Origin of the sequence: Chryseobacterium sp. Leaf405, from assembly GCF_001425355.1 — a bacterium.
In the GTDB taxonomy this organism is placed as follows: domain Bacteria; phylum Bacteroidota; class Bacteroidia; order Flavobacteriales; family Weeksellaceae; genus Chryseobacterium.
Map to the genome: position 1 here is coordinate 1 of NZ_LMQN01000012.1, position 57,671 is coordinate 57,671.

At 35.6% G+C, this 57,671-nt stretch carries 52 protein-coding genes, 2 tRNA genes, 3 rRNA genes and 1 pseudogene (1 of these 58 running past the window's edge); 33 read left to right on the forward strand and 25 right to left on the reverse strand.

Going from position 1 to position 57,671, the window contains the following annotated elements; translation table 11 throughout:
- Positions 1–1,233 precede the first annotated feature (1,233 nt).
- The 7 genes from ASG22_RS06140 to ASG22_RS06170 all read left to right on the forward strand — a co-directional run bounded on the left by ASG22_RS06140 (position 1,234) and on the right by ASG22_RS06170 (position 9,798).
- Positions 1,234–2,750, forward strand: a 16S ribosomal RNA gene (locus ASG22_RS06140).
- A 306-nt stretch (positions 2,751–3,056) separates the two neighbouring features.
- Positions 3,057–3,130, forward strand: a tRNA-Ile gene (locus ASG22_RS06145).
- 101 nt (positions 3,131–3,231) lie between these two features.
- Positions 3,232–3,305 (forward strand) — tRNA-Ala (locus ASG22_RS06150).
- Between the two features lie 198 nt (positions 3,306–3,503).
- Positions 3,504–6,260, forward strand: a 23S ribosomal RNA gene (locus ASG22_RS06155).
- A 155-nt stretch (positions 6,261–6,415) separates the two neighbouring features.
- Positions 6,416–6,523 (forward strand): 5S ribosomal RNA (gene rrf, locus ASG22_RS06160).
- Together the 16S, 23S and 5S rRNA genes with 2 tRNA genes alongside form the textbook arrangement of a ribosomal RNA operon.
- Positions 6,524–7,157: 634 nt before the next feature.
- On the forward strand, positions 7,158–8,279 hold the full coding sequence (locus ASG22_RS06165; protein WP_055982135.1) for a vWA domain-containing protein: 1,122 nt from the start codon (positions 7,158–7,160) through the stop codon (positions 8,277–8,279).
- Positions 8,280–8,358: 79 nt separating this feature from the next.
- Positions 8,359–9,798, forward strand: a complete 1,440-nt coding sequence (locus ASG22_RS06170) for an AAA family ATPase (protein ID WP_055982138.1) — start codon at positions 8,359–8,361, stop codon at positions 9,796–9,798.
- A 78-nt stretch (positions 9,799–9,876) separates the two neighbouring features.
- Here the strand turns inward: ASG22_RS06170 and ASG22_RS06175 are convergent, their stop codons facing one another.
- Entirely contained in the window at positions 9,877–11,505 is a 1,629-nt protein-coding gene (locus ASG22_RS06175) for an acyl-CoA carboxylase subunit beta (RefSeq protein WP_055982141.1), read from the reverse strand.
- Between the two features lie 423 nt (positions 11,506–11,928).
- On the opposite strand from ASG22_RS06175, the gene ASG22_RS06180 reads away from it, so the two are divergent.
- Genes ASG22_RS06180 through ASG22_RS06190 form a run of 3 tightly spaced genes read left to right on the forward strand, consistent with a single transcriptional unit; the run spans position 11,929 to position 14,662 of the window.
- Positions 11,929–12,807: a DMT family transporter gene (locus tag ASG22_RS06180; protein ID WP_055982144.1), complete on the forward strand. Its 879-nt coding sequence runs from the start codon at positions 11,929–11,931 to the stop codon at positions 12,805–12,807.
- Positions 12,808–12,819: 12 nt separating this feature from the next.
- Positions 12,820–13,902 carry a PorV/PorQ family protein gene (locus ASG22_RS06185; protein ID WP_055982147.1) on the forward strand — a complete coding sequence of 361 codons (1,083 nt, stop codon included), beginning with the start codon at positions 12,820–12,822 and terminating at the stop codon, positions 13,900–13,902.
- Positions 13,903–13,912: 10 nt separating this feature from the next.
- Complete coding sequence (locus tag ASG22_RS06190) at positions 13,913–14,662, forward strand: hypothetical protein (protein ID WP_055982151.1); 750 nt, start codon at positions 13,913–13,915, stop codon at positions 14,660–14,662.
- A 67-nt stretch (positions 14,663–14,729) separates the two neighbouring features.
- On the opposite strand, the gene uvrC is transcribed toward ASG22_RS06190, so the two are convergent.
- Together uvrC and ASG22_RS06200 are read right to left on the reverse strand one after the other, a co-directional pair.
- The gene (gene uvrC, locus ASG22_RS06195; protein ID WP_055982153.1) at positions 14,730–16,523 is read right to left on the reverse strand and encodes an excinuclease ABC subunit UvrC; all 1,794 of its coding nucleotides are present in this window, start codon (positions 16,521–16,523) and stop codon (positions 14,730–14,732) included.
- Positions 16,524–16,602: 79 nt separating this feature from the next.
- Positions 16,603–17,364: a hypothetical protein gene (locus tag ASG22_RS06200; RefSeq protein ID WP_055983434.1), complete on the reverse strand. Its 762-nt coding sequence runs from the start codon at positions 17,362–17,364 to the stop codon at positions 16,603–16,605.
- Positions 17,365–17,496: 132 nt separating this feature from the next.
- Here ASG22_RS06200 and hutH point away from each other — a divergent pair, with 132 nt between their 5' ends.
- Positions 17,497–18,984, forward strand: coding sequence for a histidine ammonia-lyase (gene hutH, locus ASG22_RS06205; protein ID WP_055982158.1), 1,488 nt, complete (start codon positions 17,497–17,499; stop codon positions 18,982–18,984).
- Positions 18,985–19,160: 176 nt separating this feature from the next.
- Positions 19,161–20,657, forward strand: coding sequence for a S8 family peptidase (locus ASG22_RS06210; RefSeq protein ID WP_055982161.1), 1,497 nt, complete (start codon positions 19,161–19,163; stop codon positions 20,655–20,657).
- Positions 20,658–20,731: 74 nt separating this feature from the next.
- Here ASG22_RS06210 and ASG22_RS06215 read toward each other — a convergent pair whose 3' ends face one another.
- The gene (locus tag ASG22_RS06215) at positions 20,732–21,898 is read right to left on the reverse strand and encodes a carboxypeptidase-like regulatory domain-containing protein (protein WP_055982164.1); all 1,167 of its coding nucleotides are present in this window, start codon (positions 21,896–21,898) and stop codon (positions 20,732–20,734) included.
- A 276-nt stretch (positions 21,899–22,174) separates the two neighbouring features.
- On the opposite strand from ASG22_RS06215, the gene ASG22_RS06220 reads away from it, so the two are divergent.
- Positions 22,175–22,447, forward strand: coding sequence for a hypothetical protein (locus ASG22_RS06220; RefSeq protein WP_055982167.1), 273 nt, complete (start codon positions 22,175–22,177; stop codon positions 22,445–22,447).
- A gap of 52 nt (positions 22,448–22,499) precedes the next feature.
- On the opposite strand, the gene ygiD is transcribed toward ASG22_RS06220, so the two are convergent.
- Both ygiD and ASG22_RS06230 read right to left on the reverse strand, forming a co-directional pair.
- Positions 22,500–23,327 carry a 4,5-DOPA dioxygenase extradiol gene (gene ygiD / locus ASG22_RS06225; RefSeq protein WP_055982170.1) on the reverse strand — a complete coding sequence of 276 codons (828 nt, stop codon included), beginning with the start codon at positions 23,325–23,327 and terminating at the stop codon, positions 22,500–22,502.
- Between the two features lie 82 nt (positions 23,328–23,409).
- On the reverse strand, positions 23,410–23,922 hold the full coding sequence (locus tag ASG22_RS06230) for a YceI family protein (protein WP_055982172.1): 513 nt from the start codon (positions 23,920–23,922) through the stop codon (positions 23,410–23,412).
- 271 nt (positions 23,923–24,193) lie between these two features.
- Between ASG22_RS06230 and ASG22_RS06235 the strand changes: the two genes are divergently transcribed.
- From ASG22_RS06235 to ASG22_RS06245, 3 genes are all read left to right on the forward strand, one after another.
- Positions 24,194–26,335 carry a S9 family peptidase gene (locus tag ASG22_RS06235; RefSeq protein ID WP_055983436.1) on the forward strand — a complete coding sequence of 714 codons (2,142 nt, stop codon included), beginning with the start codon at positions 24,194–24,196 and terminating at the stop codon, positions 26,333–26,335.
- A gap of 16 nt (positions 26,336–26,351) precedes the next feature.
- Positions 26,352–27,446 carry an acyltransferase family protein gene (locus ASG22_RS06240; RefSeq protein WP_055982175.1) on the forward strand — a complete coding sequence of 365 codons (1,095 nt, stop codon included), beginning with the start codon at positions 26,352–26,354 and terminating at the stop codon, positions 27,444–27,446.
- Positions 27,447–27,519: 73 nt separating this feature from the next.
- Positions 27,520–28,539, forward strand: coding sequence for an LLM class flavin-dependent oxidoreductase (locus ASG22_RS06245; protein WP_055982178.1), 1,020 nt, complete (start codon positions 27,520–27,522; stop codon positions 28,537–28,539).
- A gap of 297 nt (positions 28,540–28,836) precedes the next feature.
- Here the strand turns inward: ASG22_RS06245 and ASG22_RS06250 are convergent, their stop codons facing one another.
- Together ASG22_RS06250 and ASG22_RS21115 are read right to left on the reverse strand one after the other, a co-directional pair.
- Positions 28,837–29,280 carry an STM3941 family protein gene (locus ASG22_RS06250; protein ID WP_055982181.1) on the reverse strand — a complete coding sequence of 148 codons (444 nt, stop codon included), beginning with the start codon at positions 29,278–29,280 and terminating at the stop codon, positions 28,837–28,839.
- Positions 29,281–29,322: 42 nt separating this feature from the next.
- Positions 29,323–29,475: a hypothetical protein gene (locus ASG22_RS21115; RefSeq protein WP_185113787.1), complete on the reverse strand. Its 153-nt coding sequence runs from the start codon at positions 29,473–29,475 to the stop codon at positions 29,323–29,325.
- A 174-nt stretch (positions 29,476–29,649) separates the two neighbouring features.
- Here ASG22_RS21115 and ASG22_RS06255 point away from each other — a divergent pair, with 174 nt between their 5' ends.
- Together ASG22_RS06255 and ASG22_RS06260 are read left to right on the forward strand one after the other, a co-directional pair.
- A complete protein-coding gene (locus ASG22_RS06255; protein ID WP_055982184.1) occupies positions 29,650–29,901 on the forward strand; it encodes a VF530 family DNA-binding protein in 252 nt (83 codons plus the stop codon).
- 114 nt (positions 29,902–30,015) lie between these two features.
- The gene (locus ASG22_RS06260; RefSeq protein ID WP_055982186.1) at positions 30,016–30,516 is read left to right on the forward strand and encodes a peptidylprolyl isomerase; all 501 of its coding nucleotides are present in this window, start codon (positions 30,016–30,018) and stop codon (positions 30,514–30,516) included.
- A gap of 68 nt (positions 30,517–30,584) precedes the next feature.
- Here the strand turns inward: ASG22_RS06260 and ASG22_RS06265 are convergent, their stop codons facing one another.
- Both ASG22_RS06265 and ASG22_RS06270 read right to left on the reverse strand, forming a co-directional pair.
- On the reverse strand, positions 30,585–30,962 hold the full coding sequence (locus ASG22_RS06265) for a YchJ family protein (RefSeq protein WP_055982188.1): 378 nt from the start codon (positions 30,960–30,962) through the stop codon (positions 30,585–30,587).
- A gap of 145 nt (positions 30,963–31,107) precedes the next feature.
- Positions 31,108–33,249, reverse strand: a complete 2,142-nt coding sequence (locus ASG22_RS06270) for a M3 family metallopeptidase (protein WP_055982191.1) — start codon at positions 33,247–33,249, stop codon at positions 31,108–31,110.
- Between the two features lie 58 nt (positions 33,250–33,307).
- Between ASG22_RS06270 and ASG22_RS06275 the strand changes: the two genes are divergently transcribed.
- Positions 33,308–34,117 (forward strand): head GIN domain-containing protein, encoded by an 810-nt coding sequence (locus ASG22_RS06275; RefSeq protein ID WP_055982194.1) that lies wholly within the window; start codon positions 33,308–33,310, stop codon positions 34,115–34,117.
- Between the two features lies 1 nt (position 34,118).
- Here ASG22_RS06275 and ASG22_RS06280 read toward each other — a convergent pair whose 3' ends face one another.
- The 5 genes from ASG22_RS06280 to ASG22_RS06300 all read right to left on the reverse strand — a co-directional run bounded on the left by ASG22_RS06280 (position 34,119) and on the right by ASG22_RS06300 (position 38,611).
- On the reverse strand, positions 34,119–36,002 hold the full coding sequence (locus tag ASG22_RS06280) for a monovalent cation:proton antiporter-2 (CPA2) family protein (RefSeq protein ID WP_055982195.1): 1,884 nt from the start codon (positions 36,000–36,002) through the stop codon (positions 34,119–34,121).
- A 3-nt stretch (positions 36,003–36,005) separates the two neighbouring features.
- Positions 36,006–36,527: an NAD(P)H-dependent oxidoreductase gene (locus ASG22_RS06285; RefSeq protein WP_055982198.1), complete on the reverse strand. Its 522-nt coding sequence runs from the start codon at positions 36,525–36,527 to the stop codon at positions 36,006–36,008.
- Between the two features lie 260 nt (positions 36,528–36,787).
- Positions 36,788–37,591 carry a TPM domain-containing protein gene (locus tag ASG22_RS06290; RefSeq protein ID WP_055982201.1) on the reverse strand — a complete coding sequence of 268 codons (804 nt, stop codon included), beginning with the start codon at positions 37,589–37,591 and terminating at the stop codon, positions 36,788–36,790.
- Positions 37,572–38,000 (reverse strand): TPM domain-containing protein, encoded by a 429-nt coding sequence (locus ASG22_RS06295; RefSeq protein WP_185113788.1) that lies wholly within the window; start codon positions 37,998–38,000, stop codon positions 37,572–37,574. The genes ASG22_RS06290 and ASG22_RS06295 overlap by 20 nt, the downstream gene beginning before the upstream one ends.
- A 2-nt stretch (positions 38,001–38,002) precedes the next feature.
- A complete protein-coding gene (locus ASG22_RS06300; protein ID WP_055982207.1) occupies positions 38,003–38,611 on the reverse strand; it encodes a LemA family protein in 609 nt (202 codons plus the stop codon).
- A gap of 72 nt (positions 38,612–38,683) precedes the next feature.
- Here ASG22_RS06300 and ASG22_RS06305 point away from each other — a divergent pair, with 72 nt between their 5' ends.
- Complete coding sequence (locus ASG22_RS06305; protein ID WP_055982210.1) at positions 38,684–39,178, forward strand: dihydrofolate reductase; 495 nt, start codon at positions 38,684–38,686, stop codon at positions 39,176–39,178.
- Between the two features lie 75 nt (positions 39,179–39,253).
- Positions 39,254–39,820: a hypothetical protein gene (locus tag ASG22_RS06310; protein ID WP_055982212.1), complete on the forward strand. Its 567-nt coding sequence runs from the start codon at positions 39,254–39,256 to the stop codon at positions 39,818–39,820.
- Positions 39,821–39,885: 65 nt separating this feature from the next.
- Here ASG22_RS06310 and ASG22_RS06315 read toward each other — a convergent pair whose 3' ends face one another.
- The 4 genes and pseudogenes from ASG22_RS06315 to ASG22_RS06330 form a co-directional block, all read right to left on the reverse strand.
- The gene (locus ASG22_RS06315; protein WP_055982213.1) at positions 39,886–40,518 is read right to left on the reverse strand and encodes a trimeric intracellular cation channel family protein; all 633 of its coding nucleotides are present in this window, start codon (positions 40,516–40,518) and stop codon (positions 39,886–39,888) included.
- Positions 40,519–40,559: 41 nt separating this feature from the next.
- Positions 40,560–40,915 (reverse strand): annotated as a pseudogene (locus ASG22_RS06320) (four helix bundle protein).
- Between the two features lie 43 nt (positions 40,916–40,958).
- On the reverse strand, positions 40,959–41,417 hold the full coding sequence (gene coaD, locus ASG22_RS06325; RefSeq protein ID WP_055982215.1) for a pantetheine-phosphate adenylyltransferase: 459 nt from the start codon (positions 41,415–41,417) through the stop codon (positions 40,959–40,961).
- A gap of 2 nt (positions 41,418–41,419) precedes the next feature.
- Positions 41,420–42,412: a D-alanine--D-alanine ligase gene (locus ASG22_RS06330; protein WP_055983438.1), complete on the reverse strand. Its 993-nt coding sequence runs from the start codon at positions 42,410–42,412 to the stop codon at positions 41,420–41,422.
- Between the two features lie 155 nt (positions 42,413–42,567).
- On the opposite strand from ASG22_RS06330, the gene ASG22_RS06335 reads away from it, so the two are divergent.
- From ASG22_RS06335 to murI, 5 genes are all read left to right on the forward strand, one after another.
- Entirely contained in the window at positions 42,568–43,665 is a 1,098-nt protein-coding gene (locus tag ASG22_RS06335; RefSeq protein ID WP_055982218.1) for a PASTA domain-containing protein, read from the forward strand.
- A gap of 72 nt (positions 43,666–43,737) precedes the next feature.
- Entirely contained in the window at positions 43,738–44,811 is a 1,074-nt protein-coding gene (locus ASG22_RS06340) for an RluA family pseudouridine synthase (protein WP_055982221.1), read from the forward strand.
- Between the two features lie 51 nt (positions 44,812–44,862).
- The gene (locus ASG22_RS06345; protein WP_055982224.1) at positions 44,863–45,813 is read left to right on the forward strand and encodes a type IX secretion system membrane protein PorP/SprF; all 951 of its coding nucleotides are present in this window, start codon (positions 44,863–44,865) and stop codon (positions 45,811–45,813) included.
- 50 nt (positions 45,814–45,863) lie between these two features.
- Positions 45,864–46,988 (forward strand): radical SAM family heme chaperone HemW, encoded by a 1,125-nt coding sequence (hemW, locus tag ASG22_RS06350; protein ID WP_082504959.1) that lies wholly within the window; start codon positions 45,864–45,866, stop codon positions 46,986–46,988.
- Positions 46,989–47,053: 65 nt separating this feature from the next.
- On the forward strand, positions 47,054–47,884 hold the full coding sequence (murI, locus tag ASG22_RS06355) for a glutamate racemase (RefSeq protein ID WP_055983442.1): 831 nt from the start codon (positions 47,054–47,056) through the stop codon (positions 47,882–47,884).
- A 41-nt stretch (positions 47,885–47,925) separates the two neighbouring features.
- Here the strand turns inward: murI and ASG22_RS06360 are convergent, their stop codons facing one another.
- From ASG22_RS06360 to ASG22_RS06380, 5 genes are all read right to left on the reverse strand, one after another.
- Entirely contained in the window at positions 47,926–48,513 is a 588-nt protein-coding gene (locus ASG22_RS06360; RefSeq protein WP_055982227.1) for an RsmD family RNA methyltransferase, read from the reverse strand.
- A gap of 68 nt (positions 48,514–48,581) precedes the next feature.
- Positions 48,582–49,298, reverse strand: coding sequence for a DUF3822 family protein (locus ASG22_RS06365; RefSeq protein WP_055982230.1), 717 nt, complete (start codon positions 49,296–49,298; stop codon positions 48,582–48,584).
- Positions 49,299–49,316: 18 nt separating this feature from the next.
- Positions 49,317–49,811: a Smr/MutS family protein gene (locus ASG22_RS06370; RefSeq protein ID WP_055982233.1), complete on the reverse strand. Its 495-nt coding sequence runs from the start codon at positions 49,809–49,811 to the stop codon at positions 49,317–49,319.
- Positions 49,812–49,822: 11 nt separating this feature from the next.
- On the reverse strand, positions 49,823–50,320 hold the full coding sequence (locus tag ASG22_RS06375; RefSeq protein ID WP_055982236.1) for a metallophosphoesterase family protein: 498 nt from the start codon (positions 50,318–50,320) through the stop codon (positions 49,823–49,825).
- Positions 50,320–50,769, reverse strand: a complete 450-nt coding sequence (locus tag ASG22_RS06380) for a hypothetical protein (RefSeq protein ID WP_055982239.1) — start codon at positions 50,767–50,769, stop codon at positions 50,320–50,322. The genes ASG22_RS06375 and ASG22_RS06380 overlap by 1 nt, the downstream gene beginning before the upstream one ends.
- A gap of 540 nt (positions 50,770–51,309) precedes the next feature.
- Here ASG22_RS06380 and ASG22_RS06390 point away from each other — a divergent pair.
- Positions 51,310–52,854, forward strand: a complete 1,545-nt coding sequence (locus tag ASG22_RS06390) for a serine hydrolase (RefSeq protein WP_055982245.1) — start codon at positions 51,310–51,312, stop codon at positions 52,852–52,854.
- 62 nt (positions 52,855–52,916) lie between these two features.
- Here the strand turns inward: ASG22_RS06390 and ASG22_RS06395 are convergent, their stop codons facing one another.
- The gene (locus ASG22_RS06395; RefSeq protein WP_055982248.1) at positions 52,917–53,393 is read right to left on the reverse strand and encodes a SixA phosphatase family protein; all 477 of its coding nucleotides are present in this window, start codon (positions 53,391–53,393) and stop codon (positions 52,917–52,919) included.
- A gap of 113 nt (positions 53,394–53,506) precedes the next feature.
- On the opposite strand from ASG22_RS06395, the gene ruvX reads away from it, so the two are divergent.
- From ruvX to ASG22_RS06425, 6 genes are all read left to right on the forward strand, one after another.
- Positions 53,507–53,923, forward strand: a complete 417-nt coding sequence (ruvX, locus tag ASG22_RS06400) for a Holliday junction resolvase RuvX (protein WP_055982251.1) — start codon at positions 53,507–53,509, stop codon at positions 53,921–53,923.
- Complete coding sequence (gene def / locus ASG22_RS06405; RefSeq protein WP_055982254.1) at positions 53,920–54,492, forward strand: peptide deformylase; 573 nt, start codon at positions 53,920–53,922, stop codon at positions 54,490–54,492. The genes ruvX and def overlap by 4 nt, the downstream gene beginning before the upstream one ends.
- 81 nt (positions 54,493–54,573) lie before the next feature.
- Positions 54,574–55,134 carry a DUF5606 domain-containing protein gene (locus tag ASG22_RS06410; RefSeq protein WP_055982257.1) on the forward strand — a complete coding sequence of 187 codons (561 nt, stop codon included), beginning with the start codon at positions 54,574–54,576 and terminating at the stop codon, positions 55,132–55,134.
- Positions 55,135–55,343: 209 nt separating this feature from the next.
- Positions 55,344–56,111, forward strand: a complete 768-nt coding sequence (gene mazG, locus ASG22_RS06415; protein ID WP_055982260.1) for a nucleoside triphosphate pyrophosphohydrolase — start codon at positions 55,344–55,346, stop codon at positions 56,109–56,111.
- A 1-nt stretch (position 56,112) separates the two neighbouring features.
- Entirely contained in the window at positions 56,113–57,186 is a 1,074-nt protein-coding gene (locus ASG22_RS06420) for an FUSC family protein (protein ID WP_055982262.1), read from the forward strand.
- A gap of 2 nt (positions 57,187–57,188) precedes the next feature.
- Positions 57,189–57,671: the 5' portion of an SdiA-regulated domain-containing protein gene (locus ASG22_RS06425; RefSeq protein WP_055982264.1), read on the forward strand. Its footprint extends 390 nt past the window's final position; 483 of the gene's 873 nt are visible here — the first part of the coding sequence; it begins with the start codon at positions 57,189–57,191; its stop codon lies off the right edge, out of view.

Sequence of the window (57,671 nt, forward strand, 5' to 3'; positions counted from 1 at the left end):
TAAAGTAACACCCATCTCCTCTATACATCCCAACAATAAAGCAAAAAAATAATACTAGTAAGAGAAGCACGGATCGTGGATACATCAGCACTGATCTGTAATTTTGTTAAAGGTTAAAGGTTAAAGGTTAAAGGTTAAAGGTTAAAGGTTAAAGGTTAAAGGTTAAAGGTTAAAGGTTAAAGGTTAAAGGCTGGAAGTAGAGCTCTCTCAAATAATCTGCCTGCTTTATAAAAATCTTTGATATTTTCCTACTCCTTCTTATACTCTTTACTTTCTTATTAATTAAAGATCTTTACGTCATGTAATAAAGTCTTTTTTAATTTTTGCTAAATACTGTTGTGTCATTACCAGGAGCAAAGTGACGAAGCGATCCAAAACTCTATCTTTGCTCTAATCTGTTTTAGTCAATGTAATCATCATCAATTTGGATTACCTTATATGCCTGTCTGATTTATTACGCTGCGATAGCATATACATTATCGTTTTTCTATACTTCTCTCCACAGTTCCGTTCCGGATTATTAAAAAAATAAAGCTTCAGCAATACTTTTTATGGTCTTTATCACCAGTAAAGCCCTTATCTTTGCCCCACTGAAAACGAGAGTAACTCAGTCAAGCGCAGAAGAAGCTTTTAAATAAGCAGCAACAATATTCTACTACTATTCCAGTAAGAAATTAATCAGTAACACATATTGCTATTCATTGAAATTTAATTAAAATAAAATGGATAAAAAGTTGCGTTTAAATAAAAGATTAGTATCTTTGCAGTCCGGTAAAACGGGAGCGCAGGAGTAAGACTAAATATGGAAAATAAGAATTTAGGGTTGTTAAAAAACTTTATAAATTTCTTTTAAAAACATTTGGTCGGGTAGAAAATAATTACTACTTTTGCACACGCAAATACGGGAACGGAAACGACAGAAAAAACGTTAAAAAACTTTATAAATTTCTTTTAAAAACATTTGGTCGGGTAGAAAATAATTACTACTTTTGCACACGCAAATACGGGAACGGAAACGACAGAAAAAACGTTCTGTAAAAAAGCGGAAGATAAAGAAGATCATTGACATACAATATAACAACCAAGTAAGGAAAAACTAAAGCGTAAAAAAAACTTTGAGTGAGTCAAGAACAAACATACAATGGAGAGTTTGATCCTGGCTCAGGATGAACGCTAGCGGGAGGCCTAACACATGCAAGCCGAGCAAACTTTGAGTGAGTCAAGAACAAACATACAATGGAGAGTTTGATCCTGGCTCAGGATGAACGCTAGCGGGAGGCCTAACACATGCAAGCCGAGCGGTAGAGGTTCTTCGGAATCTTGAGAGCGGCGTACGGGTGCGGAACACGTGTGCAACCTGCCTTTATCAGGGGGATAGCCTTTCGAAAGGAAGATTAATACCCCATAATATAATGAGTGGCATCACTTATTATTGAAAACTCCGGTGGATAGAGATGGGCACGCGCAAGATTAGATAGTTGGTAGGGTAACGGCCTACCAAGTCAGTGATCTTTAGGGGGCCTGAGAGGGTGATCCCCCACACTGGTACTGAGACACGGACCAGACTCCTACGGGAGGCAGCAGTGAGGAATATTGGACAATGGGTTAGCGCCTGATCCAGCCATCCCGCGTGAAGGATGACGGCCCTATGGGTTGTAAACTTCTTTTGTATAGGGATAAACCTACTCTCGTGAGAGTAGCTGAAGGTACTATACGAATAAGCACCGGCTAACTCCGTGCCAGCAGCCGCGGTAATACGGAGGGTGCAAGCGTTATCCGGATTTATTGGGTTTAAAGGGTCCGTAGGCGGATCTGTAAGTCAGTGGTGAAATCTCATAGCTTAACTATGAAACTGCCATTGATACTGCAGGTCTTGAGTAAAGTAGAAGTGGCTGGAATAAGTAGTGTAGCGGTGAAATGCATAGATATTACTTAGAACACCAATTGCGAAGGCAGGTCACTATGTTTTAACTGACGCTGATGGACGAAAGCGTGGGGAGCGAACAGGATTAGATACCCTGGTAGTCCACGCCGTAAACGATGCTAACTCGTTTTTGGGTTTTCGGATTCAGAGACTAAGCGAAAGTGATAAGTTAGCCACCTGGGGAGTACGTTCGCAAGAATGAAACTCAAAGGAATTGACGGGGGCCCGCACAAGCGGTGGATTATGTGGTTTAATTCGATGATACGCGAGGAACCTTACCAAGGCTTAAATGGGAATTGACAGGTTTAGAAATAGACTTTTCTTCGGACAATTTTCAAGGTGCTGCATGGTTGTCGTCAGCTCGTGCCGTGAGGTGTTAGGTTAAGTCCTGCAACGAGCGCAACCCCTGTCACTAGTTGCCATCATTCAGTTGGGGACTCTAGTGAGACTGCCTACGCAAGTAGAGAGGAAGGTGGGGATGACGTCAAATCATCACGGCCCTTACGCCTTGGGCCACACACGTAATACAATGGCCGGTACAGAGGGCAGCTACCAGGTGACTGGATGCGAATCTCGAAAGCCGGTCTCAGTTCGGATTGGAGTCTGCAACTCGACTCTATGAAGCTGGAATCGCTAGTAATCGCGCATCAGCCATGGCGCGGTGAATACGTTCCCGGGCCTTGTACACACCGCCCGTCAAGCCATGGAAGTCTGGGGTACCTGAAGTCGGTGACCGTAACAGGAGCTGCCTAGGGTAAAACAGGTAACTAGGGCTAAGTCGTAACAAGGTAGCCGTACCGGAAGGTGCGGCTGGAACATCTCATTTTAGAGCGTCTTATGACGTTAAACAAAATCAGTATCGAAAGATACATGTACTTATTCAAAGTATAGCTTTAGTTTTTTATTTGGTTGATTTATAGGGRAAGTAAGAAGGTAAAAGTAAAARGAKCCAGGTGTAACAGTTTGGAAGATATCAATTACTCATTACCGATTACTCATTCCTTATAAAATATATTAAAAATACACCCACTAGAAATTAGTATTAGGGAAGGGATACAAGAGCCGAGAGCCAAGACCCAAGACGATAGAAAGTCTTGTATCTAGCATCTTGGATCTAAAAGTCTGACAAGACAGTCTCGTAGCTCAGCTGGTTAGAGCGCTACACTGATAATGTAGAGGTCGGCAGTTCGAGCCTGCCCGAGACTACTAATTGAAGGGATTAAGATATTTAGGAATTAAGTTATTAAGAAATTAGCGAAAGCAATCTCTAAATTACTAAATCTCTGAATTTTTTAATCTTACCTAGAGGGGAATTAGCTCAGCTGGCTAGAGCGCCTGCCTTGCACGCAGGAGGTCAAGGGTTCGACTCCCTTATTCTCCACAGTTACTTGTAAAGAGTAATAAAAAGTTACAGCGATGTAGCACAATTTTGAAGGTTTATTTTTAAAAAAGCAGATAGAGCCAAAAACAATATTTGCGRGATAGACTYGAGATAGATTAAGATCATTGACATTACCGGTAAAACATCACAAAGATAAAACCGAGCACTTATAAGTGCTTGAATAACCTAAAAAATAGGAAAGAAATCGTTAAGGGCGTATGGCGGATGCCTAGGCTTTCAGAGGCGAAGAAGGACGTGGTAAGCTGCGAAAAGCTGCGGGGATCGGCACACACGAATTGATCCGCAGATGTCCGAATGGGGCAACCCGTCTGGTTGAAGACCAGTCACTCCGCAAGGAGAGCAAACCCGGAGAACTGAAACATCTAAGTACCCGGAGGAAAAGAAATCGAAGAGATTCCGTAAGTAGTGGCGAGCGAACGCGGATTAGCCCAAAAGTCTTTATATGTTTAATAGAATGTTCTGGAAAGAACAGCCATAGAGGGTGATAGCCCCGTATATGAAAGGCATATTTGGATGATAAATGAGTAGGGCGGGACACGTGAAATCCTGTCTGAATATGGGGGGACCATCCTCCAAGGCTAAATACTCCTGAAAGACCGATAGTGAACAAGTACTGTGAAGGAAAGGTGAAAAGCACTTCGAATAGAAGGGTGAAATAGAACCTGAAACCGTACGCCTACAAGCGGTCGGAGCCCACAAGTTGGGTGACGGCGTGCCTTTTGCATAATGAGCCTACGAGTTAATTTTACTAGCGAGGTTAAGGTATTAAGTACCGGAGCCGGAGCGAAAGCGAGTCTGAATAGGGCGTATAGTTAGTAGGATTAGACGCGAAACCTTGTGATCTACCCATGGGCAGGTTGAAGCTCTGGTAACACAGAGTGGAGGACCGAACCGGTTGACGTTGAAAAGTCTTCGGATGACCTGTGGGTAGGGGTGAAAGGCCAATCAAACTGGGAGATAGCTCGTACTCTCCGAAATGCATTTAGGTGCAGCGTCGTGTATAAGTTTATTAGAGGTAGAGCTACTGATTGGATGCGGGGGAGTCAAATCCTACCAATTCCTGACAAACTCCGAATGCTAATAAATGTTCCACGGCAGTGAGGGCATGGGTGCTAAGGTCCATGTCCGAGAGGGAAAGAACCCAGACCAACAGCTAAGGTCCCCAAATTTCTGTTAAGTTGAAGCAACGCGGTTGGACTGCATTGACAGCTAGGATGTTGGCTTGGAAGCAGCCATTCATTTAAAGAGTGCGTAACAGCTCACTAGTCGAGCGGTCCGGCATGGATAATAATCGGGCATAAACAGAATACCGAAGCTATGGATTTGTAATTTATTACATCTGGTAGGAGAGCATTCTATAGGCACAGAAGCTGAGTCGTGAGGCTTGGTGGAGCGTATAGAAAAGAAAATGTAGGCATAAGTAACGATAAAGGGGGCGAGAAACCCCCTCACCGAAAGACTAAGGCTTCCTCAGCCATGCTAATCAGCTGAGGGTTAGTCGGGACCTAACGCGAACCCGAAAGGGGTAGTGGATGGACAATGGGTTAATATTCCCATACTTGCTCACACTAAAAAGGGGACGGAGTGCCGTACTTACTGGAGACTGACGGAATAGTCAAGACCTAGCCTTCGGGCGAAGTTGCTGTAAGGAAAGTGCTTCCAAGAAAAGCCGAAGTGAAGCAACCCGTACCAAAACCGACACAGGTGGTCGAGGAGAGAATCCTAAGGTGCTAGAGTGAATCATGGTTAAGGAACTAGGCAAAATAGTCTCGTAACTTCGGAAGAAGAGACGCCATCAGCAATGGTGGCCGCAGTAAAGAGGCCCAGGCGACTGTTTATCAAAAACACAGGACTCTGCTAAATCGAAAGATGCTGTATAGGGTCTGACACCTGCCCGGTGCTGGAAGGTTAAGGAAGGGCGTTAGCAGCAATGCGAAGCGTTTGACTGAAGCCCCAGTAAACGGCGGCCGTAACTATAACGGTCCTAAGGTAGCGAAATTCCTTGTCGGGTAAGTTCCGACCTGCACGAATGGTGTAACGATCTGGGCACTGTCTCAACCATGAGCTCTGTGAAATTGTAGTCTCGGTGAAGATGCCGAGTACCCGCAATGGGACGAAAAGACCCTGTGAACCTTTACTATAACTTCGTATTGACTTTGAGTAAGTAATGTGTAGGATAGGTGGGAGACTTTGAAGCAGGCACGCCAGTGTTTGTGGAGTCAACGTTGAAATACCACCCTTTACTTACTTGGAGCCTAACTTCTTTTAGAAGGACATTGCGTGGTGGGTAGTTTGACTGGGGTGGTCGCCTCCAAAAGAGTAACGGAGGCTTTCAAAGGTACCCTCAGCACGCTTGGTAACCGTGCGTAGAGTGTAATGGCATAAGGGTGCTTGACTGTGAGACCTACAAGTCGATCAGGTGCGAAAGCAGGACATAGTGATCCGGTGGTTCCGTATGGAAGGGCCATCGCTCATAGGATAAAAGGTACTCCGGGGATAACAGGCTAGTCTCCCCCAAGAGCTCACATCGACGGGGAGGTTCGGCACCTCGATGTCGGCTCGTCACATCCTGGGGCTGGAGAAGGTCCCAAGGGTTGGGCTGTTCGCCCATTAAAGTGGCACGCGAGCTGGGTTCAGAACGTCGTGAGACAGTTCGGTCTCTATCTATTGCGGGCGTTAGATGTTTGAGAGGGCTTGATTCTAGTACGAGAGGACCGAATTGAACAAACCTCTGGTGTATCAGTTGTTCCGCCAGGAGCACCGCTGAGTAGCTACGTTTGGAAGAGATAAACACTGAAAGCATATAAGTGTGAAACTCGCCTCAAGATGAGACATCTTTTAAGGGTCGTGGGAGATGACCACGTTGATAGGCTACAGGTGTAAAGTTGGTAACAGCATAGCCGAGTAGTACTAATTACCCGTAGATTTATAGCCTATTGGTTATTACTAAAACAAGTATTTATAAGTGCCGTACTGGTTTTGCCTTTGTGATGAAATTACCGATAAAATAGAAGTTAGAAACTAGATATTAGAAGTTAGTATTTTACTAATCTCTAACGACTAACCTCTAACCTCTTATATACAACCTTTAGGGTGGTTTTAGCGGTGGGGCTCACCTGTTCCCATTCCGAACACAGAAGTTAAGCCCACCAGCGCCGATGGTACTGCTAACGCGGGAGAGTAGGTCGCCGCCAGTTTTTATGTAAACTCCTTTATCGAAAGATAAAGGAGTTTTTTTATGTTTAAAAATTAATGAAGTCTNGCCGATGGTACTGCTAACGCGGGAGAGTAGGTCGCCGCCAGTTTTTATGTAAACTCCTTTATCGAAAGATAAAGGAGTTTTTTTATGTTTAAAAATTAATGAAGTCTTATACATTTATTTGTATGAGACTTTTTTCGTTATATACAGTAAAGTAACACCCATCTCCTCTATACATCCCAACAATAAAGCAAAAAAATAATACTAGTAAGAGAAGCACGGATCGTGGATACATCAGCACTGATCTGTAATCCATCTCCTCTATACATCCCAACAATAAAGCAAAAAAATAATACTAGTAAGAGAAGCACGGATCGTGGATACATCAGCACTGATCTGTAAGGAAATACTAATTTTGTTAATCCAGACAAGTGCCCTAGCCCGGATAGATACGCTTACCCAGCAGTAAGGATGGGCTCCGAAAGATAGCGAAGGCACGAGGAGTACAAGTGAAGAGCAGGACTAATTTCCTTATAATTATGTAAATTCATAAAAATTTCATTTTTATTGATAAATATTAAAATAGATTAAATCTCTTAATAACCTTTCGATTTAAGTCGTAACTTTATATTATGAAAGAGCATATTGTGAGAGGGTTCAGATTTGAAACTTATAAAGCACCAGAATTGTCTGTGTTTGATAGGTTACTGGAAATTTTTACCGATTTATTAACCCATACTTCAGGAGATTTTGATGAAGCTATCGACTGGCTCCGAATGTTGGACGATGAATACAAACTTACTACACCAGAGTATACTATTGATAACTTTATTGAAGATCTTAAGAGAAAAGGATATATTCGTGAGGAAGTAGATCCCAATGGAACTGGAAGTGGAGTTACTTTAAGCGCGAAGATGGAGCAGAATATTCGTAAACAGGCTCTTAACCAAATCTTCGGGAATCTTGAAAAAAGTGGAAATGGGAATCATAAAACCAATAAAAGTGGTTCAGGTGAAGATACGACAGGAGAATTTCGAAATTACCATTTTGGTGATCCGGTTGAAAAAATTTCTATTACAGAAAGTCTTAAGAATGCTCAAATTAATAATGGAATAGGAGATTTTCATCTCACCGAAGATGATCTTATCGTGGAAGACAGCATTCACCAGTCGCAGATGAGTACTGTTTTAATGATAGATATTAGTCACAGTATGATTTTGTATGGTGAAGACAGAATTACACCAGCAAAAAAAGTAGCAATGGCACTTGCTGAATTGATTACGACACGTTATCCGAAAGATACGCTGGATATTATCGTTTTTGGTGATGATGCATGGCCTGTAAAAATTCAGGAGCTTCCCTATTTACAAGTTGGTCCTTATCATACGAATACGGTTGCCGGACTTCAATTGGCTATGGATATTTTACGCAGAAAGAGAAATACCAATAAACAAATTTTCATGATTACCGATGGAAAGCCAAGCTGCGTTCGTGAACCAGATGGTACTTACTATATGAATTCGTATGGTTTGGATGACTATGTGGTTCAAAAATGTTACAATATGGCATCTCAGGCTCGCAGATTACATATTCCTATCACTACTTTTATGATTGCTCAAGATTCTTATCTGCAACATTTTGTGAGTAAGTTTACACAAGCCAATCAAGGGAAAGCTTTTTATACAGGGCTAAATGGATTAGGTAATATGATTTTTGAAGATTATGAAGCCAACCGAAAAAAGAGAATCCGTTAAAAAATTATAAGTTGATATTTTAAAGTTAAGTATCAATTCAACATTATTTCAAAAAAGTTTAAATCAGATTTTAAATAAAATGACTGAAAAGCCAAATATTAAGACATTAGGTTCGTTAAAAGCGACAGAATATAAATCAAAAAATATAAAAGACGAATTAAGAGATAATTTAAAAACTAAAATTCGCAATAGAGAATCCGTGTTTACAGGAATTTTCGGATATGAAAATACCGTTATTCCTCAATTAGAGCATGCAATTCTCAGCCGACACAATATTAATTTATTAGGATTAAGAGGTCAGGCAAAAACAAGGTTGGCAAGGATGATGACGTCTTTGTTGGATGAATGGATTCCTTTTGTTGCCGGAAGTGAAATTAACGATGATCCGTTTAATCCGATTTCCCGTTATGCCAAAGAGATCATTAAAGCGGAAGGTGATAATACTCCAATAGAATGGCTACACCGTGACGAAAGATTTTTTGAGAAATTAGCCACTCCAGATGTTACGGTTGCCGATCTTATCGGTGATGTAGATCCTATTAAAGCTGCTAATCTTAAACTTTCTTATGCAGACGATCGTGTAATTCATTTCGGAATGATTCCTCGTGCAAACCGTTGTATTTTCGTAATTAATGAATTGCCGGATCTTCAGGCGAGAATTCAGGTTTCTCTGTTTAATATTTTACAGGAAGGTGATGTGCAGATTCGTGGTTTCAAGGTGAGAATGCCTTTAGATATTCAGTTTGTTTTTACGGCGAATCCGGAAGATTATACGAACAGAGGAAGTATTGTTACCCCTTTAAAAGACCGTATTGGCTCGCAGATTTTAACACATTATCCTGAAAATATCAATATTGCGAGAGAAATTACCAATTATGAATCCAGCTTAGACAGCCGTCAGACAAATGGAGTATATGTTCCTTCTTTGGCGAAAGATCTTTTGGAGCAGATAGGTTTTGAAGCTCGTGACAGCGAATATGTTGATTCAAAAAGTGGAGTGAGTGCACGTATGAGTATTACCGCTTTTGAAAATTTATTGAGTACGGCTGAGCGTAGATCTTTGCTAGCAGGTGACGAAAAAACTTCTGTAAGATTAAGTGATTTTGTGGGAGTAATTCCGGCGATTACAGGAAAAGTAGAACTGGTGTATGAAGGTGAGCAGGAAGGTGCAGAAGCGGTTGCTCAATTGTTGATTGATAATGCAATCCGAACGTTATTCACTTCTTATTTTCCGAAAGTTGAAAAGCTGGAGAAAAAGAGTGTAGATGGTCCGTTCAGCCAGATTACCGATTGGTTTTTAGAAGATGATGGCTTTTTAGAACTTACGGATGAATCTTCAGATGAAGTTTATGCAAAAAATCTTAACCGAATTGATCCGCTGGATAAAATTATTGAAAAATATCAGCCTGATACACAGCCAGAAGATATTTTATTCCTGAAAGAATTTATCCTTTGGGGATTAGCTGTTAATAAAAAACTGAATAAAGAAAGATTCAGAACGGGAGTTTTCTTTTCTTAAAATTTAAACAACATAAAAACAAAAAGATGTGGAATCGGTTTTCCACATCTTTTTTATTTTTTAATAATCAGATTATGATCAAACCTGAATAACTCCCAAATTAAATTTCTCGGTAATCGGAGAGTGATTGGCAGCTTCAATTCCCATAGAAATCCATTTTCTGGTATCTATAGGATTAATGATCGCATCCGTCCACAATCTTGCTGCCGCATACGTTGATTCTGTCTGCTTTTTATATTTTTTTGAGATTGAATCTAAAATTTCATCACGCTCTTTTTGTGTATTTTCTTTTCCTTGTTTTTTCAGTGTAGATTCCTGGATTTGTGCTAACACTTTCGCAGCCTGAGCACCACCCATCACCGCAAGATCTGCCCAAGGCCAGGCAACGATTAATCTTGGATCATACGCTTTTCCGCACATTGCATAATTTCCTGCACCGTAAGAGTTTCCTGTAATAATGGTGAATTTCGGAACTACAGAATTGGAAACAGCATTTACCATTTTTGCTCCGTCTTTTATAATTCCGCCATGTTCAGATTTTGAACCAACCATGAAACCAGTAACGTCCTGTAAGAAAACCAAAGGAATTTTTCTCTGATTACAATTGGCAATAAATCTTGTTGCTTTATCGGCAGAATCAGAATAAATTACTCCTCCAAACTGCATTTCACCCTTTCCGCTTTTTACCAGTTTTCTTTGGTTGGCAACGATTCCTACAGACCAACCGTCGATTCTTGCCGTTGCACAGATGATACTTTTGCCGTAATCCGGCTTATATTCTTCGTATTCAGAATTATCGACTATACATTTTAAAATGTCAAAAGTATCGTACTGTTCCGCTCTGGAAGCTGGCATGATTCCGAAGATGTTTTCAGGTTTTTCTTTTGGCTGAGCACTTTCAATTCTGTCGAAACCTGCTTTTTCAGTAGATCCGAGAGATTTCATGATATTTTTGATTCTGTTTAAAGCATCTTTATCGTCTTTAGCTTTATAGTCTGTCACTCCTGAAATTGAACAGTGCGTTGTTGCACCGCCTAGAGTTTCATTATCAATACTTTCACCGATTGCAGCTTTCACCAGATAACTTCCGGCAAGGAAAATAGAACCTGTTCCTTCCACGATCATCGCTTCATCACTCATGATTGGCAGATAAGCTCCACCCGCAACACAACTCCCCATAACTGCTGAAATCTGGATGATTCCCGCAGCACTCATTTTAGCATTATTTCTGAAAATTCTTCCGAACATTTCTTTATCAGGGAAAATTTCGTCCTGCATCGGCAGATAAACACCTGCAGAATCCACTAAATAAATAATTGGAAGCCGGTTTTCCATGGCAATTTCCTGAGCTCTCAGGTTTTTCTTTCCGGTAATCGGAAACCATGCTCCTGCTTTTACTGAAGCATCATTGGCAACAATAAGGCATTGTCTTCCGGAAACATATCCCATGACCACTACGACACCACCACTTGGGCAGCCACCATGTTCTTCGTACATTTCGTATCCTGCAAATGCACCAATTTCTATGGAATCTGAATCTTTGTCGAGAAGATAATCTACTCTTTCTCTTGCCGTCATTTTTCCTTCGTCACGAAGCTTTTGCAGCCTTTTTTCTCCACCTCCTTTTTTGATGTCAGCGAGTAGACGATTTATTTCTGATAATTTTAATCTGTTTTGATCTTCTCGTTTGTTGAATTCAATGTCCATAAAAATTTCAATTTTTTCCGCTTAAAGATACTATTTTTAACAGGAAATCAAATTGAAGTAAAACAAATGTTTAATAAATTGGTTTTTAGTAAATTATGAAACATTTAACAAATTTTATATTTTTTTTGGTGCGTATTTTGCTAACTTTACAGTAGAGCAGTAGAAATGAAAGTTTCTATATAAATGCTCTAAGTTCCTAGTTTATTTTTTTAATAGTTTATTATTTGAAGGCCCTGAAAGTTGAACAAATTTTCAGGGTTTTTTGTTTTTAAAGAGATCAAAATCCAAAAAGCATTCACGTTATTTTCAAAAGTAATTTGGAATGAAATTTCCTCAAAAAATTCATGACTTTAATATAAGATTTTTACAGGATTTGTAAAATCCTATTTGTAAATTTGCAGAAAATTTAAAAGAAGGTAGGATATGCATAAAATAGCTCTTTTCAGATTGCATTTAATTGTATTTTTATGGGGATTTACTGCAATCTTGGGAAAGCTTATTGAGGCAAATGCGCAGATCCTCGTCTTTTACAGAATGCTTTTTGCAGCGGTATGTTTATTTGTATACATCAGAGTTTTCAAGAAAGAAAGCATAAAAATTTCAAAGAAACTTTTTTTCCAGCTGGCAGCAATCGGAGTTTCAATGGCGCTTCATTGGTGGTGTTTTTTTTATTCTATTAAAGTTTCTAATGTTTCCATCGCTTTAAGCTGTCTTTCTTTATCAACATTATTTGCATCTGTTTTAGAGCCGATTATTTTTAAACGGAAAGTCGACATCGTTGAAGTTATCATGGGAATGGTGATTGTCGCCTGTATTTTATTAATTTTTAAAACAGAATTTCAATATAAAGTCGGAATATTTTACGGAATATTGTGTGCTGTTTTCGGTACAATATTTTCGGTTTTTAACGGAAAAATGTTTGGTAAAACCAGTTCAGGAAATATTATTTTTTATGAAATTTTCTCAGGTTGGTTTATTTTAATGATTATTTATCTGTTTTCCGGACAAATTTTTCAAATGAATGAAATAAGTTACCGTGATATTGCGTTAATATGCTTGTTAGCAAGTGTTTTTACAGCCTTTCCAATGTTAGAATCAGTAAAGCTGATGAAATATATTTCGCCCTTTACATTAATTTTAACAGTTAATTTAGAACCGGTTTACGGAATTATACTAGCTTTTTTTATCTTTGGGGAATCGGAACACATGAGCTCTGTTTTTTACATCGCTTCTGGGGTTATGATACTGGCAATCATTGCCAACGGATTAATAAAAACTAAGAGACAAAAAACTTTAAATTAAGCATCAAAATATATGATGAAAAAATATCTTTTACTTGTATTTTCCCTGGTTTTTGGGATATCACAATCTCAGATTATCAGAAAATATTCAAACGAATTCCTGAATATTGGAGCCGGCGCAAGAGGTTTGGCAATGGGTGGAGCCGTAATCTCCAATCAGGATGACGTATATTCTCCCATGTGGAACCCCGCTGGTTTGATGGCAGTTGAAAGAGACTGGCAGGGTGCAGCAATGCACGCAGAGTATTTCGAATCTATTGCAAAATATGATTATCTTGCATATGCTAAAGTTTTGGAAGAAGGTGTTTTCGGAGTTTCTGTGGTAAGATTAGGGGTTGATAATATCTTAAATACAACTCAGTTAATTGATACTGAAGGGAATATCGATTACGATAAAATAACAAAATTCTCACAATCTGATTATGCAGCGATACTTTCTTATGCATTTAACCCTGCTGGAAATACCAAATTGGATGTCGGGATCAACGCAAAAATTGTTTACAGAAACGTAGGGAAATTTGCCAACGGTTACGGATTTGGTTTTGATATCGGAGCTATTTATAAAATGGATAATGGCTATAAAATTGGAGCTATGTTGAGAGATGCAACAACTACCGTGAACTTCTGGAGTGTTAACCAAAAAGAACTTTCTACGATTGTAGATGGGGAAGAATTTAACCCTGCTCCAAAAGATAAAATGGAATTAACGATGCCCAAATTAAATGCCGGAGTTAGTAAAGTTTTTGAAATCAACAGCAGCGTTTATGTTTTACCGGAAGCGGGAATTAATGTAGATTTTGCGAAAACAGCAGCACTTCTTTCAACAGATTTTGCAAGTATCACGCCTTATGCTGGGGCTGAATTAGGATATCAGAAAATGATTTTTGTAAGATTGGGAGTCAACAGATTCCAGTCGATTACAGATATTGAAGATCTTAAAAGAAAAGTTTCTTTCCAGCCAAGTGCAGGTATCGGAATTAAATACAGAGGTCTGACGCTTGATTATGCCATTACCAATTCGGGAATTGGCGGATCTAACTTCTATTCCAACTTCTTCTCCCTAAAATTAGATATGGGACAGTTTAGAAATGATTAAATTTTAAATTATGAAAAAACTTTCAACAATTATATTCGCAGCTTGTTCAATGTTAGCCTTTGGACAAAAAGTTTCTGATTATAAATATATAACCTTACCTTCTAAATTTGAGACTTTTAAGGAAGATTTTGGGTTGGGTGAATTATTAACAAAAACATTAAGGGGGAAAAACTATACCGTTATTCCAGCAGATAAATTACAGTGGCCATCAGAAGCACAAAGTAATCCATGTAATGTTTTAACGGCCAATATTCTTAACGACAGTGGTCTATTAAGAAATAAAGTATTATTACAGTTTAAGGATTGTAATGATAAAGTTATTTCTTCTATTAAAGGAGCTTCAAGTATTAAAGAATTTAAAGAAGGTTTTCAGGATGCACTGAAGCAGACGTATGTTTCTATATCTCCCGCTAATCCGGCAAGCCAACCTATTGCTCAGACGAAAGTTCAGAAAACAAATGTTTCCACTCAGTCTGTCACTAATGTTTCTACATCCATTTCAGATAATTCAGCGGTAAGATTCAGCAATGGGAAAATGGATTTACAGAAAATTCAGATTGATAATTCTCAGTTTATTTTAGTTAATTCCAATAGTTCTTCACCGTTTGCAACTTTTAAAGCAACCGCTAAAGCAGACGTTTATCGAGTGAAATTACAAAATGGAGAAACTACTTTAGGATATTACGAAAACGGAAATATTATAATAGAAATTCCTCAATCTAACGGAGAATTTGCTAAAGAAGTATTTTCAAAAAAATAATTTTATTGATTTATATAAATAGAAAAAGTCCTCTAAATGAGGACTTTTTCCGTTTAAAATATTGTAATTAGTTATTATTGAAAAAATCATGAATAACTTTCGCTTTACTTTTTCCTAAAATCTCCTCCAATGTTTCCAGATTCGATTCTTTGATGCGTTTTACAGACTTTAATTTTGATAAAAGCAATTCGATCGTTTTATCTCCAACACCCGGAATTTCTTCCAGTTCAGATTTTATGGTTGAATTTGTTCTTCTTGTTCTGTGATGTCTCACGCCGAAACGGTGTGCTTCATCTCGTACTCGCTGAAGGATTTTCAGTGTTTCAGATTTTTTATCAAGATATAACGGGATTGGATCTTCGGGAAAGAAAATTTCTTCTAAACGTTTGGCAATTCCAACGATGGTAATTTTTCCATATAATCCCAATATCCTTAAACTTTTAACAGCAGAAGATAATTGTCCTTTTCCACCATCAATCAATATTAATTGTGGTAAATTTTCTCCTTCATCTAGCATTCTTTTGTAACGACGGAAGATCACTTCTTCCATAGTTTTAAAATCATCAGGACCAACCACCGTTTTTGGATGGAAAATTCTGTAATCTGCTTTGCTTGGCTTTCCGTCTTTAAAAACCACGCACGCCGAAACAGGATTAGTTCCCTGAATATTCGAGTTGTCAAAACCTTCAATATGTCTTGGCTCGACAGGCATTCTGAGGAGTTTCTGCATTTCAGCCATGATTCTGTTGGCATGCCTTTCCGGATCGATAATTTGTACTTGTTTTAGTTTTTCTAAACGGTATTCTTTTGCGTTTTTTTCAGAAAGTTCAACGATTCGTTTTTTATCACCAACTTTAGGAACAATCAGTTTTACATTCGGAATTTCAACAGATAAATGGAAAGGCAAAAGCACTTCTTTTGAATTGGAATCAAATTTTTGTCGGATTTCAATTAAAGCTTCCTCCATAATATCTTCATCGCTTTCCTCAAGAATTTTCTTGATTTCTGTGGTAAAACTCTGGATGATATTTCCGTTTCGTATTTTAAAAAAATTTACATAAGCGGCGGTTTCGTCACTGGTCATTCCAAATACATCTACATCGTCGATGCTTGGGTTTACAACCGTATTTTTAGTCTGATAATCTTCAAGAGCATCGATTCTTTCTTTAATAAACTGTGCCTGTTCAAACTGTAAATTTTCCGCATATTTCATCATCTGATTGACCAGATATTCTTTTGCTCTACGGAAATCACCTTTAATAATTCCTCGGATCGCATCGATTTTTTCATCATAATCTTCCTTACTTTCCAAGCCTTCACATGGTCCTTCGCAATTTTTGATATGATATTCAAGGCATACTTTATATTTGCCGTCTTCAATTTTTTGTGGTGATAGATTTAAATTACAGGTTCTTAATTTATAAATATGTTTAATGGTGTCCAACAAAATCTTTGCAGGACGAACTTTGGCATAAGGACCAAAATATTCTGAACCGTCTTTGATCTTCGTTCTTGTTAAAAAAATCCTCGGGAAATCTTCATTTTTAATGCAAATCCAAGGATAGGTTTTATCATCTTTTAACATGACATTGTAAAACGGCTGATGTTCTTTTATTAAATTATTTTCTAATAAAAGTGCGTCATATTCGCTGTTTACAATCGTTGTTTCCAGGCGTTGGATTTTCCCGACCATTATTCTTGTTCGGTATCCCGGAAGGTTTTTATTGAAATAAGAAAGAACTCTTTTTTTTAAATTTTTCGCCTTTCCCACATATAAAAGATGCTCGTTTTTATCATAATAACGATAAACGCCGGGTTCGGATGGTAAAGTTTTCAGCTGTAATTCTAAAGAAGGATTCATATAACAAAATTACGGAATTTAAAGCCACAAAAAAAGCCGTAGAAAATTCTACAGCTTTACGATTTATGTTAAAATTATTTTATCCGTGGTTCATGTCAGTATATTGATAAACAAGGAAGCTAAAATACTCCCATTCTACAGAGTCTTTAGGATATTTCTTCATGAATTCCGGATTGTCTCCGAACAGAAAATCATAGTTATCTTCAAAATCATCTTTGTGAAGCCACATTACTTTATCACCTTTTCTTACATAATAAGATTTGATAACGCCACCTCCAAACGCTGGAGCTCCTGCAAAACCAAAACTTGCCGTTTCTTTGGCAAAAGGGTCGTGATAAATAGAAATGAGTTCGTTAAATTCAGGATTGACAACCTGCATTAAAAAACTTTTGCTTTCTTTTTTGTTTTTTAATGAAACAGTCTGATTTTCAAATGGAATTACATCGTCTGAGGTAGATTTTCCGTATTTTTTGGTACTGTAATTTCTCATATTTGAAATAAACTTCGCCGCTTTCATTGATTTTTCGCCTTCAGTTGCATACAGATACATTTCAGCAATATCAGAAGAATTGAATTTCGTTGGTTTTCCAGTGTCAATATCTTCCATGGTAACGGAAAGAATCTGCCCTTTTTGCTTTTGCCAGGATCTGATGTAACCCTGATGTTCATTATTGTCTTTTAATATAATGGTAGACACTTTTTTTTGTGATGCAGTATTAAAACCTTCGTTGAATAAATATTTATTCATCTCTTTTTTCTCTTCTTTAGAGTATTTTACTTTCTGGGCGAAAGAAACGGTGCTTACCAATGACAATGCAAGTAGTAAAGTTTTAAGTTTCATAGGGATATTAATTTTTAATTTCGGCGGTAAAAATAGGAAATTAATCTGCTTGTTTTCATAAAAATATAAGGTGATGAAAATTAGCTTTTCCAATTATTGTTAAATGTGTAATTTTAAGACAAATTTTAGAGAATGATATACGGTGTAGATGTTTTCAGTTTCCATGATGTTTTGGAAATCTGTAAAACTCCAAATAAAGCGAAGCTTAACAAAGCAGCAAAAGAACAGATTTTAAAATCTCAGAAGAATGTAAAGGAAATTGTTGAATCAGACAGAACGGTTTATGGAATCAATACAGGTTTCGGACCGTTGTGCGATGTGAAAATATCTGAAGAGGAAACAGCACAGCTACAATATAATTTAATTATTTCTCATGCAGTAGGAGTTGGTAAGCCTATTGATAAAGAATTTTCAAAAATCATGATGATTGCTAAAGTTCATGCATTATCAAAAGGATTTTCGGGAGTTTCTCTGGATGTCATTGAGAGATTGATCTTAATGTTGGAAAAAGATATTATTCCTGTCGTTCCGGAACAGGGTTCTGTTGGCGCTTCCGGAGATTTGGCTCCGTTGGCACATTTGGTATTACCGCTTTTAGGTCTTGGAAAAGTTTGGGTCGGTAACGAAATTTTTGAAACAGCTGTAATTTTAGAAAAAAATAATCTTGAACCATTAACTTTAGGTCCGAAAGAAGGATTAGGATTAATTAACGGAACCCAATTTATTCTTTCTCACGCTATTAAAGGTCTTGACAAATTTGAATATTTATTAGATTTGGCAGATATGACTGCGGCGATGAGCCTTGAAGCTTACAGAGGTTCAGCAAGTCCATTTAAAAAAGAACTTCACGATATCAGACCATTTGAAGGAAGTAAAAAAGTAGCAGCAAGAATGCTGAAATTTTTAAAAGATTCTGAAAATCTTCAAGCCCACGAATATTGTGACAGAGTTCAGGATCCATATTCAATGAGATGTGTACCACAGGTTCACGGGGCGAGTAGAAATGCTTTCGAACATCTGAAAATGCTGACAGAAACAGAATTAAACTCTGTAACAGACAACCCGATTGTGTTAAGTGCTGAAGAATCTATTTCCGGAGGGAATTTTCACGGACAATTATTGGCAATGCCTTTAGATTATGCAACATTGGCTGCAGCAGAATTGGGGAATATTTCTGACAGAAGGAGCTATTTATTATTGGAAGGAAAATACGGTTTGCCAAGATTATTAACGGAAAGTTCAGGTTTAAATTCAGGATTTATGATTCCTCAATATACTTCTGCGGCTTTGGTTACAGAAAATAAAACTTTGTGTTTCCCGGCTTCTGCGGATTCTATTCCGACAAGTTTGGGTCAGGAAGATCACGTTTCTATGGGAAGTATTTCGGGTAGAAAATTCAATCAGGTTTTAGGAAATCTGGTTAATATTTTATCGGTTGAATTAATGTTTGCAGCACAGGGATTGGAATTCAGAAGACCTGCGAAATGTTCAAAAATTATTGAAGAAAATTATGTAATTCTTCGTTCAAAAGTTGCTAAGCTTGAAGAAGATCGATTGATTGGCGATGATATGTTGGCGATCGCAGAATTGATTAACGAAAGAAAATTTATTGTAAATTAATTTTAAACTTAAATGATATTAAGACTTCTAGAAATGGGAGTCTTTTTTTGTTTAGAAATTCATAATTAATAAATGTTGCTATTTCAAGCATAATAAAATTAAAGATAAATTAAATTTCAAAGTTCTGTAATTCAATGTAAAGTGATAACTTGGTTAGCCAATCAAATATTATTTATATGAAAAAGAACGTATTTTATTTATTAATGCTGTTTTTTATTTTCTCGGCTTGTAACAGAGAAGATATTCAGAACAATCCTTCGAATATTGAAGTGGCTCAGAAAGATCCTTTATCTGCAAAAGAGATCAATGAAAAAATTAATGAAACGATCAAAACAAAAGGAAAATTTTCCTGGAATGATTCTTCAGATCATTTTGTATGGAGTGCGATTTTTCAGGGAAATAAAATTGCTTCAATCGGATTCGGATCTTCGTTTGACAGAAGTTTAGATTCCAATAATAAGGCGATTGAAGACGAAATTTTAGATTTAATTCAGAGATATGAAGGAAAATCAGAAAGGATTTTATTGTCATCCGATCAATATTTAAATCAAATGGATGTGGCGATTGAAAAGCAGGAAACGATAATTGCTCTTCGCAAAATGAAAAACATCCGCTATCTGGAACCTGCAGACTACCGTTATTTTGAGAATGAAAATAAATTCAACGGAACAGCGAAATCCAGTGGAAGTTCTTCAGGCTGCGGTTTTGAATCTTCCGTTTTAAATGCAGCAGATTATACAATAGTAACTCCCAATGCCAAAGCGCCCTGGTCTTTTGCAAAACATAATATTATCAATGCCTGGAGCTACAGTACGGGAGCTGGTGTAACAATTGGAGTAATTGATAGCGGTGTTTCTCCTGAACAAAGTCTGTTGGGAAGCAGTTTTAATAATGGGCTTTCTTCAGGAAGAACCATCAGTAAAAACGGAGTGTATGTAGATTCAGTTTGGCCATGGAGTAGTGGTTATGACGGTTCTGCTGATAAATGTGGTCACGGAACGAGTATGGCTTCGGCGGCAGTGGCCCCGAGAAATAATCAAGGACAACCTGTCGGTGTGGCTTATAATGCTAATTTAGTAGCATATAGAGCGGCTTCCAACGTAGTTTTAGATGGTTATCATGAACAAAACGGGGTGAAAATCGCCTTTACAGAATTAGGAAATAACAACAATGTTAAAATCATATCCATGTCGATGGGACATATTTTCTCTGTCGGAAAAATTGAAGACGGTGTGAAATATGCTTATTCTAAAGGTAAATTAATTTTCTGTGCGGGCGGAACTTCCACTAGCTTCACAACTTTTGTCGGCGTGATTTTCCCGGCTTGGATGTCTGAAACACAAGCGATCACAGGAGTTAAAGAAAATACATCTAATCAAAAATGTGATGTTTGCCATTCAGGTTCGGAAATTGATTTTACTTATCAGATGGAAAGAGCTTCAGGAAACAATATTCCGGTATTAAGTTATTACAACGGGCAGTCAGATTATGTTGGCGGTTCGTCGGTGGCAACAGCTTCTACTGCAGGAATTGCAGCATTGGTTTGGGCTAAAAATCCTTCATGGACGAGAGATCAGGTGTTGAATAAAATGAGACAATCAGCAACGTATTATCCAACTAAAAATTCGGATTATGGATATGGAAATATCAATGTTTTACAGGCAGTTCAGTAAAATATGTATTTAATTTTCTCTCAATAATAACAAAAAGCTTCCAATTCGGAAGCTTTTGTTTTTTAATTAACTTATTAATCACCCAGCTGATAATCGAGTGGAAGCAATTTATCAATTTTATCTTTTGCAAATTCTCCCTGATTGGTCAGCATACCCGGATTTGAAGTATTTCCGTCGGGATAAATTTCATAAGTATCACCTTCAGGGTGAAGAAAAGAAGTCTGTACCATCGGGATCGTTGTTTTCGCAAACTTCCCTTTTTTTAATTCATAATGATACTTTTTAAAATTAATCTGCATCATGTGATCATAATCCAGAAATAATTTCCCATCTGTTTTAGTGTAATCAGATTCAGGAATTTTGGTTTTTGTAACGGCGATTTTATAAGGCGGTTCATTTTTTTTTCTCGTTCCTATATCTAAGATGTCTTGCGGAACATTAAGATTGCTGGTTAATTTAAATGTTTTCGCAAAATCTTTTAACCTCTGTAATTCTTCTTCCGTCGGATATTTTGAATTGGGATACTTGGTAATCTGATTTACGATATATCCATTATCTGCGACTTTATTTTCATACACACTCCTGAAAAAATGCACCTGGCTTCCGTCATAGGCATTCATCCTGTTAAGTTTTACCTTATCATTGCTTTTTGTTTCTCTAAAAAAACTGGTTCCCATAAATCGGGTTGTATTATCATCAAAATTAGCAGAAAATTCCACAAGATTATAGTCTATGGTATATCCTAAACTTTTGTTTTCGATGATTAACGTCTGTGGAGCTTTTACTTTTAAAATTTTATTTTCTTTATCGTAAGAAAACTTCAGCGAGCGTTGATTTTTAATTCTCACATTTTCTCTGTCATAACCAATAAAAGAATCCAGAAAAAAATTGATGTAATTTTTGTAAGCAGCTTCTGTAAAAGGAATAATTCGTACTTCCTCAATTTCTTTAGCTTTTACTAAAATAACTTTCAGAGTTTTACCTAAAACTTCCGAAGTATTAATCGTGAATGTTTCGTAATCATCTTTCTGAAAAACAAGGCTGTTATTGTTTGTTGAGGGCAGGTTCAGCGTGAAACTTCCATCTGCAGCGGAAACAGTTCCGGTTTTTGTTCCGTCTAAATAGATATTAACATTTGAAATAGGCTTGTCAATGTCATTCAATACTTTTCCCGTAATAGTTTGTGCAATTGATAAGTAAAACGGCAGAATAATCAATAAAAGAAATATCGTTTTTTTCATGGTAAACAATATTACTAAATTTCTAGTGATAAAAAAAGTGAATATTTAACCATGATTAAGTGATTATACTTATGGCAAAAAATGAGTATATCTACGCTATTATAAGTTCTTTATGTATGGTAGCTTTGTCATGTGATCACAAACAATATAATATTGATTAAAGATAAAATTCATAATCAATTTGTATTAAAAACTAATAACCATGGAGTCCAGAAACCATTATTAAACGGGGCGAAATCTGAAAAGCCAAAAGAGTAGGAAACCAAAATATTAATCATGGCAACACAAGAATTATTAACTGCAGGAGGATGGACAACATATGGACCTCTTACACCGGAAGATCAAAAGGTATTTGACGAAGCAATGAAAGGAATTATCGGCGTAAATTATACACCAAAAGAAGTATCTACTCAAGTAGTGGCTGGTGTTAATTACCGTTACAGATGTAATGCTTCTGTACCTCCTTCAGAGGTAGTTTGGGAAGCAATTGTAGAAATTTTTGCTCCGCTTGAAGGTGCACCTTATGTTGTTTCAATTCACAGAATTTAATCACAACATTAAAACTATAAGAATCGGAGGAATTTTTCTTCCGATTTTTTGTTTATCCAATTCTCACGCTCGTCATACTCAACGATCCTGCAATTAATTCATCATTAAATAAAGTTAGATTTTCAGACTTTTCTTTCAAACCTAAAGAATAAATCAACGGTAAATAATGATCAGGAGTTGGAATGGCATATTGCAGAGAAGTTCCCTGTCTTTGATAATCAATAATATGTTGGAAATTTCCATCCAAAAGCCAGTTGTTGGTTTTTTCACGGGCTTCAATCGCCCAGTCCCAGCCGGTCCCGACGGTATTGATGTTTCTCCAGTCGATCAATCTCAAATTATGAACAATATTTCCGCTTCCGATAATTAAAATTCCTTTTTCTCTGAGTTTATTTAATCTTTTAGCTAAATCAAAATGATACTGCGGAGATTTTGTATAATCAATACTCATCTGAATGACAGGAATATCTGCTTTAGGATACATATGTTTGATTACCGACCATGCGCCGTGATCCAAACCCCAATTGTGATCTTCCTCTACCAAAACGGGAGCTAAAATTTCTGCAGTTTCGTGTGCCAACTCAGGACTTCCCTGAGCAGGATACTGAACATCAAACAAAGCCTGCGGAAAACCTCCAAAATCATGAATCGTTCTCGGCATTTTCATCGCAGTTACTTTCGTCCCCTGCGTAAACCAATGGGCAGAAATACATAAAATAGCATTTGGTTTTGGAATTTCGGTTGCCGCCTTTCGAAATCCCTGTACAAACTGATTTTCTTCAATAGCATTCATCGGAGAGCCATGTCCTAAAAAGAGAACGGGCATTCTTTGTGTATTTTTAAAATTATCGCTAATGTTTTGTAAATCGTTGAGGTTCATGAGATTTTTGATTTTAATAAAAGAAAAAGACTCAGTAATTTAAGCTTGTAAATTACTGAGTCTCAAAAATTATTTTAATTTACTATGCTTGTTTTACGAACTGTAATTCTCCGGCAACTTTTACTTCTTCACTCACCATTACCCCCCCTGCTTCAAGGGCAGCATTCCAGTTTAATCCGAAATCTTTTCTGTTGATTTTTCCTTCAAAAGAAAAACCTGCTTTTGTATTTCCCCATGGGTCAACATTAATACCACCGAAATCTACATCAAGAACGACAGGTTTTGTAATTCCGTTAATTGTTAGGTTTCCTGTCACTTCGTTATTCAAAGCAGAGGATTCGAAAGTAATCGTAGGATTTGCCTCAGCGTTGAAGAATTCAGCAGATTTTAAGTGATTGTCTCTGTCTGTATTGTTTGTAGAGATAGAATCTGTCTGTATTGTCGCAGTAGTCGTTGCATTAGCAAAAGTGTCGTCATCAGCATCAATTTCAGCAGTGAAGTTTGTAAAATTTCCTTTAATATTAGAAATCATCATGTGTTTTACTTTGAAAGTAATTTCACTGTGCGCTAAGTCTAAGTTCCATTTTGTAGCCATTGTATTCTATTTTTTATTGTTATTTATACTGCAAATGTAGATCAAAGTAGAGACCCAAATCATTGACGTAGGATAAGAAATGATTTTCATATTATTTTTTAATCTTTCTTCACAATTATTGTCATTTCTGCAAAGGAGAAATCAAAAAAACAACTTGAAGTTAGGAAATAAATTCTATCAATTCATAAATCTCAGTTTACGAATCTTTTAATTTAACATTTCTTAACGGATGATTTTTATTTCTTACTTTTGGTGGATTCAATTTTTTATAATGAAATTACATAAGTTTTCTTTATTGATGCTGGTTTTGGGGAGTTCAGCATGGGCTCAGACCCAAAAATTTACGATGGCGGAGGCTGTTAATGGTCTGAGAAGCAACCTTGCAGTAAAAAATATCTCGCAATTTTCATGGTCTAATGATGGGAAATCATACATCCAGGCGGTGAAAGGCGGATATTTAATTACGGATTTAAAAACGAACAAAAAAGATACGTTGGTGTCTTTAACTCAGTTAAATAAAAATTTAGCGGATAATAAATTCAAAGTGGTTCCTCAGATTAAATTTATCAGCAATTCGAACGGATATTTCAATACCGACGGTAAAATGGTTTGGGTTGAAAAATCAGGAAGCGACTGGAAAGTGAAAAACTCCGTTGAGGTAGATAAAGAAGCTTCTAATGTAAAAATCTTTGGTGATAATCAGACTTTTGCTTTTACAGTAAAGAATAATTTATTCATCAATAAAAATGGAAAAACAATTGCCGTAACGAATGATTCAAATGAAAATATTTTAAATGGAGCTTCCAATGTTCACAGAAACGAATTTGGAATTGATACGGGAATTTTCCCTGCACCCAATTCTGAAAGTGTAGCATTTTACAGAATGGATCAGACGATGGTGGCAGATTATCCGGTCATCGACTGGTCTGTAACTCCGGCTGTGAATCATAATATAAAGTACCCGATGGCGGGGCAGACTTCGCATCAGGTAACGTTGGGTATTTTCAATACTAAAACTCAATCAACAACATTTTTAAATATTGAAGGTGAAAAAGATCAGTATTTAACGGCAGTTACCTGGAGCCCGGATTCAAAATATATTTTCGTAGGCGTTCTGAACAGAGGTCAGAATCATTTGAAAATGAATCAATACGATGTAGCAACAGGAAATTTAGTGAAAACTTTATTCGAAGAAACCAACGATAAATATGTTGAACCTCAACATCCGTTGACATTCTTCCCAAATTCTAATACAGACTTTATCTGGCAAAGTCAGAGAACGGGATATAATCATTTGTTCCATTATAATTTGGAAAAAGGATTGGTTGCACAGATCACGAAAGGAGATTGGCTGGTAACCGATATTTTAGGGTTTAATTATAAGAAAAAAGAAATTTATTTCACTTCTACAAAAGAAACTCCGTTGGAAAAACATTTGTACAGAATCAACTGGACGAATTATAAAATGCAGAGGATAGATAATGCAGACGGAGTTCACACAGGAATTTTAAGCAGCGACGGAAATTATTTATATGATTCTTACAGCAATTCGGAAACTCCGAGAATAGTAAATGTAATCAATACCAATACATTAAAGTCTGATAATATTCTTACGGCTGAAAATACATTAAAAAATTATCAGAGACCAGAAATTAAAAATGTAAACTTTAAAGCCAACGACGGAACTCTTTTGTACGGGAAAATTATTCTTCCGACGAATTTTGATCCAAACAAAAAATATCCGACAATTGTTTACTTATACAATGGGCCGCATTTGCAATTGATTACCAATACTTTCCCGGCATCCGGAAATCTTTGGTACGAATATATGGCACAAAACGGATATATTATTTTCACAATGGACGGAAGAGGTTCTTCAAACCGTGGATTGAAATTCGAGCAGGCTGTTTTCAGAAACTTTGGAACGACAGAAATGAGCGACCAGATGAAAGGCGTAGATTACTTAAAATCTCTTCCTTACGTGGATGCTGAGAAAATGGGAATTCACGGATGGAGTTTTGGCGGATTTATGACGACAAGTTTCATGCTTCGTAATCCTGATGTTTTCAAAGTGGGCGTTGCCGGAGGTCCGGTTATCGATTGGAGTATGTATGAAATCATGTATGGCGAAAGATATATGGATACACCTCAGGAAAATCCTGAAGGGTATGCAAAGGCAAATCTTTTAGATAAAGTTCAGAATCTGAAAGGTAAATTATTAATGATTCACGGTGCGCAGGATGATGTTGTGGTTTGGCAGCATTCTATTAAATTCATCAAATCTGCTGTTGATAACGGAGTTCAGTTAGACTATTTCGTTTATCCGGGACATCCTCACAACGTGATCGGAAAAGACAGAGTGCATCTGATGCAGAAAGTGACAGATTATTTTGATCAATATCTGAAAAAATAAGCTGTAAATAGTTATAATGAGCGTACTAAAAGCAAATAGAATCCATTTTCATACGTTTGATTCGCTGAGGTTTCTGTCATTTTTATTAGTATTCTTTCATCATGCCGGAGTTCCTGAAAATAGTTTTTTGAGTTATTTTTCAAGGGGAGAAATCGGGGTGTCTTTTTTCTTTGTGCTGAGCGGGTTTTTAATTACCTATATTTTGATTGTTGATAAAATAAACAACAATGGAAAAATTCCGCTGAAACCATTTTTTAAAAGAAGGATATTAAGAATCTGGCCGTTGTACTATGCGATGGTTTTATTTGCTTTTTTTACGCCTTATATATTAGAACTCATACATTTTCCGTATTCGAATGATGGATACGACCCAAATTGGTTTCTTACTTTTACTTTTCTCGAAAATTATATGGTAATGTACACAGGGGGTCATCCGAATGTTTCTCCGCTTCCCGTAATCTGGACGTTGTGTGTAGAAGAACATTTTTACATCATCTGGGGACTTTTGCTGTATTTTATTCCGTTAAAACGTATACCTTTATTAATTGCAATTTGTTTGATTATCGCATTTGTTTTTAGGTTTATTTACAGTACGTTAAGTATTGGTCCGCTCGATATTTTAAGCAATATAGATTATTTTGCTTTTGGTGCAATTCCGGCTTATCTTTTTGTTTTTAGGAAAGATATTATTGGTAGATTAACTCACATTTCCGCCGTTTACAAATACATCTATTTTCTTGCGGTTATTTTCATGATTGCGTTGCCTTTCGAATGGTTTATTTACGGAAATTTCAACCTGAGACCCATCATCTTTGGATCTCTTTTTTCTGTATTAATTGTATCGACACTTGGTAATAAAAATGTTTTTAAAATTTCGGATAAAGGTATTTTAGCTTGGCTGGGAAAATATACCTACGGCTTGTATCTTATTCATTTGATTCCCATTATGCTGTTTCTTAAAATTGGTGAAAAATATCAACTGGAATGGTATGTCACGCTTTTGCTGTCATTTCTTTGTACGGTCGTTCTTGCCTATTTATCGTACCATCTTTTTGAAAAACAATTCTTAAAATTAAAAGAAAAATCAAGGGCAGTGCTTCCGTCCTCATAATCCGTTCGTTCTTACCATTGATCAATGCATCTGAGTTTTCATTATCTTAATTTTGTGATATAAAATCAACAATATGGAATTAGGAATTGGAATGTTTGGCGACTTAGGATTCGACCAGACAACCGGAAAATATAAAGATGCGGGAATAAAGATCCGTGAGATTCTTGAGCAGGTAAAATTCATGGATGAAGTAGGTATTGATGTTTTTGCCATGGGAGAACATCATCGACCTGATTATGCAGTTTCGTCACCGGAGATTGTTCTGGCTGCGGCTGCAAGTATTACCAAAAATATCAAGCTGGCAAGTGGTGTAACGGTTTTAAGTTCATCTGAACCAGTGAAAGTTTATGAAGATTTTTCGACATTAGATTTGATTTCTGATGGTAGAGCTGAGGTTTATGTAGGACGTGGAAGTTTCATCGAATCTTTCCCGTTATACGGATATTCTTTAAATGATTATGAGCAGCTTTTCGATGAAAAATTAGAATTATTATTAAAAATTAATTCAGAAGAAAATGTTACCTGGTCAGGAAAACTTCGTGCGCCGATGCAAAATCAAACAGTGTATCCGAGAGCAAAAAACGAAGGCAAACTTTCTATCTGGAGAGCTGTTGGCGGAACTCCGCAATCGGTTTTAAGTGCTGCCAAATTAGGAATGCCTTTGGTGGTGGCAATCATTGGTGGAATGCCGATTCAGTTTAAAAACTTAATTGATTTTTACAGACAGGAATATCAGAAAGCAGGTCACGACGTAGATAAAATGCAGATTGCCATTCATTCTCATACTTTTGTAAGCAATGATCCGAAAGTTATCGATGGCTATTTTGAAAATTATAAGTCTCAAATGGACAGAATTGGTTCTGCAAGAGGTTGGGCTCCTTTCACAAAGATGCAATATGAGGGCGGAAGAAGCAAAGACGGCGCATTATTTATCGGAAATGCTGAGGAAGTGGCAAGCAAGATTAATTATATGAAAGAAATCTTTGGGATTACAAGATTTATCGGGCATATGGACGTGGGAGATCCTTCTCACGAAACCATGATGAAATCCATCGAACTGTTCGGAAAAGAAGTAAAACCTCTGATTAAATAAACAAAAATAACCCTCCGCTGAAATTTCAACGGAGGGTTTTATTTTTAATCTCAAGCTATCAATTTATCAATTTATCTTGTGTTGAATGTAGCCATAAAGTCTGTTGAATTAAAACAGATTGTTTGTAGAGAAACAGAAATATGTTTGAGTCGAAACAAGTTGTTTGAATTAAAACAGAAGGCTGATTTAGACCGAGCAGAATGTTTAAAATAAAACAGAATTTGATGTTAATTAAAACATGATGTTTATATTAAATCATGATTAAAGAAATGCAGAATCAGCTTTTTTATTGAAAAATTATCTGCCAGATTGGGCTTTATATTCATTCATTATTTCTGCCAGCTTTTGCGCGGGCATTCCGTATGTATCGGGAAAAGCGCCTGTTTTGGATTTCAGTTTTGAGGTATCGATGTATTGATTATTAAATTCGATAATGACCATTTTTGTAATAGCAATTCTTTTCACAGAAAAACCGGTTACGACTTCCCACGGGATAAATGTTGATCTGAACATCGTTCTCATTTCAAATCCTTTTTCGCTTATTTTAAGATAAGAAGAATTCGGAATTAAATTAATGATAAAAACAGTAAGGCAGATTCCGAAGAAAAATGCCGGAAACAATCCTAACCAAGAGCCTCCTCTAATGATGGAAATTCCTAAAATAACAAAAACTAGACTTGCGATTGCCAGAATAATATGTTTTAATTTGCCGGGATAAAATGTTACGGGTAATTTTTGCATAGTGATTTAAAAAGACAAAAATAATTAACTTTAATTTAGATTTTATAATTTGTTGTCGTCTTTTTTTGCTTTAAAATCTTCCCGAATCTGTTTTAAACGTGCTTTTCTTTCTGCTTCCGCATTTTGTATTTTACGTTTTTTATTGTCGATTTTCTTTTTATGTGATTTTCTGTTTGCATCTGTATTTCTACTCATCTCAACTTTTTTTGAATTTTACTTTTACAGCTTGGCTAAATTAATATATTCTTTAGAGAAAATCTGTATTAAGATTAGAATTAGATATATCAGAGATGTTTTTAATGAAATACAATTTGAGCAAAAATCTGTTACGTTTTAGTTTAGCAAAGAAATATTTATCTTTACAAAATTATGGAACAGCAATCTAAAGATCCCTTACACGGAAAACGACTTGATGCCATTCTTGAGGAATTGGTAGATTATTACAACGGATTTGAAAAGTTGGGAGAACAGATCAACATCAAATGTTTCACCGATAATCCAAGTATTAATTCGTCGCTGAAATTTTTGAGAAAAACCGATTGGGCAAGAGCAAAAGTTGAAAGTCTGTATTTATATGTTTTAAGACAGAAAAAACGAGACGAAACAAAAAACGGGAGATAAAAATAGTATGTTTTAGATTCTTCTTTGCAGTTGTTTCTTCAGTCAATAATTTCAAAAGCAGTATATTTGCACCATCAATCGTGAAAAAGAAATCACGAAAAAAAAGAAAAAAATATGACAATCGAAAACAATCATGTTGTAGCTGTAAAGTATATCCTTCATACAATTGAAGAAGACGGTAGCAAAATTCTTGTAGAAGAAACAACAGAAGAAAACCCACTTGCATTTTTATACGGAAGAGGAATGATGATTCCAAAGTTTGAACAAAATATCCTTGGTTTGAAAGCTGGTGATAAAGCTGATTTTGTAATTCAGCCGGAAGAAGCATATGGTGAAAAGCAGGATGATGCTATTGCACAATTGCCAATTGATATGTTCAATGAAGCTGGAATTCCGCCTGTGGGAGCTATTTTGCCTTTATCTGATAATGAAGGTAATAATTTCCAGGCATTTGTAGTAGAAGTTACGCCAGAATTTGTTGTGGCAGATCTTAATCACCCAATGGCTGGTAAAGTGTTGGATTTCCAAGTGGAAGTTTTAAGCACTCGTCCTGCAACAGAAGAGGAGTTATCTCATGGTCACGCTCACGGCGTTGACGGAAATGAAGCTCACTAAAAATATTTTTTTTAAATATAAATGTCCGATTTTTGTCGGGCATTTTTTTTGATTTCCATTTTGATTATTTAATCTAAAAATTCTCCACTCACGTAATACCAACGGTTCTGAATCATTTTGAATGTGGATAACTCATGATGAATTTGTTTTTGTCCGTCTTCATCAGTGTAAAAAGCTTTGAATTCCACTTTATTCATGGATGGTTTGTTTACAATTTCCAGTTTTGTCCACTCATTGATTTCTCCCCATTCCTGCAGATCTTTTGTATTGTGAAACTGTCTTTTGCCCGGCGAAGTTGTTTCCATTAAATATTTTCCATTCGGAATCGCAAATGCAGAAAACCTCGAACGCATCAAGGCTTCAGCCGTCGGAGCATTTTTCTCACCCATATGATAAGGTTTGCAACATTCTTCGTAAGATTTTCCTGAACAGCACGGACAATTCATTTTTCTAGATTTTAAAGCACAAATTTACAGGAATATTTTTTCATAAATAATATAAAGCTTCCATCAATAGAAATGGGCTTTAGCCCAAAACTTAAATATAATTTTAACACAAAAAAAGCATTCAAAAAATGAATGCTTTTAAAATTTATTTAATAAAACCTCTGCTTCTCAACAACGGTTTAATATCCGGATCATGTCCTGTAAAATCTCTGAACGCCTGATTAAGATCAACAGAATTTCCTACCGACAGAATATATTTTCTGAAACGATCACCGTTTTCTCTTGTCAATCCACCGTTCTTTGAAATCCATTCCCAAGCGTCATTATCCAATGTTTCAGACCATAAATAAGCGTAATATCCTGCCGAATAACCGCCGCCCCAAATGTGTGCAAAATAAGGAGTGTGATATCTTGGAGGGACAGTTGCCAACGTAAATCCATGTTTCGCTAACGATTGTTTTTCAAAATCTAAAACAGGAATCAATTGACTTTCGTTGGTTACCGTATGCCAATCCATATCCAATTCAGCAGCAGAAACCAATTCGGTTGTCATATAACCTTGATTGAATGTTGCCGCTTTTTTAATTTTATCAACTAAAGTCTGAGGAATCGGCTGCTTTGTTTCGTAATGAAGTGCATAATTTTTCAAAACAACAGGATCCAAAGCCCAGTGCTCATTGATTTGTGACGGAAATTCAACAAAATCTCTCGGTACATTGGTTCCTGAAAGTGAAGGATATTTCTGGCTTGCAAACATTCCGTGGATTGAGTGACCAAATTCATGGAAAATTGTTGAAACGTCATCATAACTAATTAAAGAAGGTTTTCCCGGAGCAGGTTTTTGATAATTGTAACAGTTGACAATGACAGGTTTTGTTCCCAATAGGTAAGACTGTTCCACAAAATTACTCATCCAGGCTCCTCCATTTTTAGAATCTCTGGTGTAGAAATCTAAATAGTAGATCGCAATAGATTTTCCGTCATGATCGAAAACTTCGTATGTTACAACATCCGGATGATAAACAGGAAGATCTGTTCTTTTTTTGAATGTTAATCCGTAGAATTTTTCAGCAGCGAAGAAAACTCCTTTTTCCAAAACGGTTGTAATTTCAAAATAAGGTTTGATTTCACTTTCATCCAAATCAAATTTCGCTTTTCTTACCTGTTCCGCATAAAAATTCCAGTCCCAAGGTTCAACTTTAAAACCTCCTTTTTGCTGATCGATCAAATCCTGAATATCTTTCGCTTCACGTCTTGCCGTTTCTACTGCAGGCGTTGCAATTTGATTCATTAAGTTGGTTGCAGCTTCCGGAGTTTTTGCCATCTGATCCTGCAATTTCCATTCTGCGAAACTTTTTTTGCCTAAAGTCTGAGCTTTTTTAAGTCTTAATTTAGCCAATTTTTCAATGGTTTCTCTCGTGTCGTTTCCATCGCCTTTTTCAGCTCTCAACCAAGATGCTTTGAATAATTTTTCTCTTGTCGCTCTGTTTTTAAGGTTTTGAAGAAGTGGTTGCTGCGTTGTATTTTGTAAAGCCAGTAAGTATTGACCAGATTTTCCTGCATTTTTTGCATCACTTGCTGCCGCTTCAATTTCATCTGCTGAAAGTCCTTCCAATTCTTTTGCATCTGTAAAGAAAACGCCGCCTTGCTTTCTCGCTTCCAATAATTTGTTGGAATATTGAGTAGAAAGCGATGCTAATTCCTGATTGATCTGCTTTAATTTTTCTTTGTCGGCAGAAGAAAGATTGGCACCCGCAATCTCAAAATTCTGCTTATAATATTGTACCAATCTTTTACTTTCAGAATCCAACCCGTTTTCAGAAATAGATTTTATTCTTTTGTATAAGTTTTCATTTAAATACATTTTATCGGAATGTCCTGCAAAAATAGGAGCATATTCTTCGTCTAAAGCTTGTAGAGTAGGATTTGTATTTGCACTCGTCAGATTAGAAAATACAATCGTTGCTCTTTTCAGAACTTCACCACTTTTCTCCAGTGCTACGATCGTATTCTCGAAAGTCGGAGCTTCAGGATTGTTGGCGATTTTTAAGATTTCGGCATCGTGCTGTTTTAGTCCAAAATCAAAAGCAGGTTTAAAATGTTCATTTTTAATTTTATCAAACTCAGGCGCTTCATATTGAAGTTTGCTTTTCTTCATTAATGGGTTTGATGAAAGGGAAGCATCCGGAGCCGGAACTTCCTGTTTTGTATCGGTGTTTTTCATTGTAGTACATGATTGATTAAGTGCTAATGCAGAAATTAATAATACCGATGTAATATTTTTCATAAATTAGTTGTTATTAAAAGTATAAAGATATAAAACTTAAATTATAAAATTAATACGCATGAAATCGACCACTATTTTTATTTTTTCAGCCTTTGCTCTTTTGGCATCATGTGACGGAAAACATGATAACAGAAACAAGGATAATTGGGTTGACAAAGTTGTGAGTAAAGACAACGGCCCTTTAAAGCAAAAAGAAATCACAGGAGATTTTGATGAAATTGAGGTTTCTCAGGCCATTAAAGCAGAGGTAATAAAATCAAATGTTGAAAAAGTAGTGATTTCGGCTCCTGAAAACATTATTGATGAAGTGTTGGTAGATAACAGCGGAGGAAATCTTCATATCCATTATAAGCAGGGAATCCGAGTGATGAATAATCATAATGTTTCTGCAAAAATTTATACCAGAGATTTTACTAAGCTGGAAGCCAATTCGGCAGCAAGCATTACGGTAAAAGACAAATTTATTCAGGATAAAACAGAGGTTGAAGCTTCAAGTGCAGCAAGTATTTCGGGAGATTTAGAAGCGAATAAAATGGATATAAATGTAGGAAGCAGCAGCAGTTTCAACGGAAAAATATGGGCGGTTGATTTGGATATTGAAGCATCGTCAGCAGCAAGTATTACCGTTACCGGAAAAGCTAAAAATGTTGATATAAGTGCGTCTTCAGGCAGTAGCATTTCTGCAGATGAGTTTGTTGCAGATCATCTGAAAGCTGAAGCATCAAGCGGATCAAGTGTTGATGTAGCCGCTACAACGACGATAAATGCGGAAGCTTCTTCAGGCGGAAGTGTGAATGTTAAGAAAAAAGGAAATGTAACTTCTGTTTCAAAAGAAGAAAGCAGTGGCGGAAGTGTAAGTATTGACTAAATTAATCGCGGGTTTCCTCATCTTCTTCGTCTGCAGATGGGGAATCTTCCCAATTTTTATTATCGAAAGTTAAATTATCATAAGCTAATAATTCCTCCTCTCTCTGGAGGATTTCCCTTGTTGTAAATAAGTGAATTTCATCATCATCATCTGATTTGGCTAATTTTCGGATGGAAGCTTTATCAATTGCCATAAATCTTTGTCCTAGACGTCTTGCTGCATATTTCCGCATTCCTGTTTCATGAAGAACGTCAACAGCCATATCAACGGCGGTTCCCAATGTTTCACGATAAATATTATTAATTCCATTGTTGAGGTATGAATAGGCATCAATCCTGTTTTTAGCCCTAACAAAGATCTTTACTTCGGGATAATGTTCACGCACAACATCAGCAATGAATTTATTATCAGCAGGATCATCAAGACAAAGAAGAAGGATTTTTGCATCTTCAATACCGGCTGCGCGCAAAGTTGGAATCTTTGTGGCATCACCGTAATAAACTTTAAAACCATAACCCCTTAATAATTTTACACGGTCAGAATCTCTATCTAAAACGGTTGCTGAGATTTTATTGGCTTTAAGCAAACGCCCGACCGTACTTCCGAAATGCCCAAAACCTACAATGATAATTTTTTTCTGAGAAATATTATTGTCAAGAATATTGAAATCATTTTGTTCGTCAGGGACTTCTTTAATAAATGTTGGTGTAATTACTTTATCGTTAATAATTAAAAGAATGGGAGTAATACACATCGTAATTGCAGTGACTGCCATCATCTGTGCATTCATTTCAGCACTGAAAAGGTAAAGGTCTGAAGCGTAATTGATTAAAACAAATGCAAATTCTCCCACCTGCGAAAGGGCAAATGCATAGAAAAGACTTTGAGAAGTATCTATTTTAAAAAACTTTCCGATAGAATATAGAACAGTAAATTTTACCGCTAAAACCACAAATACCGTACTGAAAATAAACACAGGATCTTCAGCAATTACATTAAAATTCATGGTAGAACCAACACTTACGAAGAATACCGCAAGCAATAATCCTTTGAACGGATCAATCTGCGCTTCCAGTTCGTGGCGGAATTCGCTGTTGGCCAACATTACTCCGGCAAGGAAAGCTCCTAAAGCGGGGGAAAGCCCGATAGCTATCATTAATTCTGAAACTCCGATTACTAAGAATAGGGAAGATGCCGTCAAAAGCTCTGTCATTCCTGATTTTGAAACATATCTTAAAAAAGGAACAAAAACATATCGTCCTAATAATATTAAAATGATAACTCCTAAAAGCACCGTTCCTGCCTGCATCCATTCGGGAAGTGTCTGGATGATAATCTGTATCTCGTTGTCGTTGTGTCTTGTTTTAAAGTTGGCTACCAAGGGCAAAATTGCCAAAATCGGAATTACCGCAATATCCTGAAATAAAAGGGTAGAAAACGAAGCTTCTCCCGCCAGTGTTTTCAGATTATTTTTCTCCTGAAGAGTTTGTAAAACAATCGCTGTGGAAGAAAGTGCAAAACACATGGCAATGGCAAATGCTTTGTCGATTTTCCAGTCTGCCCAGATGAAAATTAAAAATAATAATGAAATCGTCAGCAACATTTGAGTCAAACCAAGCCCGATAATTTTCTTCCGCATTTCCCAGAATTTCCTCGGCTCTAATTCGAGTCCAACCAGGAATAAAAGCATGATTACCCCAAATTCGCTGGCGTGCATGATGTCGTTTACATCTTTTCCTGTCAGTTTTAACACGTAAGGACCGATGATAATTCCTCCTGCAATATATCCGATCACAGAACTTAACCCAAATTTTCTCGCCAACGGAACCATAATAATGGCAACGCCCAGGAAAATGAGTGTATTCATTGCTAAAGTAGATTCCATGTTTTATTTTTTGAGAAGTTCTACAAATTCTTTTTTATGTAAAACAATTGCTTTTTTTGATAGTTTACTGGCTTCGTATACGATTTTGATATTTTTAATATCAGCTTTGAAAACATTCAGACAAGTGATTAATCCGCTGATGAGTTCTTCAACGGTGTATTTATACGTACCTTCTTCGGTAAACGATTTTTCTTTTCCACCAGTAGTTACAAGGATATAGACTTCTTTGCCTTCCAACGGATTATCTTCTCCCAGCTGCAGCCAGTTGCGGTCAAATACTTCATCAATCCACAATTTCAGTAAGGGTGGAATTCCGAACCAGATGATCGGAAACTGGAAAATAAATCGGTCATAATTTTTTAATCTTTTTCTTTCTCTGAAAGCGGCAATATGAAAATCCGGATATTCTTCGTAAAGATCCCGTAAGGTAAAGTGCTGATGACGAACATAGAAGTTGATGAGCTCTACATTGGAGTTGGAATGCTCTAAATAGGGATGTGCAAAAACTACTAATGTCTTCTTCATAAACCTGTTTTGAGTAAATTTAATGAAAAATTTTTGAATAAAAGATAGTTTTTGAGGTGCTTTACTAATTTTTTAGTACAGATAATTCAATTTTAGGTTAATTTATATCAAAAAAATGATATGAGTTTAAGTTTTTAGGTAAATTTTATCAGTTGCTAAAATTTTTATCCTGCCTTTTTTTATTCTTATTGAATATTTAGCATGATCTTTAGTTGACAGAGTGTAAATAGATTCTGGACATATAAAACTGAATTTAAAGACTACCATCCTCCCGAAGCACCTCCGCCGCCAAAACTTCCGCCACCGCCGAAGCCTCCAAATCCGCCACCGCCGCCAGAACTTCCGCCGCCAAAGCCACCTCCGAAACTACCGGGAAATGGAAAGAATCCTCCGGGATAATTTCTTCTGCCTCTTCTGGAAAGAATAATGTCGTCGTCATCGCTGTTTCCGCCTCGTCCTCCACCTTTGTTTCTAAAGAGAATGATGATCACAATGAAAATAACAAAGGCAATAAAAAGAATTTTAATAATACCTGTGTTACTATTCTGTGGATTGTTTAAGGGTTTAAATTTCCCCTGAACAGCCTCTATGATCGCAGAAGTACCACCATTAATTCCTTCATACCATTTTCCTTGCTTGAATTTTGGAGTAACGATATAATCTAAAATCTGCCCTGCTACAGATGCGGTTAAATATTGCTCAACTGCTCTTCCTTGCTGGATCGACATGGTATGATCTTGTGTGGCAATAAGAAAAACGACTCCGTTATCAACATCTTTTTTTCCGATTCCCCATTTTTCCCCAAACATGGTGGCAAGAAAATTAATGTCTTCTCCTTTTGTTGACGGAATGATAATAACTTCAATTTCCGTTGAGGTAGAATCTGCAAAAGCAATTAGTTTTTTATTGAGATTATCTTTTTCCTGAGCGCTTAAAAGATTGGCTTCATCAAAAACGGGATATAAAACAGCCGGCTTTTTGGGTACGGTGTATTGTGCTGATACAAAAGTGTAAAAGCAGATCAGTAAAAATGAAAAAACTATTTTAAGAGAACGTAATTTCATTGGGAAGTTGATTGGGATTTTCTCCTGTAACAGGAAAATATTTTTTTAATTCTAATCCGGTTTCCAGAATTCCGCTTTTTAAGGCTTTGTAGTAATTTCCTTTGGTAAATTCAGAGGTAATATAGTCATGCAGATGATCCCAATACGATTGGTTTACTTTTTTATGAATTCCTATATCACCGATTATGGTAAGGTATTTCTGTTCAAAATTCACATGAAAAAGCACGGCATTTCTTTCTTCGGTTTTGTTTAAACATAATTTTTCAAAAACTTTAAACGCCGTTTTAGCATTGTCATTATCAGTATTTGAATCTATATGCACTCTGATCTCGCCGGTAGAATGTTCCTCTGCTGACTGAATAGCTTCCACGAGGGAAGCTATCTGCTGATTTGTTAGGAAATTGCCCATTATTATTCAGTAAAAACCGTTGGTGCTTTTTCTGCACCAGCTTCCGCTTTGAAGTAAGGTTTTTCTTTGAAGTTGGTAAAATTCGCCAAAATATTATTCGGGAAAGTTTTTATTGATGTATTGTAATCCTGAGCAGCATCGTTATAATAAACAGTTTCTGTTCTGATGCTGTTTTCTATCGCGATATATTCTCTTTGGAAATTGATGTATTGTTGATCTGCCTTTAAATTAGGATAAGATTCCACCACTGCCATCAATCTGCTTAATGAACCTGACAATTCGCCCTGTGCAGCTTGAAATTTCGCAAGATCCTGTTCCGTCATATTCGTAGGATCTATATTTATTGAAGTTGCTTTCGCTCTGGCCTCTACAACCTTTGTCAAAGTTTCTTTTTCAAAATTAGCGTATGATTTTACCGTTCTTTCCAAGTTAGGAATCAGATTGGCTCTTTTCTGATATACTGTTTCTATATTCGACCACTTTTTGTTGACAACCTGTTCTTTTGAGACAAAATTGTTGTAGCCGCTTTTCCCCCAGAAGAAAATAACTGCGACAATAATAAGAAGAGCAATACCGATGGTTCCGGCGCTCAAACAGCCCTTATTTTTCATAGTTTATTTTTTAAAATTCTTGTGCTAACCAAATATACAAATTATGTGCTAATTTTGTAAAAAATAATTTTAATGACAACAATAGTGGTGGCAATGGGAGAAAAGAATGAAATTGGTTTTGAAAACCAATTGCTTTGGCATCTTCCGAAAGATTTGAAACACTTTAAAGATCTTACATCGGGACATCCGATTATTATGGGGAGAAAAACGTATGAAAGCATCGGAAAAGCACTTCCTAACCGTACCAACATTGTTGTTTCTAAAAAGAAAAACTGGTTTGAGGAAGGTATTCTTATTGTAGGAAGTATTAAAGAAGCCATAAAATTTGCCAAGAAAATAGATGAACAGGTATTCGTTATTGGTGGCGGAAATATCTATGCACAAACGATTGATATTGTTGATAAACTTGAAGTAACGTTAGTAAAAGCAGATCTTAAAGCTGACACGTATTTCGCAAAAATTGATCTTAAAGTTTGGGAAAAAGTAAGCGAAACTTTTCATGAAAAAGACGAAAAAAATGAATATGATTTCTATTTTCAAACCTATGAGAAAATTAAGAGTGAATAGTTGTGAGAATTCTAGCATCTTACTTCTAGCTTCTAATATCTAAATTATTTATCTTTGCACCTTTAAAATTTAATAATGAATAAATACATAAAAATTGTAGTTGCGGCAGTTCTTATACTTTTGGGACTTTATATGATGATCTTCACCAGAAATTTGGGGTGGGGAATTGTAATTTTCCTTTTAGCATCATTGCCTATTTTACTATTCTTTAAAAATGAATATATCCTTTTGGCTTTCTGGCAATTAAGAAAACAAAATATGGAAAAAGCCGGAGAATGGCTTACCAATATTAAGAATTATCAATCTCAGCTTCACCAATCTCAATATGGATATTTTCATTATTTAATGGGATTAACGCAAGCTCAGGATCATCCTACGAAAGTCGAGCCTTTTATGAAAAAAGCTCTTGAATATGGTTTAAATATGAAGCATGACAGAGCAATGGCGACTTTGAATTTAGCTGCAGCAGCGATTTCTAAAGGAAGAAAGCAGGAAGGTCAGAAATTATTGGAGGAGGCAAAAAGACTGGATAGCGCAGGAATGATGACCGATCAGATTAAAATGATGAAAGATCAGTTGAAAATGCCAACAATGCAGAAGCATATGCATAATCCTAATATGAGAAACAGAGGGAAATTCTAAGAAATATTTAATTGGAAATATGAATGCACTTGAGAAATCAGGTGCATTTTTTATTTAAAAAATAATTACATTTCATAGTCATTATTATACCCATAAAATTTGGGGATCTGCCAATGATACTTTACAGCTAATGTTCTAATGGCTACAATTAATAAAATGGTGAAAACCTGAATAATAGTATAAGAAAGTGTGGTAAATTTTGTCAAAAGCAAAAATATCGAGCCTCCAAAAATACAGGCTGTGGCGTAAATTTCTTTCCTGAAAATTAAAGGAATTCTGTTGAGCAGAATATCCCGGATAATCCCTCCGAAACAACCTGTAATTGTTCCTAAACCAATACATATTAAAGGATGAATATCGGCATGAAGTCCTTTCTGAACACCAATAATCGTAAACAGTCCCAATCCGAAACTGTCAAAAATAAATAAAGTTACCCTGAAATTTTTTTCAAAAGATTTAAAAATCATCGTGAAAATACTGGTCAGGATAATCAGAGCACACGTCAGAAGATCATGCATCCAAAAAACGGGAATGTCGAGTAAAAGGTCTCTTACAGTTCCTCCTCCCACAGAAGTTACAAAGGCAATAATCAATACTCCAAACGGATCAAGACGTTTCTGCATCGCCGCAAAACTTCCCGACATCGAAAAAGATATCGTTCCGAGAACTTCTATGGCAAAATTGAACTGTTCGTGCATATATGTATAAATAATGAGTAATGGATAATAAGTAATTAAAATTATGTTGATATATTTTGGGATAACTTAAATTTATACGACGTCATTACTTTAACCAACTCTTCACATTCTTGTTTTAAATGTAAAATTTTTTCTTGATTTACATATTCTAGTTCTTCAATTATTTCAAGCCATAATTGAGTCTCATCAATCTCCTCAACAACAATGCAGATTTTCGTTCTTTTTCGGATCGAGCTCTTGAAACTGCTCTGTAATTGGCAGCAACTGAAGTTGCAGATCTGATAATCTGTTTTCTGATTATTGAAAGATCGTCAGAATAGGGTAATGGAGATAATGATTTAATAACAGCAATAGAAAAATCTTTTGTTCTATTCTTAAATAATTGATTAAAATCCATAGTTGTAAAGATTACTCATTATCCATTACTTATTACTCATAAATTATACTCTTACAGCTTCGGGTACAAGTAATTCATATTCCCCGTTATGGTTAATAATTTCCCGTACTATGCTGCTGCTGATGAAAGATTTTCCGGATGAGGTGAGCAAAAATATTGTTTCCAGCTTTTTGTGAGCTAACGTTCTGTTAGTGTGGGCAATTGCTTTTTCAAACTCAAAGTCGGCAGGATTTCTCAATCCACGGAGGATGTACTGCGCATTTTTTTCAAAACAGTAATCAACCGTTAAACCTTCAAAATAATCAACTTCCACATTGGGGAATTCGGCAACAGAATTTTGGATGAATTCCATTCTTCGTTCCAGTGGAAACATATATTTTTTTTGAGAATTTTGTCCGATGGCAATGATTAATTTATCAAAAAGCGGTGCTGCTCTTTCGATAATATCATAGTGTCCTAGCGTGATAGGATCAAATGATCCCGGAAATACAGCAATTTTCATAATTACTTGTTTTTTTTGGATAAAGCTTTTTCAACCTCGTTGCCACAAAGGTCTGTAATGGAAATTCCGTAGATTTTTGCCTGTTGAGGAAGAATGCTTGCGGGTGAAAATCCCGGATTGGTGTTCATTTCCAGCATATAAGGTATACCATTCATTAAAATAAATTCACTTCTGGAAAAGCCACTCATTCCTAAAGAATTATAAGCTCTTTTTGAGATTTCCTCCACTCTGATTCTTGTTTCATCGTCTATTCTTGCTGGTGTAATTTCCTCAGAAGCACCTTCATATTTAGCTTCGTAATCGAAGAATTCATTTTGAGGAACGATTTCTGTAATTCCCAACACTATAGTTTCACCTTTGTAATCGATCACTCCAACGGAAACTTCCATTCCGTCAAGGAAACTTTCAATTAAAATTTCATCATCTTCTTTAAAAGCAACTTCTGTTGCAGCAAGTAATTCAGATTTTTCTTTAACTTTTGAAATTCCAAGTGAAGATCCTGATTGATTGGGCTTAACGAAAACCGGAAGTCCTAGATTTTCAATGATTTCATCAACATTAATATCTTCTCCTTTTCTTAGATAAACACTTTTTGCAGAAGGAATTCCGTATTTTGAAAGTACAGCTAATGTATCTTTTTTATTGAATGTAAGAGCACTTTGATAAAAATCACAACCGGTATATTTTTGTCCGATGGCGTCCCAATATGCCTGAAGAATTCCGTTTTCACCCGGCGTTCCGTGGATAATGTTAAAACAAACATCGAATTTCAGTGTTTGATTATTATCTAATGTTACTGAAAAATCTCCTTTGTTGATTTCGTATTTCGTATCATTTTCACCTAAAAAATACCACTCATCTTTAAGAATAACTACTTTATATACGTCGTAAAGTTCTCTGTCTAAAGAATCATAAATTAATTGTCCGCTTTTCAACGATACGACATATTCATCAGAATAGCCTCCCATCACTACGGCAACTTGTTTTTTGCTCATATCCATTTAGTATCAATTAAGGCAAATTTAATGATTTTATATAATGGATAACTGCAAATTTAGAAATTTTAAGCTCAAAAATGAAATGTGTTAAATAAAAAGGACATTCTAAAATTATTAATTATATTTGCTGTCTAATTATAGTCATTTTAAGTATGTTTAAATCACTTTTCAATTGGAAAGTTTTGCTGAACTTAGTCGTAGCCATCGGTGTTTTTGTGGGATTGGTTTGGCTTACATTTCGTTGGTTAGAATACCATACTAATCATGGTCAGGAAATTCCGGTTCCAAATATCGTTAATAAATCAGTACAGGAAGCTATCAAAATATTGGATGATACCGGATTGGATTATGAAGTGGACAGTCCTCAATATAACCCTAAATTCAGACCTTTTCAGGTTTTGCAGGTGTATCCGACTCCAGGTTCACGTGTGAAGGATGGAAGAGCTATTATATTAAAAGTTAATCCTAGAACGTGGGCAAGAGTAGAAGTTCCGGATGTTATCAATAAATATTCAGGGCTGGCTTTCCAAAGATTGGAACAGGTAGGATTGAAGGTTGGAGATACCATTTATGAGCCGAGCATTCAGAAAGATGCTGTATTGAGAATTTTATTTAAAGGGAATGAAGTAAAACCTAAAACTAAGCTGGCGAGATTCTCGGTAGTGGATGTTGTAATTGGTTCAGGACCGATGAGAAATATCTCAATTCCTAATGTAGTAGGGCTTACCGTAAAAGAAGCAAAAGCATTAATAGCAAGAAACATGTTTGAAATTGGGATTGTAGATCATGAAGACGGAGGTAAAGATGAATCTGATGTTATCTATTACCAGGATCCGGCTTCGGGAGATGTCCGGGATCAGGGAATGCAGATCGACCTCTGGGCAAGTAAAAAAACATTGGCTGAATTGAGTGCAAAAATTGCTGAATTGAATTCTGTTTACAGAATGAAGGTAGATACAGGCTTACCGCCTGTTCAGTATCAGGAAATTCCTGCTCACCAAGAACCGAATTATGATGCGCCGCCGCCACCTCCTGCTCCAAGAAGAGATGAGCAACGACCGCAAACACAACCGATGAAAACGGATGTAACGAAAACAACAACTGCGAAACCAACAGTTTCGGTAACTGAAAATAATAAACCTAAAACTACTACTTCTAATCAGGGTAGTAGTTCTGGTAATACTCCTGCTAAAACTGCAACACAAAAACCAGCAGAAAAGCCAAAAGCTAAAAAAGTGGTCGTAGAGTAAGACATTAATATATGGTAAAAAATACAGGCTTCAACTTTATTATGTTGAAGCCTTTTGTATAAAAATAAAATCATGACAGAAGATAACGAAGAGTTTTTGGATGAAGAATTAGTAGGCTCCAACAGTATTGACAATATTGATCTTGATGAAGAAAATAAAGGATTGTATGAGCATCTTAATATCACGGTAGACAAAAATCAGGAGCCGTTGAGAATTGATAAGTTCTTATTAATTCATCGTCATAATTCTTCAAGAAATAAAATTTCACAAACGTGCAGAGCAGGTAATGTGGTGGTAAACGGAGCGGCAGTTAAGCAAAACTACCGTGTAAAACCCGGAGATCAGGTTTCTGTATTATTGGCGCATCCTCCGAGGGAAAACGTGATTATTCCTCAGAATATTCCTATTAATATCGTCTATGAAGATGATGATCTTGTTGTGGTAGACAAGGATCCGGGAATGGTAGTTCATCCGGGATTTGGAAATTGGGACGGAACATTGGTAAATGCTTTAGCGTATCATTTCAATCAAAAAGGAGAGAAATCTGATCTCGACAGAGTCGGTTTGGTTCACAGAATTGATAAAGATACTTCCGGGCTTTTAGTAATCGCAAAAAATGAATATGCTCTAAGCTTTTTAGCGAAGCAGTTTTTTGACCGAAAAACCAAAAGATTATACTGGGCTTTTGTTTGGGGAAATGTGCAGGACGATGAAGGCACCATACGAGGACATATCGGTCGTCACCCTAAAAACAGGATGCAGATGCATACCTATGAAGACGGAAGTCAGGGAAAACACGCTGTAACACATTATAAAGTGTTGGAAAGATTTAAATATATGACTTGGGTTGAGTGTAAATTGGAGACAGGAAGAACACACCAAATCAGAGCTCACTTCAAACATATTGGTCATACACTGTTTAATGATGAAAGATATGAAGGTCATACGCCTCTTCGTGGAGTTAATCTTCCTAAGTATAAGCAGTTTATAAAAAATGTTTTTGAAATTTTGCCTAGACATGCGCTTCATGCACACACTTTAGGATTTATACATCCAACCACAAAGAAAGAATTGTATTTTGAGAGCCCAATGCCTAAAGATATGACGGATGCTGTAAAAAAATGGAGAAATTATTTAGAAAACTAAAAATATATTGAGAATTTTTTTATATTTGTTGAATTGAAATCAAGATTTGTTATGAGAAAACTATATGCTATCGTATGTTTAGCTCTTTTGTCAAATGCATACAAGGCACAAGAAACTTTACCGTACTATCAACAATATCTTTTGGATGGTGAGTTTCTGTTCAATCCTGCACAATACGGAAAAACTGATTATGTGCAGCTTAATCTTAACTATCAGCAGCAATTTTCAAAGTTCAGCGAATCCCCGAATGTACAATCTGTAGGGATTAATGCGAACATATTTGATAGAGTAGGAGCAGGAATCTCTGTATTCAGAGACAGCAACGGCCCTATTTCAGCTGGTGGTATTACGGCGGGAGCCTCATATTTTATTCCTCTTAGCAGTGAAGGAGACAGAAAAGACCAGTTCTCTTTCGGTACGAGTGTCAACTTTTATAATATGAATTTTGATTATTCAAAGATTAATACACAAGACGCTTCAGATCCACTATTACAGGGAAGCGAAAGTAATATTTTCATGGCATATGCCAACTTTGGGGTAGCTGCTACTTACAAAAATATCTTTGCAGGGGTATCTGTTAATGACATTGCATTGTCTAACGATGAAGCGATTGTAAACGGACGTGAGCCTTCTCCAATTAAGTTTTTCTTAAACTTAGGATATGACTGGCACGTGGGTGATAACATCTATTTCACACCATCTGCATTAATCAACCTTAATACGAATTCTACAAGAACAATCGATTATAACTTAATGGGTACGTTCTTTAACGATATTAATTCATTCTCTTTTGGAGTTAGCTACAGATCTGTTCAGAACAGATTCGACAGCCAGCAATTACAGATTGCACCGGTTGTAAAAGTAAGATTCAACAAATTCATGATTGGAGCTACTTATAACCTTGGATTGTCTGATATTCAGGAATATGGAGGAAACAGCTTCATGATCGGATTAGGATATAACTTCGATAACTTCATTAACCATAGAGGTTATAGATATTAATTGATTTAATTTAAATAAATTTGAGCTCTGAATTTTTCAGGGCTTTTTTTATGATTTATATTCACATTCCGTTTTGTAAACAAAAATGCAGCTATTGCAATTTCCACTTCTCCACTTCTTTAAATTTTAAAGATGAAATGTTGGCTGCAATGAAGAAAGAAATCTTTCTTAGAAAAGATGAACTGCAAAACAAAAACCTGCAGTCATTGTATTTTGGTGGCGGAACTCCGTCCATTCTTTCTCCTGATGAAATAAAATCTTTAATTGATGAGGTTTTAAAATACTTCAGTTTTGATACAAATATTGAAATTACCTTAGAAGCAAACCCCGATGACTTGGATAAAAACTTCTTAAAAGGATTATCAAATTCTCCAATTAATCGTTTGTCGATCGGAACTCAAAGTTTTTTTGAGGAAGATTTAAAACTAATGAATCGTGCGCATACTGCCAACGAAGCAGAAGATTCCATCAAGAGAGCTCAGGATTTTGGTTTTGAAAATTTAAGTATTGACTTAATTTACGGTTCACCAACTTCAAATTTAGAAATATGGAAGGAAAATTTGAATAAAACTATTGCACTGGAAGTTCCGCATATTTCTTCATATGCTCTAACTGTTGAACCAAAAACGGCGTTAGAAAACTGGATTGCTAAAGGAAAAGTAAAAAGCCCGAAAGAAGAAGAGCAAAATAGAGAGTTTTATTATTTGTCGGATTTCTTAAAAGATAACGGATTTGAACATTATGAAGTATCAAATTTTGCAAAACCGGGTTTTTATTCAAGGCATAATTCTTCATATTGGAAGTATAAAGAATATTTAGGAATCGGTCCATCCGCACATTCTTACAACGGTTTTGATGTCAGAAGCTGGAATATTGCGAATAATCAGCAATATATTAAAAAACTCCACTCTAATCTTTTAGCTAAAGAAGAAGAAATTCTCTCTCAAAATGATCAGTTCAACGAAATGATTATGATTGGTTTAAGAACAATATGGGGTGTTGATTTGAATAGTTTAAAAGAAAAATTTAATGATCGGTTTCTTGAACATTTTCAAAATGAAATTAAATCAAAACTGGAAGAAGAGATTTTAATAATAGAAAACAATCACCTGAAAATTCCGGAAAAACATTGGTTTATGGCAGATGGAATAGCCTCGGATTTGTTTATTGTGTAAAGTACGCATATTTGCATATTTTGCTATAAAATTCCTTATTTTTGTATAAAAATTTCAACTCAATTTTGAAAACTAAAAAACAAGATTATTCACATCTTTCACCCAAACAGCCTATCGGAATTTTTGATAGTGGGGTTGGAGGATTAACGGTTGCCAAAGAAATTAAAAGACTCCTTCCGCATGAGGATCTTATCTATTTTGGAGATACAAAACATCTTCCTTATGGTGAAAAATCTAAGGAAGCGATCATCGAATATTCTACAAAAATTACCAATTTTTTGTTGGAACAAAACTGTAAAGCTATCGTAATTGCCTGTAACACAGCAACGGCAAATGCTTTAAATGAAGTCATGCAGTCTGTTGGAGGAAAAGTTCCGGTAATAGACGTAATTAATCCTGTGGCTGAAAAAGTTTCTTATGAAATTCACAATAATGTTGGGGTTATTGCGACGAAAGCAACGGTAAATTCCGGTTTGTACAAGAAAAGCATCCGTAAGCATAATAAGTGGATCAAAGTGGATGAATTGGCAACGCCGCTGTTGGTTCCGGCTATTGAGGAAGGTTTTAAAAATCACCCGATTACGCATTCTATTATTTATAATTATCTGAGTAATAGTAAATTGAAAAATATTGAAACACTGATTTTGGGATGTACCCATTATCCGTTATTGATTGATGAAATAAAGCAGTATTATGGAAATAGAGTTCGTGTAATTGATTCTCCGAATATTGTAGCCAATCATCTGAAAATCATTTTGGATAAGTACCATCTTTTGAATGATCAGAATCCAAAACCGAATTATCATTTTTATCTTTCAGATTTAACCAAAAACTTCGAAAAGATCTCAAAAAAATTCTTCGGAAAAAGTATTGATTTAGAGTTTAAAGTGCTATAAAAGATTCATCAAATTTTTATAAATAACAAAAAAATCAGGAATTAAATTTCCTGATTCTCTATTTCTATATTTTCGGCTTTATTCGGTTCAAAAAAACTGAAACTCACATTTCCATATTTTCGGGTATCAATCAAATTTGGATGATCGAATTTCATTCTGCTTTGATGTTCCACAACCAATATTCCGTTTTCTTTTAAGTATTTATTATTTAAAACTAAAGAAATCAGTTCGTGGTATTTTTTTTCTTCCATTTCGAAAGGCGCATCAGAAAATACAATCTCAAAAGATTTTTTATTTCTGAATTTCTTCAACCAATCAAAAACATCGCCTCGCTGAACACTCACCTGTAAGCTAAAACCCAACTCAGAAGCTGTAGAATTTAAGAAACTTGTATGTTTCGGATTCATTTCTACCGAAGTCACATCCTTGCATCCTCTTGAAGCAAATTCAAAGGTAATCGAACCAATTCCTGCAAACAAATCAAGTACAGAAATCGACTGCATATCATACGTATTCTCCAAAATACTGAAGAGTGCCTCTTTTGCAAAATCCGTTGTCGGTCTTACATCAAAATTTTTCGGAGCGGCTATTTTCTTGGCTTTCCATTTGCCTGAGATTATTCTGTACATATTTGTTAGGTTTTAGATTGTAGATGATAGGTAGCAGGAACTAAAACCTGCCATCTCATTGCTGCAACCTAATTTAAAATAAAATTCTTAGTAGGAATATTATCGAATACAATTCTTAAATTCTTTACAAATTTTTGTAATTCTGAAATAAAGGTTTCATTTTCGGTAGTTTCACCATAAGCAAAAAAGCTGGTTTCATTGATTTTGAAATCAATTTTGCTTAATGTAAACATAATGAAATACAGAAAATCAACCTCAGAATTAACATCAAGATTATTGTATAAAATAATTTTTTTATTGTCTATAGCGAAAAACTCACATTGATTGTGATAAAGATTGATGTGAATTTCCTTATTATTCTTATTATTAATTGCATTTAAAAACTTCTCACCTGAAAAATTAAAATGAACGGGTAACGCCAATTCTTTAATCTTTTTATAGAAATTTTTTGGGAAAGTGTAATAAAACTGAATCTTGAATCTTTCGTTGATTGAAAGCATCAATTCTTCATTTTCCTTATCTACAGGCGCATTGAACGAGATAAGCTCAAATCCTGCTTCATGGTCTGAAAAACCTTCAGGCATCAGTGTAAAATGATTCAGCGCAGAAATAACATGAATTTCGTCAAATCTTTGTTTAATCAACACTTCATCCAGTTGAGTTTCAATGAAATTTTCCGGAGATTCTTCGTCTACAAAATAAGATTTTTCCTCCAAAATGCTTTTGTTCTTCGCAATCTGGTAGATTAATCCGTCTTTGGTAAAAAGTAAATTAAGTATATTCATAATCTGATTGATGCAAATTTAGTGAAATTCTACCATTACCGCACCCGATTGATGATGAAGTATTTCCTTATTATAAAAATCGAGATTCGTCTGGCTTTCCAAAACATCCAAAACCATTCTCTGCAAAACGCCGTCGCCAATTCCATGAACAATTTCCAATCTTTTAAGATGATTTTTTCTGCAAAATGAAATAACTTCCAGCAATTTTTCTTTTTGGATAAATAATCTTTCAAAACTATCATAATCATGCGGGTTTTTAACGAGGTTTTCAAAATGAAGATCTAAAACCAGCAGATTTTTATGATGTTTTTTGGAAATTACTTTTTTAGGTTCCACTTTTTCTACAACTTTAATATTTTCATATAAATCAGCATTTTTCGGAACTAATTTCTCTTTCTGATATTGATACGTAAATCCGTATTCATCTTTAAAAACCACAATATTTCCGTTGACCGAAGTCACGACTCCGCTCAAATCTTCATCTACCACAGAAACTTTATCGCCAATCTTCATTTTTATATTTCTTAAAATTTCGGTCCTAATTCGATAATTTCTAAATCCTTAATTTCCGTATCATCAATTACAAAACGCATCATTGTTCGCATTTTATGCCAGCCTTGTTTTCCGCAAGCTCCGGGATTGAGGTGTAGAAGATTATTTTTCTGATCAAACATCGCTTTCAGAATATGAGAATGTCCCGAAATAAATAATTTTGGAGCTTTTTCAGAGATTTCCTGTTTTGCCAACGGAGTATATTTGCCGGGATACCCACCAATATGAATCATCAAAACTTCCACATTTTCACAGAAAAAACGATTCACTTCAGGAAATTCAGAACGAATTTTTGAATTGTCGATATTTCCGTAAACGCCCTTTAAAGGTTTAATTTTTTCAAGCTGCTCAATGACATCGATACTTCCAAAATCTCCGCAATGCCAAATTTCATCTGCCTGTTGAGCATAGTCTAAAATTCGGTCATCGATATAGGAATGAGAATCGGAAAGGAGAAGGATTTTGGTCATTATCTCAAAGTTCTTTCAGTAATATTTTCGTCGTATTTATCTTTAAAGATCTGCACTCTTTCAGGATTCAGTTCACCTTCATTTGTTATTACTCTTTCTTTTAGAAGCCATTTGATTAGTTTTTCCATTCCTTTTCTGGAATTCATAAAGTTTAAAATTTTTGTAAAATCAGTTGATTCTATTTTTATTTTTTCAGTAATGAAATTTAAAACATAATAATCATCATCCTGATATTTTGGAGTTTCATTATCCATATATCTGTACATCAGAATTTCTTCATCATCTTTCATGGTGTAGAATGAATATTGTGCCATATTAATTTTTTCAGATTTTAAAATCTGTTTTCCATCAAGTAAGACTTTATCATCTTTAATTACGACTTCTTGAGATAAATAGAGATTGAAGCTTAATATTAATAAAAATACCGAAAGTGTTTTTTTTGTTGTCATTTCTTAGAGCTTAATTTTTTGCAAATATAGGTTTTGAAATCATTTTTTGTTGAGATTTGCAAACATCTTTAAGGTCAATTCATTTTCTGTAAGGTTTGAAATCACATGATTGCCATTTAGGCTTGCATTCATTGGTAATTGTATGTTTATTACAGAATCCGATATTTTTTTCCAATCGCCTTTTACTTTCTTAAATTTAAATTTAAGGCTTGTTTCTCCTGTATATCATCCGTTTTCAATCCAGTTTGCAATGAGTTTTCCATTTTTTTTAAGTTTAAAACTTAAATTCTTTTTATCTAAATGCTTACTTTTCTCAAAATTGGAACTTAAAAACCCTAATTTTTTAAATTTCCAAGCTTGAAATAGTAGAGGATTATCACTCCTATTTTGACTTTTAAATGTAATAGTTGTAAAAATTAATAATGATAAAATATGAATAAATCTTTTCATCCGAATAGTCGTATTTAAATCTAAAATAAACAATCTTTTTGAAATTAAATAGCTTATAATATTTATTAACTTTGAGAAATTTTAAAAAATATGAAGAAGAGATTTTCATTTTTCCTTTTTCTTTTAACGGTTGGCATTGCCAATGCGCAGGTTGAAGAAAAAAAACTGGATGAATTAGTTCAGAATACGTTAAAAACTTTCGACGTTCCGGGAATGTCTGTAGGAATCATTAAAGACGGAAAAATCATTTATTCTAAAGGTTTTGGCGTTCGTTCTTTAACTTCAAAACAGCCGATGGATGATAATACTTTAGTTGGAATTGCATCCAATTCAAAAGGTTTTACCTGTACGGCGCTTGCAATTTTAGCAGACGAAGGAAAATTGAATTGGGATGATAATGTTTCAAAATATATTCCTGAGTTTCAAATGTATGATCCATATATTTCTCAGAATGTTACTATTAAAGATCTGGTGACGCACAGAGCCGGACTTGGTTTGGGACAGGGAGATTTAATGTTTTTTCCTGAAGGCGGAAATATGACCGTGAATGATATTGTTCACAATGTAAGATATTTGAAGCCTGAAAATCCTTTCAGAACGACGTTGGATTATAATAATATTATGTTCATTGTTGCCGGAGAAGTAATTCACAGAGTTTCTGGTTTGAATTGGGCTGACTTTATCGAACAGAGAATTATGAAACCTGTCGGCATGACTTCAAGTTTTGGTAGTTACAACAGAGCAAAAGCAGTTGCCAATAAAATAGATGCTCACGCTCCGGTTGACGGAAAAGCAATTGCCGTTCCTCACGACTGGAATGAAACGGGAAATGCTGCCGGCGGAATTATGAGTAATATCAAAGATATGACAACTTGGGCAGAATTTCTGTTGAATAATTTCACGACAAAAGACGGTAAAAAATTAGTTTCAGATAAAAATGTTCAACAGCTTTGGAGTTTGCAGATTCCGAGTGGAGTTGCAGCGAAAAATCCTTACGATACAAGTTTCTACGGATACGGAATGGGTTGGTTTTTAAGTGATGTTAAGGGTCACAAGCAAATTCAGCACACAGGAGGATTGATCGGAACAGTAACACAATTTACGTTGATTCCTGACATGAAATTGGGGATTATAGTTTTAACGAATCAACAGTCAGGAGCAGCTTTTAATACAATTACAAATACCGTTAAAGATTCTTACTTAGGTGTGGCAGACAGAAATTGGCTGAAAAAATACGGTGAAAGAATGAAGAAAAATGACGAGTTTTTTGAAAAACAGAAAAAAGACGCTTTTGCAAAATCTGATGCTTTCAAAAAAGAGAAAAACCTTCAGCCAAAATCAGAACAATTTGTCGGAACTTACAATGACAAATGGTTCGGAGATATAGAGATTGCTCAACAGGGAACTACTTACAGAATTTCGTGTAAAAATTCGCCAAGATTAAAAGGAGAACTGCTGCCTTTCTCCAATAATTCTTTTATCATAAAATGGGACGACCGAAGCTACGATGCCGATGCCTACATTATTTTTGATTACGATGAAACTGGAAAAGCGCAATCTGCAAGTTTAAAACCAATTTCTGATGTTACCGACTTCAGTTTTGATTTTGACGATTTAGATTTAAAAAGAAAATAAAAAGTAAAGCTTCAACTTGTGTTGGAGCTTTTTTTATCGAAATCAGTCAAAGAAAAATTTTTTTAAATTTTCCCGGGATCATAGAAAAATAACAATTTCTTTTTTGCCCCTTCGAATTCCGACCACGAATTGCAATCGATTTCAAAACCTGCTACACCGCAAGTCGGAAAGTGGAAAATATCATCAGATATAGAATTTGCAAAATTGGATATTCCGTTATTGTGGGAAAAGAAAGCAACCGAAGTCACATGATCGTCAAGATCGTAAATTACTGATTCAAAATTGCTTTCTGAAGGGTGATAAAGTTTTTCATCTGTTGTAATATTCAGATTATACGCCTGATTGAAAATTTTACACGTATTAAGGGCACGAACCGCCGGGCTCGAGACAAAATAATCTATCGCAATATTATTGGTTTTCATAAAACGAGACATCTGCATGGCTTCCGTTAAGCCTCTATCTGCCAATGGTCTGTCGAAGTCCTCTGTTTCTTCGGGCCAGTCGCTTTTTGCATGTCTTACGAGGATGAGTTTCTTCATATTATAGCTTTTGGAAGATTAAAATTATAAAAAAAATAACGGAATAAAACATGATTTATAAAAAAAACTGTGGATTGAATAAAATCATTAAAATTTACTAAATTTGCAAACTTATGGGACAAGTACTTGCTATAGACTATGGAAAGGCACGTTGTGGCATTGCTGCAACCGATGATATGCAGATTATTGCAAGCGGACTAAATACTGTTTTGACTCCGGTTTTGGTAGACTTTTTGAAAAAATATTTTACTGAAAATAAAGTAGATGAAGTGGTGTTAGGGCTTCCCGTAGATTTGAAAGGAAAGATTTCCGAAATTGAAACAGATATTTTAAAGTTTATTGAAGTTTTTGAAAAAGAATTTCCGACTGTTAAAGTGAATCGTTTTGATGAAAGATTTACTTCCAAAATGGCTTCGTTTTTTATTTCCCAAAGCGGAAAAAGCAAAAAACAGAGACAGGAAAAAGGATTGATAGATAAAGTAAGTGCAACAATTATATTGCAGAATTTTTTAGAACAAAGAACAAGATGATTTTACCGATAAGAGCCTTTGGGGATCCTGTTTTGAGAAAAGTAGGTAAGGATATAGACAAAGATTATCCCGAATTACAGGAATTGATTGAGAACATGTTCGAGACAATGAATAGCGCAAACGGAATTGGATTGGCTGCACCGCAGATCGGTCTGGATATCCGTCTGTTTATCATTGATGTATCTCCTCTTGCTGATGACGAAGATTATGAAGATATTAAAGATGAATTGGCAGATTTCAAAAAAGTTTTCATTAACGCTAAAATTCTTGAAGAATCCGGTGAAGAGTGGAAATTCAATGAAGGATGTCTTTCTATTCCCGATGTGAGAGAAGATGTGAAGAGAAAAGGAACGATCTTAATTGAATATTATGACGAAAATTTTGTAAAACATACAGAAACTTTTTCCGATATTAGAGCCCGTGTAATTCAGCATGAGTATGATCATATTGAAGGCGTTTTATTTACCGACCATTTAAGTGCCTTGAAAAAGAAACTTGTGAAAGGGAAATTAACAAAAATTACACAAGGGGAAGTAAGCATCGGGTACAAGATGAGATTTCCAAAATAGATAAAAAACAAGGATTAGAAAATAAAAAATATTAAGCGCAAAAAGCCCACAGCCGATTGCAGAATTAAAAAAAATAAAATTATGCTGTTAGAAAAAATAATTTCAATTTCTGGTAAACCAGGACTTTTCAAGTTAGTTTCTCAATTAAGAAACGGATTTATTATCGAGGATGTTACTTCAAAGAAAAAAGTAAGTATCGGAAATTCTAGTCAAGTAAGTTTATTAGACAATATCGCAATGTTCACATTCGATAAAGAAGTTCCTTTGTTCGAAGTTTTTGAAAATATTGCTAAAAACTACGATTATAAAGAAGCGATTGCTCACAAATCAAGCGATGCTGAATTGAAAGAATTCATGACAGCTTCTCTTCCGAATTATGATACAGAGAGAGTTTATGCTTCTGATATTAAGAAATTAGCACAATGGTATAATATTTTGCATAAAGCAGGATATATCACTCCGGACAGCTTCGTAAAAGCAGAACCTGAAACTTTAGAAGGTGAGCCCGCACAAGAAGTAAGCTTAGAAAAAGAAGCTCCAAAAAAGTCGGCTCCAAAAGCAGATAAGCCGGTTGCTCCCAAAGCGAAAGCATCTTCTGGTGCAAAAGCAGCTACAAAAAGCACACACAGAAAAATGGGATAATTCATTTATCTGAATTTATAATATTAACCTCGTCAGAAATGATGAGGTTTTTTATTTTGATGAATTCCTTCTTTTTCCCAACCCTGAAGGGAGGAAGAAATTAGTGTAATTAAATCAATTTACTCCCTTCAGGGTTGGGGAAATAAATTGATTTTACGGCTCAAAACCTTATTTTATCCTTAAATTTGTATCACTTTGAATTCTCAATTATGAATACCAGACAGGAAAAACTAGAAGCTTTCGGAAGATTATTAGATATTATGGATGATTTGCGTGAAAAATGTCCGTGGGATCAAAAGCAGACCTTAGAATCGCTTCGTCATTTGACATTGGAAGAAACGTATGAACTTTCGGATGCTATTTTGCAAGGCGATTTACAGGAAATCAAAAAAGAATTGGGAGATGTTCTGCTTCATTTGGTTTTTTATGCAAAAATTGGTTCCGAGAAAGAAAGTTTTGATATTGCAGATGTTATTAATTCTTTAAATGAAAAATTAATTTTCCGTCACCCTCATATTTATGGCGACACTGAAGTGAAAGATGAAGAAGAGGTGAAGCAGAACTGGGAAAAATTAAAACTGAAAGAAGGAAACAAATCTATTTTGGGCGGGGTTCCGAAAAGCCTGCCAAGTCTGGTTAAAGCATATAGAATTCAGGATAAAGTAAAAGGAATTGGTTTCGAATTTCAAGATGCAGAAGATGCCTGGAAAAAAGTGGATGAAGAAATTCAGGAGTTTCATGAGGAAACAGATCCGGATAAAAAAGAACTGGAATTGGGAGACGTGTTTTTCTCTTTGATTAATTACGCAAGAATTTCAGGAATCAACCCTGATTCAGCCTTGGAAAGAACCAATATAAAATTCATTTCAAGATTTCAGAAAATGGAACAGCTTGCAGCTGAGGCAGATTTAAAATTAGGTGAAATGACTTTGGAAGAAATGGATATTCTTTGGGAAAAAGCAAAACGCTTACTGTAAAATGAAAGTACAAAATCCCAATCGTTTTCAATATTTGCTGGAATTTAAACAGACGAAAAGGAAATGGCATTTTCCTTTTTTGGCTGCGCTGTGTATCGGAAGTTGTTTGTTCATCGGATATTTTCTAGGAAAACCCAATTATGGTGCACTTTCGAGTTTGGGAGCTTTAACAATTTTATATTTAACATCGGCTCCGATTACCCAACGAATGGTGCATCTGGCAGTCTGCTCTTTTGGAATTATTTTTTCGTTTACGATCAGTTTATTTTTCAGTTTTAATATATACGTTGCCGGATTATCATTGGGAATTATCTCATTTTTAGCCCACTTTATTTCATCTTATTTCAGAATTCCCCCACCGGGAAATTTTTTCTTTATCATGGTTGCAGCGATGGCGAGCACCTATAAGTTTGATCTGGAATTAATTCCCACGAAAGTAGGGCTGGTAGCCATGGGGGCTATTTTGTCGTGTTCATTCGCTTTTCTGTATTCTGTTTTTATTGAAAAAAGTAAAGTGGTGACAGTTCCGAGAAGAAGCTTTAACAAAAGAAGATATACGAAGTTTGTAGAAAGCACGATCATCGGATTTTTTATGGCTTTGACTTTAATTATCGGTCATCTTTTGAAGTTCAATAACACGTATTGGATTTCCATTGCGGCAGTCGCGATCATTCAGGGGAGAAATTTTGAACATGTGCGACAGAGAAATATGCACAGGATTTTAGGTACTTTTATAGGAATAAGTTTTGCATGGCTGATTCTGTGGTTTGAACCCGAAAAGATAGTCATGATCGTTATCATCACAATTTTACAGTTTATTATTGAATTGCTGATTGTCAGAAATTATGGTTTTGCCGTAGCTTTCATTACACCACTGACAATTCTTCTGGCAGAAACCGGAAGCGACGTTCATCATAATGTTGAAAATTTGATGCATGCAAGAGTAATAGATACAGTAATTGGAAGTTTAATAGGTCTTACGGCGGGATTTTTCCTGTACCATCAGCGGATTATTAATAACTTAGAGAAAAATATAAGATATTCTTATTTTCAGTTTAAAAAATTAAAAAAATAAATATGTTGCGCATTGTTATTTTATCGGTATTTATGTTAGGAAGCTGCAATCCGAAAAGTCAGGATTCTGTAAAAAGTGATGAATTGAAAGTAGAATTTTCTTTACCGAAAAAACTAAAGGAAGTTTCAGGAATAACTTTGTCTAAAGATAAAAAAACAATCTGGGCGATAGAAGATCAGGGAAATAAAAATGTTATTTACGGATTAGATCAAAAAGGAAATCTTACTAATGATATTTTGGTAGAAAATGCCGAAAACCATGATTGGGAAGATATTACAGCAGATTCGCAGGGAAATATTTATATCGGGGATTTTGGAAATAATGATAACAACAGACAGAATCTTGCCATTTTAAAAGTGGATTTGAAAGATAATTCTCAAAAGTCAACGAAAGTTATTCAGACTACAAAATTCCATTATGAAGGACAGACAGAATTTCCGCCAAAGAAATCAAACTGGTTATATGATTGTGAAGCTTTTGTAGAG

What these genes read in the sequence shown, in the direction of transcription:
- ASG22_RS06245 (WP_055982178.1), top strand. Translation starts at nt 27,520, where the DNA reads ATGGAATTAGGAATTGGAATGTTTGGCGACTTAGGATTCGACCAGACA.
- ASG22_RS06170 (WP_055982138.1), top strand. Translation starts at nt 8,359, where the DNA reads ATGACTGAAAAGCCAAATATTAAGACATTAGGTTCGTTAAAAGCGACA.
- ASG22_RS06330 (WP_055983438.1), bottom strand. Translation starts at nt 42,412, where the DNA reads ATGAGCAAAAAACAAGTTGCCGTAGTGATGGGAGGCTATTCTGATGAA.
- ASG22_RS06360 (WP_055982227.1), bottom strand. Translation starts at nt 48,513, where the DNA reads ATGTACAGAATAATCTCAGGCAAATGGAAAGCCAAGAAAATAGCCGCT.
- hutH (WP_055982158.1), top strand. Translation starts at nt 17,497, where the DNA reads ATGATATACGGTGTAGATGTTTTCAGTTTCCATGATGTTTTGGAAATC.
- ASG22_RS06255 (WP_055982184.1), top strand. Translation starts at nt 29,650, where the DNA reads ATGGAACAGCAATCTAAAGATCCCTTACACGGAAAACGACTTGATGCC.
- ASG22_RS06390 (WP_055982245.1), top strand. Translation starts at nt 51,310, where the DNA reads ATGAAGAAGAGATTTTCATTTTTCCTTTTTCTTTTAACGGTTGGCATT.
- ASG22_RS06295 (WP_185113788.1), bottom strand. Translation starts at nt 38,000, where the DNA reads ATGGGCAATTTCCTAACAAATCAGCAGATAGCTTCCCTCGTGGAAGCT.
- uvrC (WP_055982153.1), bottom strand. Translation starts at nt 16,523, where the DNA reads ATGAATCCTTCTTTAGAATTACAGCTGAAAACTTTACCATCCGAACCC.
- ASG22_RS06395 (WP_055982248.1), bottom strand. Translation starts at nt 53,393, where the DNA reads ATGAAGAAACTCATCCTCGTAAGACATGCAAAAAGCGACTGGCCCGAA.
- def (WP_055982254.1), top strand. Translation starts at nt 53,920, where the DNA reads ATGATTTTACCGATAAGAGCCTTTGGGGATCCTGTTTTGAGAAAAGTA.
- ASG22_RS21115 (WP_185113787.1), bottom strand. Translation starts at nt 29,475, where the DNA reads ATGAGTAGAAATACAGATGCAAACAGAAAATCACATAAAAAGAAAATC.
- coaD (WP_055982215.1), bottom strand. Translation starts at nt 41,417, where the DNA reads ATGAAAATTGCTGTATTTCCGGGATCATTTGATCCTATCACGCTAGGA.
- ASG22_RS06190 (WP_055982151.1), top strand. Translation starts at nt 13,913, where the DNA reads ATGAAAAAACTTTCAACAATTATATTCGCAGCTTGTTCAATGTTAGCC.
- ASG22_RS06250 (WP_055982181.1), bottom strand. Translation starts at nt 29,280, where the DNA reads ATGCAAAAATTACCCGTAACATTTTATCCCGGCAAATTAAAACATATT.
- ASG22_RS06305 (WP_055982210.1), top strand. Translation starts at nt 38,684, where the DNA reads ATGACAACAATAGTGGTGGCAATGGGAGAAAAGAATGAAATTGGTTTT.
- ASG22_RS06185 (WP_055982147.1), top strand. Translation starts at nt 12,820, where the DNA reads ATGATGAAAAAATATCTTTTACTTGTATTTTCCCTGGTTTTTGGGATA.
- ASG22_RS06235 (WP_055983436.1), top strand. Translation starts at nt 24,194, where the DNA reads ATGAAATTACATAAGTTTTCTTTATTGATGCTGGTTTTGGGGAGTTCA.
- ASG22_RS06220 (WP_055982167.1), top strand. Translation starts at nt 22,175, where the DNA reads ATGGCAACACAAGAATTATTAACTGCAGGAGGATGGACAACATATGGA.
- ASG22_RS06375 (WP_055982236.1), bottom strand. Translation starts at nt 50,320, where the DNA reads ATGACCAAAATCCTTCTCCTTTCCGATTCTCATTCCTATATCGATGAC.
- ASG22_RS06165 (WP_055982135.1), top strand. Translation starts at nt 7,158, where the DNA reads ATGAAAGAGCATATTGTGAGAGGGTTCAGATTTGAAACTTATAAAGCA.
- ASG22_RS06340 (WP_055982221.1), top strand. Translation starts at nt 43,738, where the DNA reads ATGACAGAAGATAACGAAGAGTTTTTGGATGAAGAATTAGTAGGCTCC.
- ASG22_RS06300 (WP_055982207.1), bottom strand. Translation starts at nt 38,611, where the DNA reads ATGAAAAATAAGGGCTGTTTGAGCGCCGGAACCATCGGTATTGCTCTT.
- ASG22_RS06335 (WP_055982218.1), top strand. Translation starts at nt 42,568, where the DNA reads ATGTTTAAATCACTTTTCAATTGGAAAGTTTTGCTGAACTTAGTCGTA.
- ASG22_RS06240 (WP_055982175.1), top strand. Translation starts at nt 26,352, where the DNA reads ATGAGCGTACTAAAAGCAAATAGAATCCATTTTCATACGTTTGATTCG.
- ASG22_RS06180 (WP_055982144.1), top strand. Translation starts at nt 11,929, where the DNA reads ATGCATAAAATAGCTCTTTTCAGATTGCATTTAATTGTATTTTTATGG.
- ASG22_RS06200 (WP_055983434.1), bottom strand. Translation starts at nt 17,364, where the DNA reads ATGAAACTTAAAACTTTACTACTTGCATTGTCATTGGTAAGCACCGTT.
- ASG22_RS06365 (WP_055982230.1), bottom strand. Translation starts at nt 49,298, where the DNA reads ATGAATATACTTAATTTACTTTTTACCAAAGACGGATTAATCTACCAG.
- ASG22_RS06265 (WP_055982188.1), bottom strand. Translation starts at nt 30,962, where the DNA reads ATGAATTGTCCGTGCTGTTCAGGAAAATCTTACGAAGAATGTTGCAAA.
- ASG22_RS06285 (WP_055982198.1), bottom strand. Translation starts at nt 36,527, where the DNA reads ATGAAGAAGACATTAGTAGTTTTTGCACATCCCTATTTAGAGCATTCC.
- ASG22_RS06410 (WP_055982257.1), top strand. Translation starts at nt 54,574, where the DNA reads ATGCTGTTAGAAAAAATAATTTCAATTTCTGGTAAACCAGGACTTTTC.
- ASG22_RS06310 (WP_055982212.1), top strand. Translation starts at nt 39,254, where the DNA reads ATGAATAAATACATAAAAATTGTAGTTGCGGCAGTTCTTATACTTTTG.
- ASG22_RS06175 (WP_055982141.1), bottom strand. Translation starts at nt 11,505, where the DNA reads ATGGACATTGAATTCAACAAACGAGAAGATCAAAACAGATTAAAATTA.
- ASG22_RS06315 (WP_055982213.1), bottom strand. Translation starts at nt 40,518, where the DNA reads ATGCACGAACAGTTCAATTTTGCCATAGAAGTTCTCGGAACGATATCT.
- ASG22_RS06215 (WP_055982164.1), bottom strand. Translation starts at nt 21,898, where the DNA reads ATGAAAAAAACGATATTTCTTTTATTGATTATTCTGCCGTTTTACTTA.
- ASG22_RS06280 (WP_055982195.1), bottom strand. Translation starts at nt 36,002, where the DNA reads ATGGAATCTACTTTAGCAATGAATACACTCATTTTCCTGGGCGTTGCC.
- ASG22_RS06370 (WP_055982233.1), bottom strand. Translation starts at nt 49,811, where the DNA reads ATGAAGATTGGCGATAAAGTTTCTGTGGTAGATGAAGATTTGAGCGGA.
- hemW (WP_082504959.1), top strand. Translation starts at nt 45,864, where the DNA reads ATGATTTATATTCACATTCCGTTTTGTAAACAAAAATGCAGCTATTGC.
- ASG22_RS06420 (WP_055982262.1), top strand. Translation starts at nt 56,113, where the DNA reads ATGAAAGTACAAAATCCCAATCGTTTTCAATATTTGCTGGAATTTAAA.
- ASG22_RS06270 (WP_055982191.1), bottom strand. Translation starts at nt 33,249, where the DNA reads ATGAAAAATATTACATCGGTATTATTAATTTCTGCATTAGCACTTAAT.
- mazG (WP_055982260.1), top strand. Translation starts at nt 55,344, where the DNA reads ATGAATACCAGACAGGAAAAACTAGAAGCTTTCGGAAGATTATTAGAT.
- ASG22_RS06290 (WP_055982201.1), bottom strand. Translation starts at nt 37,591, where the DNA reads ATGAAATTACGTTCTCTTAAAATAGTTTTTTCATTTTTACTGATCTGC.
- ygiD (WP_055982170.1), bottom strand. Translation starts at nt 23,327, where the DNA reads ATGAACCTCAACGATTTACAAAACATTAGCGATAATTTTAAAAATACA.
- ASG22_RS06260 (WP_055982186.1), top strand. Translation starts at nt 30,016, where the DNA reads ATGACAATCGAAAACAATCATGTTGTAGCTGTAAAGTATATCCTTCAT.
- ASG22_RS06275 (WP_055982194.1), top strand. Translation starts at nt 33,308, where the DNA reads ATGAAATCGACCACTATTTTTATTTTTTCAGCCTTTGCTCTTTTGGCA.
- ASG22_RS06230 (WP_055982172.1), bottom strand. Translation starts at nt 23,922, where the DNA reads ATGGCTACAAAATGGAACTTAGACTTAGCGCACAGTGAAATTACTTTC.
- ASG22_RS06380 (WP_055982239.1), bottom strand. Translation starts at nt 50,769, where the DNA reads ATGACAACAAAAAAAACACTTTCGGTATTTTTATTAATATTAAGCTTC.
- ruvX (WP_055982251.1), top strand. Translation starts at nt 53,507, where the DNA reads ATGGGACAAGTACTTGCTATAGACTATGGAAAGGCACGTTGTGGCATT.
- ASG22_RS06210 (WP_055982161.1), top strand. Translation starts at nt 19,161, where the DNA reads ATGAAAAAGAACGTATTTTATTTATTAATGCTGTTTTTTATTTTCTCG.
- ASG22_RS06345 (WP_055982224.1), top strand. Translation starts at nt 44,863, where the DNA reads ATGAGAAAACTATATGCTATCGTATGTTTAGCTCTTTTGTCAAATGCA.